Source organism: Pseudomonas stagnisoli, assembly GCF_048595745.1.
GTDB lineage: Bacteria > Pseudomonadota > Gammaproteobacteria > Pseudomonadales > Pseudomonadaceae > Aquipseudomonas > Aquipseudomonas alcaligenes_A.
In genome coordinates, this window is record NZ_CP184361.1 from 1,335,987 (window position 1) to 1,390,069 (window position 54,083).

Annotated in this window: 60 protein-coding genes and 2 tRNA genes (1 of these 62 only partly in view); 23 read left to right on the forward strand and 39 right to left on the reverse strand. The window is 61.8% G+C overall.

All coding sequences use genetic code 11. From position 1 onward, the window contains the following. Positions 1-83: 83 nt before the first annotated feature. The 7 genes from ACOAPY_RS06430 to ACOAPY_RS06460 all read right to left on the reverse strand — a co-directional run bounded on the left by ACOAPY_RS06430 (position 84) and on the right by ACOAPY_RS06460 (position 4,942). Positions 84-422, reverse strand: coding sequence for a HopJ type III effector protein (locus ACOAPY_RS06430; RefSeq protein ID WP_280055323.1), 339 nt, complete (start codon positions 420-422; stop codon positions 84-86). Further along, on the reverse strand, positions 422-715 hold the full coding sequence (locus ACOAPY_RS06435; protein WP_465155713.1) for a DUF1244 domain-containing protein: 294 nt from the start codon (positions 713-715) through the stop codon (positions 422-424). Before ACOAPY_RS06435 ends, ACOAPY_RS06430 begins: the two co-directional genes overlap by 1 nt. Positions 716-812: 97 nt before the next feature. Continuing rightward, positions 813-1,184 (reverse strand): dihydroneopterin triphosphate 2'-epimerase, encoded by a 372-nt coding sequence (gene folX / locus ACOAPY_RS06440; protein WP_465155715.1) that lies wholly within the window; start codon positions 1,182-1,184, stop codon positions 813-815. Then, positions 1,184-1,744: a GTP cyclohydrolase I FolE gene (gene folE / locus ACOAPY_RS06445; RefSeq protein WP_021700792.1), complete on the reverse strand. Its 561-nt coding sequence runs from the start codon at positions 1,742-1,744 to the stop codon at positions 1,184-1,186. The genes folX and folE overlap by 1 nt, the downstream gene beginning before the upstream one ends. A gap of 21 nt (positions 1,745-1,765) precedes the next feature. Beyond that, a complete protein-coding gene (folM, locus tag ACOAPY_RS06450) occupies positions 1,766-2,476 on the reverse strand; it encodes a dihydromonapterin reductase (RefSeq protein ID WP_465155717.1) in 711 nt (236 codons plus the stop codon). Between the two features lie 190 nt (positions 2,477-2,666). Continuing rightward, positions 2,667-3,236, reverse strand: coding sequence for an antibiotic biosynthesis monooxygenase (locus ACOAPY_RS06455; protein WP_465155719.1), 570 nt, complete (start codon positions 3,234-3,236; stop codon positions 2,667-2,669). 182 nt (positions 3,237-3,418) lie between these two features. Further along, the gene (locus tag ACOAPY_RS06460; RefSeq protein WP_465155721.1) at positions 3,419-4,942 is read right to left on the reverse strand and encodes a fumarate hydratase; all 1,524 of its coding nucleotides are present in this window, start codon (positions 4,940-4,942) and stop codon (positions 3,419-3,421) included. Positions 4,943-5,201: 259 nt separating this feature from the next. Here ACOAPY_RS06460 and ACOAPY_RS06465 point away from each other — a divergent pair, with 259 nt between their 5' ends. The 8 genes from ACOAPY_RS06465 (at position 5,202) to ACOAPY_RS06500 (ending at position 14,688) form a co-directional block, all read left to right on the forward strand. Continuing rightward, a complete protein-coding gene (locus ACOAPY_RS06465; protein ID WP_465155723.1) occupies positions 5,202-6,329 on the forward strand; it encodes a GGDEF domain-containing protein in 1,128 nt (375 codons plus the stop codon). Further along, positions 6,322-7,260, forward strand: coding sequence for an iron-sulfur-binding ferredoxin reductase (locus ACOAPY_RS06470; RefSeq protein ID WP_465155725.1), 939 nt, complete (start codon positions 6,322-6,324; stop codon positions 7,258-7,260). Before ACOAPY_RS06465 ends, ACOAPY_RS06470 begins: the two co-directional genes overlap by 8 nt. 182 nt (positions 7,261-7,442) lie before the next feature. Then, entirely contained in the window at positions 7,443-8,216 is a 774-nt protein-coding gene (locus ACOAPY_RS06475; RefSeq protein WP_465155727.1) for an enoyl-CoA hydratase, read from the forward strand. A gap of 294 nt (positions 8,217-8,510) precedes the next feature. Continuing rightward, entirely contained in the window at positions 8,511-9,422 is a 912-nt protein-coding gene (locus tag ACOAPY_RS06480) for an ATP-binding protein (RefSeq protein WP_465155729.1), read from the forward strand. Then, positions 9,419-10,264 carry a sulfotransferase domain-containing protein gene (locus ACOAPY_RS06485; protein WP_465155731.1) on the forward strand — a complete coding sequence of 282 codons (846 nt, stop codon included), beginning with the start codon at positions 9,419-9,421 and terminating at the stop codon, positions 10,262-10,264. The genes ACOAPY_RS06480 and ACOAPY_RS06485 overlap by 4 nt, the downstream gene beginning before the upstream one ends. Continuing rightward, entirely contained in the window at positions 10,257-11,207 is a 951-nt protein-coding gene (locus tag ACOAPY_RS06490) for an AAA family ATPase (protein WP_465155733.1), read from the forward strand. The genes ACOAPY_RS06485 and ACOAPY_RS06490 overlap by 8 nt, the downstream gene beginning before the upstream one ends. Further along, entirely contained in the window at positions 11,204-12,763 is a 1,560-nt protein-coding gene (locus tag ACOAPY_RS06495; protein ID WP_465155735.1) for a cobaltochelatase CobT-related protein, read from the forward strand. The genes ACOAPY_RS06490 and ACOAPY_RS06495 overlap by 4 nt, the downstream gene beginning before the upstream one ends. After that, complete coding sequence (locus tag ACOAPY_RS06500) at positions 12,760-14,688, forward strand: asparagine synthetase B family protein (protein WP_465155737.1); 1,929 nt, start codon at positions 12,760-12,762, stop codon at positions 14,686-14,688. The genes ACOAPY_RS06495 and ACOAPY_RS06500 overlap by 4 nt, the downstream gene beginning before the upstream one ends. Before the next feature lie 334 nt (positions 14,689-15,022). Here the strand turns inward: ACOAPY_RS06500 and ACOAPY_RS06505 are convergent, their stop codons facing one another. The 7 genes from ACOAPY_RS06505 to pyk form a co-directional block, all read right to left on the reverse strand. After that, positions 15,023-15,178: a hypothetical protein gene (locus tag ACOAPY_RS06505; RefSeq protein ID WP_465155739.1), complete on the reverse strand. Its 156-nt coding sequence runs from the start codon at positions 15,176-15,178 to the stop codon at positions 15,023-15,025. 139 nt (positions 15,179-15,317) lie between these two features. Beyond that, complete coding sequence (locus tag ACOAPY_RS06510; RefSeq protein ID WP_465155741.1) at positions 15,318-15,482, reverse strand: hypothetical protein; 165 nt, start codon at positions 15,480-15,482, stop codon at positions 15,318-15,320. Positions 15,483-15,766: 284 nt separating this feature from the next. After that, complete coding sequence (locus ACOAPY_RS06515; protein ID WP_465155743.1) at positions 15,767-16,969, reverse strand: nucleotidyltransferase domain-containing protein; 1,203 nt, start codon at positions 16,967-16,969, stop codon at positions 15,767-15,769. Further along, entirely contained in the window at positions 16,954-18,717 is a 1,764-nt protein-coding gene (locus ACOAPY_RS06520) for an ABC transporter ATP-binding protein (RefSeq protein ID WP_465155745.1), read from the reverse strand. The genes ACOAPY_RS06515 and ACOAPY_RS06520 overlap by 16 nt, the downstream gene beginning before the upstream one ends. Beyond that, positions 18,717-19,286: a lasso peptide biosynthesis B2 protein gene (locus tag ACOAPY_RS06525; protein WP_465155747.1), complete on the reverse strand. Its 570-nt coding sequence runs from the start codon at positions 19,284-19,286 to the stop codon at positions 18,717-18,719. Before ACOAPY_RS06525 ends, ACOAPY_RS06520 begins: the two co-directional genes overlap by 1 nt. Further along, positions 19,201-19,404 carry a PqqD family protein gene (locus tag ACOAPY_RS06530; protein ID WP_465155749.1) on the reverse strand — a complete coding sequence of 68 codons (204 nt, stop codon included), beginning with the start codon at positions 19,402-19,404 and terminating at the stop codon, positions 19,201-19,203. Before ACOAPY_RS06530 ends, ACOAPY_RS06525 begins: the two co-directional genes overlap by 86 nt. A gap of 199 nt (positions 19,405-19,603) precedes the next feature. Then, a complete protein-coding gene (pyk, locus tag ACOAPY_RS06535) occupies positions 19,604-21,055 on the reverse strand; it encodes a pyruvate kinase (RefSeq protein ID WP_465155751.1) in 1,452 nt (483 codons plus the stop codon). A 138-nt stretch (positions 21,056-21,193) separates the two neighbouring features. Here pyk and ACOAPY_RS06540 point away from each other — a divergent pair, with 138 nt between their 5' ends. From ACOAPY_RS06540 to ACOAPY_RS06550, 3 genes are all read left to right on the forward strand, one after another. After that, entirely contained in the window at positions 21,194-21,568 is a 375-nt protein-coding gene (locus ACOAPY_RS06540; RefSeq protein ID WP_076427594.1) for a tetratricopeptide repeat protein, read from the forward strand. Between the two features lie 72 nt (positions 21,569-21,640). After that, a complete protein-coding gene (locus tag ACOAPY_RS06545; RefSeq protein WP_076580953.1) occupies positions 21,641-22,069 on the forward strand; it encodes a DUF4124 domain-containing protein in 429 nt (142 codons plus the stop codon). A 60-nt stretch (positions 22,070-22,129) separates the two neighbouring features. Further along, positions 22,130-22,489, forward strand: a complete 360-nt coding sequence (locus ACOAPY_RS06550; RefSeq protein WP_076580955.1) for a PilZ domain-containing protein — start codon at positions 22,130-22,132, stop codon at positions 22,487-22,489. Between the two features lie 24 nt (positions 22,490-22,513). Here the strand turns inward: ACOAPY_RS06550 and ACOAPY_RS06555 are convergent, their stop codons facing one another. Then, complete coding sequence (locus ACOAPY_RS06555; protein WP_021700781.1) at positions 22,514-23,440, reverse strand: LysR family transcriptional regulator; 927 nt, start codon at positions 23,438-23,440, stop codon at positions 22,514-22,516. Between the two features lie 171 nt (positions 23,441-23,611). Here ACOAPY_RS06555 and fpr point away from each other — a divergent pair, with 171 nt between their 5' ends. Beyond that, entirely contained in the window at positions 23,612-24,391 is a 780-nt protein-coding gene (gene fpr, locus ACOAPY_RS06560; protein WP_021700780.1) for a ferredoxin-NADP reductase, read from the forward strand. Positions 24,392-24,569: 178 nt separating this feature from the next. On the opposite strand, the gene tsaA is transcribed toward fpr, so the two are convergent. The 16 genes from tsaA to ACOAPY_RS06640 form a co-directional block, all read right to left on the reverse strand. Next, positions 24,570-25,262, reverse strand: coding sequence for a tRNA (N6-threonylcarbamoyladenosine(37)-N6)-methyltransferase TrmO (gene tsaA / locus ACOAPY_RS06565; RefSeq protein WP_465155753.1), 693 nt, complete (start codon positions 25,260-25,262; stop codon positions 24,570-24,572). A gap of 732 nt (positions 25,263-25,994) precedes the next feature. Continuing rightward, the gene (locus tag ACOAPY_RS06570) at positions 25,995-26,372 is read right to left on the reverse strand and encodes a hypothetical protein (RefSeq protein ID WP_465155755.1); all 378 of its coding nucleotides are present in this window, start codon (positions 26,370-26,372) and stop codon (positions 25,995-25,997) included. 620 nt (positions 26,373-26,992) lie between these two features. Further along, complete coding sequence (locus ACOAPY_RS06575; protein WP_465155757.1) at positions 26,993-27,430, reverse strand: hypothetical protein; 438 nt, start codon at positions 27,428-27,430, stop codon at positions 26,993-26,995. A gap of 84 nt (positions 27,431-27,514) precedes the next feature. Beyond that, a complete protein-coding gene (locus ACOAPY_RS06580) occupies positions 27,515-27,871 on the reverse strand; it encodes a hypothetical protein (RefSeq protein WP_465155759.1) in 357 nt (118 codons plus the stop codon). 97 nt (positions 27,872-27,968) lie between these two features. Continuing rightward, on the reverse strand, positions 27,969-28,415 hold the full coding sequence (locus tag ACOAPY_RS06585) for a hypothetical protein (RefSeq protein WP_465155761.1): 447 nt from the start codon (positions 28,413-28,415) through the stop codon (positions 27,969-27,971). A gap of 89 nt (positions 28,416-28,504) precedes the next feature. Continuing rightward, positions 28,505-29,065 (reverse strand): hypothetical protein, encoded by a 561-nt coding sequence (locus ACOAPY_RS06590; RefSeq protein WP_465155763.1) that lies wholly within the window; start codon positions 29,063-29,065, stop codon positions 28,505-28,507. A 104-nt stretch (positions 29,066-29,169) separates the two neighbouring features. After that, a complete protein-coding gene (locus tag ACOAPY_RS06595) occupies positions 29,170-29,595 on the reverse strand; it encodes a hypothetical protein (protein ID WP_465155765.1) in 426 nt (141 codons plus the stop codon). A gap of 89 nt (positions 29,596-29,684) precedes the next feature. Continuing rightward, on the reverse strand, positions 29,685-30,047 hold the full coding sequence (locus tag ACOAPY_RS06600) for a hypothetical protein (protein WP_465155767.1): 363 nt from the start codon (positions 30,045-30,047) through the stop codon (positions 29,685-29,687). Positions 30,048-30,150: 103 nt separating this feature from the next. Then, positions 30,151-30,378 carry a DUF4926 domain-containing protein gene (locus ACOAPY_RS06605; RefSeq protein WP_465155769.1) on the reverse strand — a complete coding sequence of 76 codons (228 nt, stop codon included), beginning with the start codon at positions 30,376-30,378 and terminating at the stop codon, positions 30,151-30,153. 1,046 nt (positions 30,379-31,424) lie between these two features. Next, the gene (locus ACOAPY_RS06610; RefSeq protein WP_465155771.1) at positions 31,425-31,946 is read right to left on the reverse strand and encodes a hypothetical protein; all 522 of its coding nucleotides are present in this window, start codon (positions 31,944-31,946) and stop codon (positions 31,425-31,427) included. An 88-nt stretch (positions 31,947-32,034) separates the two neighbouring features. Further along, entirely contained in the window at positions 32,035-32,286 is a 252-nt protein-coding gene (locus tag ACOAPY_RS06615; protein WP_465155773.1) for a hypothetical protein, read from the reverse strand. Positions 32,287-32,372: 86 nt separating this feature from the next. Beyond that, positions 32,373-32,642 (reverse strand): hypothetical protein, encoded by a 270-nt coding sequence (locus ACOAPY_RS06620; RefSeq protein WP_465155775.1) that lies wholly within the window; start codon positions 32,640-32,642, stop codon positions 32,373-32,375. A 409-nt stretch (positions 32,643-33,051) separates the two neighbouring features. Then, positions 33,052-33,540, reverse strand: coding sequence for a hypothetical protein (locus ACOAPY_RS06625; protein WP_465155777.1), 489 nt, complete (start codon positions 33,538-33,540; stop codon positions 33,052-33,054). 131 nt (positions 33,541-33,671) lie between these two features. After that, positions 33,672-34,049 carry a hypothetical protein gene (locus ACOAPY_RS06630; protein WP_465155755.1) on the reverse strand — a complete coding sequence of 126 codons (378 nt, stop codon included), beginning with the start codon at positions 34,047-34,049 and terminating at the stop codon, positions 33,672-33,674. A gap of 90 nt (positions 34,050-34,139) precedes the next feature. Further along, on the reverse strand, positions 34,140-34,439 hold the full coding sequence (locus ACOAPY_RS06635) for a hypothetical protein (RefSeq protein ID WP_465155779.1): 300 nt from the start codon (positions 34,437-34,439) through the stop codon (positions 34,140-34,142). A 98-nt stretch (positions 34,440-34,537) separates the two neighbouring features. Then, positions 34,538-34,867 carry a hypothetical protein gene (locus ACOAPY_RS06640; RefSeq protein ID WP_465153261.1) on the reverse strand — a complete coding sequence of 110 codons (330 nt, stop codon included), beginning with the start codon at positions 34,865-34,867 and terminating at the stop codon, positions 34,538-34,540. 149 nt (positions 34,868-35,016) lie between these two features. On the opposite strand from ACOAPY_RS06640, the gene ACOAPY_RS06645 reads away from it, so the two are divergent. After that, on the forward strand, positions 35,017-35,982 hold the full coding sequence (locus ACOAPY_RS06645) for an integron integrase (protein WP_142136832.1): 966 nt from the start codon (positions 35,017-35,019) through the stop codon (positions 35,980-35,982). A gap of 42 nt (positions 35,983-36,024) precedes the next feature. Here the strand turns inward: ACOAPY_RS06645 and rimO are convergent, their stop codons facing one another. The 4 genes from rimO to ACOAPY_RS06665 form a co-directional block, all read right to left on the reverse strand. Continuing rightward, positions 36,025-37,347, reverse strand: coding sequence for a 30S ribosomal protein S12 methylthiotransferase RimO (gene rimO / locus ACOAPY_RS06650; RefSeq protein WP_142136833.1), 1,323 nt, complete (start codon positions 37,345-37,347; stop codon positions 36,025-36,027). A gap of 181 nt (positions 37,348-37,528) precedes the next feature. Next, a complete protein-coding gene (locus tag ACOAPY_RS06655) occupies positions 37,529-38,077 on the reverse strand; it encodes a cytochrome b (protein WP_142136834.1) in 549 nt (182 codons plus the stop codon). 239 nt (positions 38,078-38,316) lie between these two features. Beyond that, positions 38,317-38,393, reverse strand: a tRNA-Met gene (locus ACOAPY_RS06660). A gap of 114 nt (positions 38,394-38,507) precedes the next feature. Further along, positions 38,508-38,584, reverse strand: a tRNA-Met gene (locus ACOAPY_RS06665). 127 nt (positions 38,585-38,711) lie between these two features. Here ACOAPY_RS06665 and dinB point away from each other — a divergent pair. Continuing rightward, on the forward strand, positions 38,712-39,767 hold the full coding sequence (gene dinB, locus ACOAPY_RS06670; RefSeq protein WP_465155781.1) for a DNA polymerase IV: 1,056 nt from the start codon (positions 38,712-38,714) through the stop codon (positions 39,765-39,767). 205 nt (positions 39,768-39,972) lie between these two features. Here the strand turns inward: dinB and ACOAPY_RS06675 are convergent, their stop codons facing one another. Genes ACOAPY_RS06675 through ACOAPY_RS06690 form a run of 4 tightly spaced genes read right to left on the reverse strand, consistent with a single transcriptional unit; the run spans position 39,973 to position 44,595 of the window. Beyond that, positions 39,973-40,377, reverse strand: coding sequence for an META domain-containing protein (locus ACOAPY_RS06675; protein ID WP_021700715.1), 405 nt, complete (start codon positions 40,375-40,377; stop codon positions 39,973-39,975). Next, a complete protein-coding gene (locus ACOAPY_RS06680; RefSeq protein WP_374561004.1) occupies positions 40,374-40,811 on the reverse strand; it encodes a hypothetical protein in 438 nt (145 codons plus the stop codon). Before ACOAPY_RS06680 ends, ACOAPY_RS06675 begins: the two co-directional genes overlap by 4 nt. Positions 40,812-40,839: 28 nt before the next feature. After that, positions 40,840-41,835, reverse strand: coding sequence for a 2-hydroxyacid dehydrogenase (locus tag ACOAPY_RS06685; RefSeq protein ID WP_465155783.1), 996 nt, complete (start codon positions 41,833-41,835; stop codon positions 40,840-40,842). Positions 41,836-41,844: 9 nt separating this feature from the next. Next, on the reverse strand, positions 41,845-44,595 hold the full coding sequence (locus ACOAPY_RS06690) for a response regulator (protein ID WP_465155785.1): 2,751 nt from the start codon (positions 44,593-44,595) through the stop codon (positions 41,845-41,847). 109 nt (positions 44,596-44,704) lie between these two features. Here ACOAPY_RS06690 and ACOAPY_RS06695 point away from each other — a divergent pair, with 109 nt between their 5' ends. From ACOAPY_RS06695 to rlmD, 9 genes are all read left to right on the forward strand, one after another. Continuing rightward, on the forward strand, positions 44,705-45,400 hold the full coding sequence (locus ACOAPY_RS06695; protein ID WP_465155787.1) for a response regulator transcription factor: 696 nt from the start codon (positions 44,705-44,707) through the stop codon (positions 45,398-45,400). Then, positions 45,401-46,741, forward strand: a complete 1,341-nt coding sequence (locus ACOAPY_RS06700) for a HAMP domain-containing sensor histidine kinase (RefSeq protein ID WP_465155789.1) — start codon at positions 45,401-45,403, stop codon at positions 46,739-46,741. A 135-nt stretch (positions 46,742-46,876) separates the two neighbouring features. Continuing rightward, complete coding sequence (locus tag ACOAPY_RS06705; protein WP_465155791.1) at positions 46,877-49,090, forward strand: TonB-dependent siderophore receptor; 2,214 nt, start codon at positions 46,877-46,879, stop codon at positions 49,088-49,090. A 90-nt stretch (positions 49,091-49,180) separates the two neighbouring features. Next, entirely contained in the window at positions 49,181-50,113 is a 933-nt protein-coding gene (locus tag ACOAPY_RS06710; RefSeq protein WP_465155793.1) for an alpha/beta hydrolase, read from the forward strand. Beyond that, positions 50,110-50,379: an iron transporter gene (locus tag ACOAPY_RS06715; RefSeq protein ID WP_465155795.1), complete on the forward strand. Its 270-nt coding sequence runs from the start codon at positions 50,110-50,112 to the stop codon at positions 50,377-50,379. The genes ACOAPY_RS06710 and ACOAPY_RS06715 overlap by 4 nt, the downstream gene beginning before the upstream one ends. After that, the gene (locus ACOAPY_RS06720; RefSeq protein WP_465155797.1) at positions 50,376-51,911 is read left to right on the forward strand and encodes a PepSY-associated TM helix domain-containing protein; all 1,536 of its coding nucleotides are present in this window, start codon (positions 50,376-50,378) and stop codon (positions 51,909-51,911) included. Before ACOAPY_RS06715 ends, ACOAPY_RS06720 begins: the two co-directional genes overlap by 4 nt. A 1-nt stretch (position 51,912) precedes the next feature. After that, entirely contained in the window at positions 51,913-52,251 is a 339-nt protein-coding gene (locus ACOAPY_RS06725) for a DUF3325 domain-containing protein (protein ID WP_465155799.1), read from the forward strand. A 98-nt stretch (positions 52,252-52,349) separates the two neighbouring features. Next, complete coding sequence (gene cysM / locus ACOAPY_RS06730; protein ID WP_076426416.1) at positions 52,350-53,234, forward strand: cysteine synthase CysM; 885 nt, start codon at positions 52,350-52,352, stop codon at positions 53,232-53,234. 5 nt (positions 53,235-53,239) lie between these two features. Beyond that, positions 53,240-54,083, forward strand: the 5' portion of a protein-coding gene (gene rlmD / locus ACOAPY_RS06735) for a 23S rRNA (uracil(1939)-C(5))-methyltransferase RlmD (protein ID WP_465155801.1). Its footprint extends 506 nt past the window's final position; only the first 844 of its 1,350 coding nucleotides appear in the window; it begins with the start codon at positions 53,240-53,242; the stop codon falls past the right edge of the window.

Consider the following 54,083-nt stretch of genomic DNA (forward strand, 5'->3'; position numbering starts at 1 on the left):
TGGGCGACGAGGGAGGAGCATAAGGTAGAGGCTACTCATTGTCTGTCAGCCAAAGCCGACAGTTGCGCAGCTTGTTGCGCAGCTCAGGCCTTGCGCTTGAGCGGCTGCTGGGCGAACTGCACACCGCCGAGGCCGGTGTCCTGCAGGGCGCGGATATTGGCGTGGTCGTTGCCGCTGGGATTGGCCAGCACGGCGCGGTAGTGCTCGCCGAAGGCGCGCAGGGTCTCCTCCAGGCTGAGGCCTTCGAGCAGGGCCAGGCCGAGGGTCTTGCAGGAGCCCTCGTTCTGCCCGGCGGCGCTCTCCACGGCGCCGTTGCGGAAGGCGCTGGGCTGGTAGTCGTAGTGTTCGGCGACGAAGGCCAGGGTCTCGGCGAACTGGAACTGCTCGTGATGCAGGCGGGCGCGGAAGTCTTGCAGGCTCATCAGTGTTGCTTTCCTTGTGCGAAGGCCGCCTGCTGCTCGGCAGTGGCTTCCTTCTGGTGTTGGGCTTTCCACTCGGCATAAGGCATGCCGTAGATGGCTTCGCGAGCCTGTTCCTGGTCCAGCCCGACGCCGAGATCATCGGCAGCGGCCTTGTACCACTTGGCCAGGCAGTTGCGGCAGAAGCCGGAAAGGTTCATCAGGTCGATGTTCTGCACGTCGGTGCGCGAGCGCAGGTGCTGGACCAAGGCGCGGAAGGCGGCGGCTTCCAGTTCAAGGCGTTGCTGTTCGGTCATGATCGGCTCGAGGGCGGCGGAGAGCGCAGATGATAGGAGTCTGCGCTGCCAGCAGCAATGCCGGGCACAGCCTGGGCTGGCCGTGCCCCACCCGGCTTCAGCGATGACCGGCGAGGGTGATGGACACCGACTCGGCGAAGCGCAGGGCGTGTGGTTTGTCCACTTCCACCTCGGCATAGCGCACGGATGCGTGCTCCATGACCAGGTCGAGGATTTCCTGGGTCAGGCGCTCGAGCAGGGCGAAGCGGTTGCCCTCGACGTGGGCGATGATCGCCTTGGTGATGGTGCGGTAGTTCAGCGCGTGGTCGATGTCGTTGTCACGCACTGCGTCCACGGCAGGGTAGAGGATGGTCAGGTTGATCAACACATCCTGCTTGTTGTTGATCTCCTCTTCCTTGATGCCGATGTAGGTGCGCAGGCGCAGGTCCTTGACGCGGATGCGCGCCATCCCGGGTTCCAGTCGCGGCATTACTTGTTCCGTCCGATCAGTTGCAGGAATTCGTGACGAGTGTTGCAGGACTCGCGGAAGGCGCCAAGCATCACCGAGCTGCTCATCACCGAATTCTGCTTCTCCACACCGCGCATCATCATGCACATGTGCTTGGCCTCGATCACCACGGCCACACCGGCGGCATTGGTGACCTGCTGGATGGCATCGGCGATCTGCTTGGTCAGGTTCTCCTGGATCTGCAGGCGACGGGCGTACATGTCGACGATACGCGCCACCTTGGACAGGCCCAGCACCTTGCCGGTCGGGATGTAGGCGACGTGCGCCTTGCCGATGAAGGGCAGCAGGTGGTGTTCGCACAGCGAGTACAGCTCGATGTCCTTGACGATCACCATCTCGTCGTTGTCCGAGGCGAACAGCGCGCCGTTGACGATTTCCTCCAGCGACTGCTGGTAGCCATGGCAGAGGTACTGCATGGCCTTGGCGGCGCGCTTGGGCGTGTCGAGCAGACCCTCGCGTTCGGGATTCTCTCCCAGGCCGACCAGGATCTCGCGGTAGTGGTGGGGCAGTTGAGTATTCATCGACTATTCCTCGCGGCGCGTTCAGACGAGATGGCGGCCGCCGTTGACGGTCAGGGTGGTCCCGGTGACGTAGGGGTTGTCCAGCAGGTAGCGCAGGCTCTGGTAGATGACTTCGGCGCCGGGCTCAATGCCCACTGCCGACTCGGCCAGACGCTTGGCGCGGTATTCGGGGCTGTCGTCCGGGTTGAACTGGATCAGCGCCGGGGCGATACCGTTGACCTTGATCGCCGGCGCGAACCGCGCGGCGAAGGACAGAGTCAGGCTGTCCAGGCCGGCCTTGCTAGCGCAGTAGGCCGGGCGCTTGGCACTGCCGGTTCGGGTCACGTCATCGCCGATGTGGACGATGTCCGCCGGACTGCTGTGACGCAGCAGAGCCTCGCAATGCAAGTTGAGCAGGTAGGGAGCGAGCATGTGCACGCTGACCATGCGCTGGAAAACCTCGGCTTCATGGCCCGGGGTTTCGGTTTCCCAGTCGGAGGCGTTGTGCACGATGGCGCGCAGGCTGTCGGTGTGATCCTTGAGGCGGGCGATGAAGTCGAGAATGCCGGCCTCGCTGGAGAAGTCCGCTGCCAGGGTAATGGCGCCACGCTCGCGCAGCTCGGCCAGTCCCTCGCGCTCGCTGCGGTAGCTGACGATCACCGGTTGCCCGCTTTCCAGCAGGCGCAGTGCGCAGTGCAGGCCGATGCGTTGAGCGCCTCCGGTGATGAGAATGGGCGCGGCCGAGGAGGGCATGGCGGTTCTCGCAGTAGTTGAGCAATGGGCTCAGGTTATACCAGACGGATAATCTGTACAACAAGCGATGCGAAATTACCCCGTTCTTGGCTTGGCTTTACTGCTAACTCAATGATTGTATTGATTTTGCTGATCTTGAGGTTTTTCGAAAAGCTGTACGTTTTGTACAGATTTTTCCGAATTGTATAGATTAGGCCATCGAGTCCTGCTCAAGGCTTGGGCCTTTTTCGGGCTTGCGCGGATTGAGCCACGGGGCCAGCAGGTGCGTCGACAGCGGGATGAACCAGTAGGTCATCAGCGGCGTCAGCAGCAGGGTGCTGAGTAACACGCGCAGTGGCATCGGCCATTCGCTGATCAGGCCACCGAACAGCAGGTTGAACGCCAGCGATACCGGAAAGAACGCCAGCCAGATCGCCACGCTCTGTTTCCACCGTGGTGGACGACGCAGGGCATTGCCGAACCAGGTGTCGAGACCGCTGACGCGGTGCTCATGGGGCTGGGCGAACAGACCGCTGCCGCGCTGCAGCCAGGCTCGCCGCGAGGCTGAGTGTTCCCAGGCGGCGAGGGTGGTGGAGTCGGTGAAGCGGAAGATGATCTGGAACTCGTCGTCTTCGGGCGGAGGGGCGAGGACGCCGGAGCCGAGATAGCCGGGGAAGTCGGCGGCGAGTTGCTGGCCTTCGTGCAGCCAGGTGCGGAAATCCTGCAGGCATTCGCGTGGCACGCGGCGTGCCACCAGCATGGTGACCGGATCGGTAGACATCGTGTATCTCCAGAACGACAGGCGCGGCCCGGGTAGGGCGGTGCGCGGTATGGCCCGCCGGGGTGATGGCGGAACATAGAATTAGGTCAATATTATTGTCGTTTTGGGGGAATGGCCAGCGCGGCGGCAAGCCAAAGAAAAAGCCCGGCACTGGGCCGGGCTTTTGCACCACGCGTTTGCGCTTACTTCACTTCGACGGCCAGGCTGTCGTGGATCTTCTTCTGCCAGATGGCCGGGCCGGTGATGTGCACCGACTCGCCTTTGGTGTCGACGGCCACGGTCACCGGCATGTCCTTCACCTCGAACTCGTAGATCGCTTCCATGCCCAGTTCGGCGAAGGCCAGTACCTTGGACTTCTTGATCGCCTGGGCCACCAGATAGGCGGCGCCGCCGACGGCCATCAGGTACACGGCCTTGTTGTCGCGGATCGCGTCGATGGCGATCGGGCCGCGCTCGGACTTGCCGATCATGCCCAGCAGGCCGGTGCTTTCGAGGATCTGGCGGGTGAACTTGTCCATGCGGGTGGCGGTGGTCGGGCCGGCCGGGCCAACCACTTCGTCACCCACCGGATCGACCGGGCCGACGTAGTAGATGAAGCGACCCTTCAGGTCGACCGGCAGCTCTTCGCCTTTGTTCAGCATGTCCACCATGCGCTTGTGTGCGGCGTCGCGGCCGGTGAGCATCTTGCCGTTGAGCAGGATGGTTTCGCCTGGTTTCCAGCTCTGCACCTCTTCCGGGGTGATGGTGTCGAGGTTGACGCGACGCGCGCTCGGGCCGGCTTCCCAGACGATTTCCGGGTAGGCGGACAGGTCCGGCGCTTCCAGTTCGGCCGGGCCGGAGCCGTCCAGCACGAAGTGGGCGTGGCGGGTGGCGGCGCAGTTGGGGATCATGCACACCGGCAGCGACGCGGCGTGGGTCGGGTAGTCCATGATCTTGACGTCGAGCACGGTGGTCAGGCCGCCCAGGCCCTGGGCGCCGATGCCCAGCTGGTTGACCTTGTCGAACAGCTCCAGACGCAGTTCCTCGATGCGGTTCTGCGGGCCGCGGGCTTTCAGCTCGTGGATGTCGATGTGCTCCATCAGCACTTCCTTGGCCATCACCGCGGCTTTCTCGGCGGTACCGCCGATGCCGATGCCGAGCATGCCCGGCGGGCACCAGCCGGCGCCCATTTCCGGTACGGTCTTGAGTACCCAGTCGACGATCGAGTCGGACGGGTTGAGCATGGCCATCTTCGACTTGTTCTCGGAGCCGCCGCCCTTGGCCGCGACGTCCACCTCCACCTTGTCGCCGGGGACGATGGAGTAGTGGATCACCGCCGGGGTGTTGTCCTTGGTGTTCTTGCGGGCACCGGCCGGGTCGGCCAGGATCGAGGCACGCAGGACGTTCTCCGGCAGGTTGTAGGCACGACGTACGCCTTCGTTGATCATGTCGTCGACGCTCATGGTGGCGCCGTCCCAGCGCACGTCCATGCCGACCTTGATGAACACGGTGACGATGCCGGTGTCCTGGCAGATCGGGCGGTGGCCGGTGGCACACATGCGCGAGTTGATCAGGATCTGCGCCATGGAGTCCTTGGCGGCCGGCGACTCTTCCTTCAGGTAGGCCTCATGCATGGCCTGGATGAAGTCGACGGGGTGGTAATAGGAGATGAACTGCAGGGCGTCGGCGACGCTCTGAATCAGGTCGTCCTGCTTGATCACGGTCATTGGGGCGCTCCTCTGTCAGGGAACATCTATAAGGAAACGCCGGACCACGACCCGGCGCAACGGTGAAAGTCCTCGGGCACGACCCGACGGTCGTACCGTGGCAGCCCACCGATGGCGGGCCACAAAAAAGGCGCCGCAGTATAGCGCGGCGGCCCGAGTGGGCACAGCCGTGCTCGTTGGCCGATGGTCTAGGGGGCTGCTATCAATTTTGTGATCACGGGGGTAGAGTTGGGCAAGGTGCCAGTACGGGATGGAGCCCATGAGCACGAGCAGTCCAGGGGGTACAAAGCGGAGCTTGCAGAGCCTGCTGCTGAAGCGATTCGGCATGGCAGTGGCGAGCTATGCCCTGGTGCTGATGCTGATGTGGGTAGCCCTCTGGGCTGGCGTCTATAGCGGTACGGTCAGCTTCGCCCTGTTCTGTACCGGCCTGGTGGCACTCAGCCAGCTGGCTTTCTATGGACTGTTCCGCAGCGGCCTCAATCTGCGCTTTGTCGATCCGAGCCTGACCGAGGCGCAGATCCTGGTCGGTGTCGCTCTGCACACTGCACTGCTGGCCCAGCTCGACAGCGCGCGCGGCAGCCTGTTGATGTTCTACCTGATCATCCTGATGTTCGGCGTATTCCAGCTACGCCCGCGGGTGTTCGTGCGGTGCGCCGCCATCGCCTTCTTTGCTTTCGCCGGGCTCAACCTGTGGGAAGGCTACCAGCTGCGCATGGACAACCCCGGTCAGGCCCTGCTGCAGTGCTGCGCGCTGTTTATCGGCCTGGTCTGGCAGAGCCTGTTTGCCAGCTACGTACAGGCCCTGCGCCAGCGCATGCGTCAACGCCGTTACGCGCTGCAGGCGCACCAGGACACCCTGCGCGGCATGATGCGCCAGCTCGAGGACCTGGTAGCCACCGATGAGCTGACCGGTCTGTTCAACCGCCGTCATTTTCTGCGCCTGGCCCTGCGTGAGCTGGACAATCTCGATCATGGCCGCCAGCACGGCCTTGCCCTGATCGATCTGGATCATTTCAAGCGCATCAACGACGTCTACGGTCATGCGGCTGGCGACCGCGTGCTGCAGACTTTCGCTGCCGTGGCGCGGGCTTGCCTGCGGGATGGCGACGTGTTGGCCCGCTACGGTGGTGAGGAGTTCGTGCTGCTGCTGCCCGACACCGACGCGGACCAGTTCACCAGTTGCTGCGAGCGCCTGCGCGAAGCCTTCGCCAATGCCGAGCCGGTGGGTGTGCAGGTGCACAATCTCAGCCTGTCTGCCGGCATGACCCTGCTCAGCGCCGGCGATGACCTTGACGAGGCCCTGCAGCGCGCCGACCAGGCCCTGTACCGGGCCAAGCGCGGCGGGCGCAACCGCTGTGATGCGGCCTGGGAGGGCGCGGGTGCCTGAGTTGAAAGCCGCCGGCCAGCAATTGTCGGTACCTGCTGCGAGCAATTTGCTCGATGCCCTCAACGGAGCCGGTTTGTGCGTGCCTTACAGCTGCCGCTCCGGCAGCTGCCATGCCTGCCTGGTGCGCTGTGTGCGCGGCGAGCCGCTGGACAATCAACCAGAGGCGCTGAGCGAGGCGCGTCGCGAGCAGGGCTGGCGCCTGGCCTGCCAGTGCCAGGTGGTCGAGGACCTTGAAGTACAGTTGTTCGATCCCGCCCGCGATGGCTTGCCGGCGCAGGTGCAGGCGCTCGACTGGCTGAGCCCGACGGTGCTGCGCCTGCGCCTGCTGCCGGACAGGCCGTTGCGTTATGCCGCCGGTCAGCACCTGGTGCTGTGGACCGCCGATGGCGTGGCACGACCCTATTCGTTGGCCAGCCTGCCGGGCGAGGAACCCTGGCTGGAGTTTCACCTGGACTGCCGGCAGGGCGGCGCCTTCAGTAATGCGGCGCGCCAGCTGCAAGCCGGTGATGTGTTGCGTCTGGGCGAGTTGCGTGGTGGCGCGCTGCATTACGATCCGGCCTGGCATGAGCGCCCCCTGTGGCTACTGGCGGCGGGCACCGGCCTGGCGCCGCTGTGGGGAATACTGCGCGAGGCGCTGCGCCAGCATCACCAGGGGCCGATCCGGGTCATTCACCAGGCCCAAGACAGCTCCGGGCATTACCTCGCCGGGTCCCTGCAGGCGCTGGCCGCTACGCATCCGCAGCTTGAGGTGCAACTGCTGACGGCGTCCGAGCAGGCGGCGTTTTTGGCACAACTGCGGCTTGTTTCGCGGCAGACCGTCGCCTTACTCTGCGGCTCGCCCACCAGCGTGGAAGCCTTTGCCCGCCGTCTGTTCATCCTCGGCGTGCCGCGCAGTCAGGTGCTGGCTGATCTTTTTCTGCCCCATGCGTGAGAACCGGTTTCAGACTTCTTGATCGTCGGCCAAGCTGCGTTGAAATTAGGCTCGGACTGCTCATTTACACTTCGGAAAGTCGCCCGCGACTCCGACCGGTCCTCACCTAATTTCGCCTTGCTTGGCGCTAGCTCAAAAAACCTGAAGCAGGTTCCAAGTCGGGGCCAAGCCTTGGAGTTGCCATGAGCGAACACATACTGGTCGAGCAAGAGGGCGGCCTGCTGACCCTGCGCCTGAACCGCGCCGACAAGAAGAATGCATTGACCCGCGCCATGTACAGCCGAATGGCCGAGGTGCTGGACGCGGCCAATGCCGATCGTTCGGTGCGCGTCGTACTGATCACGGGTGGTCCCGAGTGCTTTACCAGCGGCAACGACGTGGCGGATTTCCTGCAGGCGCCGCCCACCGGCATGGACAGTCCGGTATTCCAGTTCATGCGCGCGCTGTTCGACTTCGCCAAGCCGGTGGTGGCCGCCGTGGCCGGTCCGGCGGTGGGCATCGGCACCACGTTGCTGCTGCACTGCGACCTGGTTTACGTCAGCCGCGACGCCAAGCTGCGCACACCCTTCGTCAACCTTGGGCTGTGCCCGGAGTTCGGCTCCAGCCTGCTGCTGCCGCAACTGCTGGGGCCCGCCCGGGCCGCCGAGGTGCTGCTGCTCGGTGAGGTCTTTACTGGCACGCAGGCTGCCGAATGGGGCATCGCCGGCGCCGTCCTGGAGGATGGGCCGAGCACCCTGGTCAAGGCTCGCGAAATGGCCCTGCGCTTCCTCGACCTAGCGCCCTCGGCGGTCGCCGACAGCAAGCGCCTGATGCGTGCGCCGGGGCGCGAGCAACTGCGCCAGGTGATCGAGGAGGAGGGCGCACTGTTCGGACAGCGCCTGCGTTCGCCTGAAGCCATCGAGGCGCTTTCAGCTTTCATGCAGCGCAGGAAGCCGGACTTTTCCAGGTTCGCTTAGGATGGATCTGGCTGCGATGGCAGCAGCCGAGCGGAATGCCTGCTGGTGGCCGGAGCGTTACCCAACCGCAGTATCGTCGTCTTGGAGGGCGGCGCCAGTGGCGGTCAGGTCTGGCTGATAGGGTCGCGCCGCGCTCATGGGCTGTGGTTGCTCGAGAAGGAGCGCTGCCCGCCAGCCTGCCGGAACGTGCCGCGCACTTGAAACCTTGGCTGGCCGGCCTTCGAGCGCTGTGGAACAATCGAGGCGGCTTCCTGTTCCCTCCGACCCTTCTGGATAAGGCCTCAGCTGCAATCTATGTCGCGAATTCTGCATAAGGCCTATGGCCTGTCCATTGGCGCTGATTTGTCATTGCCCGAGCTATCGTCCCTGTCTCCCGATGCTGCGGGTGATGTCGATGTCGAGATTCGTCAAATGGCGCTGGATGCTCCAGAACGTTATGGCGAGTTGCAGCAGGTGGGGCCTTTTCTCTGGGCTTCGAAAACCTGCTTGTGGCTACAGATACCGGGTGTCGTCACCTTCCTGGTGCGAGAGGGGAGGGAGATCCTTTTCGATCCGGTTGCGGGTATCGATGAGGACAGCATCCGCGTATTCCTCCTCGGTTCGGCAATTGGAGCATTGCTGATGCAGCGGGGGTTTCTGGTATTGCACGGCAATGCCGTGCGAATCGATGACCGCTGCATCGTCTGTCTCGGCCATTCCGGGGCGGGCAAATCCACCTTGGCGACCGCCTTTTCACTCAGGGGCTATGAGACGTTGGCGGATGACGTGGTCGCCGTTACAGCGGATGGATGGGTGATGCCGGGCATTGCCCGCGCGAAGCTGTGGGCCGACAGCATCGAGCATCTGGGGCTCGAGACCGCAGGCCTGCAGCGGATAAGGCCCATGCTGGAGAAATTCAGTTTGCCGCTGGATCGCTCGGCGGCGCTGGAGCCGCTTGCTCTGGGTGGTTTGTACATCCTGGACCATCACACCCTGCCCAGCCCCACCCTAGAGTCGCTGGACGGCTTCCAGCGTTTCGGCAAGCTCTGTGAGCACAATTACCGACCGCGTTTCATCGATGCGATGGGTTTGCAGGCGCAGCGGTTTTCACTCACCGTCGCGGTCGCCGGCAAGGTGAAGGTCAAGCAGCTCATGCGCAGCTCTGCAGTCTTCGATGTCGAGAGTCTGGTCGACAGGATTCTCGCGGACCAAGGCGTCGTTGCATGAGTGAGGGTATTTACTGGCTGGCGTCTTACCCCAAGAGCGGCAATACCTGGCTGCGTACCTTCATCAGCAATCTGTTGAGCGATACCGACAAGCCCGTCGAGATCAACCATCTGATCGGCGGTCATGCTGCCGATCGATATTGGCTGGATGACGTGTTGGGTATTCCCAGCGCGGATCTCAGTGATGACGAGTTACAGCAATTAAGACCTGCCGTTTACCAGTGGGGTGAGAGCCAATCCCGCTACGTCAAGATTCATGATGCCTATGGCTATTGCGCCGATGGTTCGCCTTTGATTGGCCGCCATGGCACGGCGGGCGCCGTGTACCTGGTGCGCAATCCGCTGGATGTCGTGCCCTCGCTGGCCAGCCATTTTGGCTGTGATCTCGAACGGGCGGTGGCCATCGCGCTCGATAGCGAGTCTGTCCTCAATCGCAACCTGAAGCGCTACCGCCCTCAGACCAGTCAGCGGATATCATGCTGGTCAGGACATGTGCGTAGTTGGCTCGAGCAGACGGATGTGCCCGTCCACGTCATGCGTTATGAAGACATGCTCGATAAGCCTCTTCAGACATTCACGGCGGCAGCCCGTTTCCTGAATTTGCCCCATGATCCGCAGGCAGTTGCCAAAGCACTGTGTTTCAGTGACTTCAAGGTGCTGGCCGAGCAGGAGCAGCGTAGTGGCTTTAAAGAAAGGTATTTCGATCGCCCCTTCTTCAACAAAGGCAAGAGCGGCTATGGTCGTTCCATGCTGAGCCCTCAGCAGATCCAGCGCATCCTGGATGCTCATGCGCCGATGATGGAGCGTTTCGGTTATTTGGAAAGTGGAGCTTTTGATGAGTAAGGCCGGCAGCGAGTCTCCCGATACGCGATGTGACCCTCAGGCGACCTTCGGTTGCCCGCTACCCTGGTCGGTGCCTGCCTTCACCCAGGCCAGTGATCATGTGCCGGTGGTCGATCCCGCCTTCCAGTTCGACCCGCATGTCTGTCGCGCCATTCTTCTGGGCTTTGCCCATGCCCGCCGTGTTTATCTGTACGGGCCACACGGCAGTGGCAAGTCGACGCATATCGAGCAGGTCGCTGCCCGGCTGAACTGGCCCTGCCTGCGCATCAATCTCGACGGCCATGTCAGCCGGGCCGACCTGATCGGGCGTGACATGCTGGTCGTGCGTGATGGGAAGCAGGTCACCGAGTTCGTGCCCGGCCTGCTGGTCTGGGCACTGCAGCGCCCGATGGCGCTGGTGCTCGATGAGTACGATGCGGGGCGTCCCGAGGTGATGTTCGTGATCCAGCGCCTGCTGGAGGCCGATGGGCGTCTGACCTTGCTGGATCAGAATCAGGTCATCACGCCCCATCCGGCTTTTCGTCTGTTCGCCACTGGCAACACGGCCGGCAACGGGGATAGCGCAGGGTTTTATGCCGGCACGCAGGTGCTCAATCAGGCACAGCTTGACCGTTGGAATGTCATGCTGGAGCTGGGGTATCCGGGCAAGGAGCAGGAATCTCGGATCATCCATGCGCGGCTGCCCACGCTGACTCAGGAGCAGGTCAGGGGCATGCTAGAGCTGGCATGTCTCTGTCGCCAGGCGCATGAGCAGGGCGAACTGTCCTCGCTGCTGTCGTTGCGCACGCTGCTGGCCTGGGGCGAGAACCTGGTGCTGCTCGAAGACATGGCGCAGGCGTTCAGTTTGTCGTTTCTCAATCGTTGTGACGTGGCCGAGCGGCCGCTGGTTGCCGAGCTGTACCAGCGCTGCTTCGCGCGCGAATTGCCTGACGCAGGCCGATGAGCGGCGATTCCGCCTCCGGAGCATTACAGGCTTGGCCGGCCATCTATGCCGGCACGCCCGGGGTATCCGTTGCTCATGCGGATCGATCCCGTAGTGATGCTCACGCTGCCTGGCAGCGCTGGCATGACGCACAGGCCGACGCGCTGTTCTCCGTACTTGAACAGCCCTGGTACAGGGTGATCGAACAGGCGCGGGTGGACACGCTGGCCAGCCAGCATCTGCCGGGCATGGCCCATAACCTCGCGTGTCTACCGCCGTTGCCCAACGCCTTGTCGCCTGCCGCGCACCTTTACCAGTGCGCTCGCATCGCCCTGGCGGGCGGTGAGCTGGGTGAAGGGCAATGGCAGGTTCCCGATCAGGCGGCTGGCCACTGGTTGTCGCGTCTGCTTGAGCGCGGACGCCAGCGTCAGTTGCAGCAACTGCGTACGCTGTTGCCCATACTGTTGTCCGAGGCGCGTCTGCAGTTGGCCGATGCCCAGGCCTTCGCTCGGATGATCAAGCCTCTGGTCGAGGCCTATGCCCGCACATTTGCATCCGTGCAGCCATTACCCACACTGCCCATGGTTGCCGGCGCGACGGCCGGGGGACGGGAGAACCTGCCTTCATGTCCGGTTGAGCACTGGCCTGAGCAACAGCAGGCACCTTATCGGGTTTTTTCCCAGGCCTGGGACGAGGTGCTGGGCGTGCGCGAGTTGAAGGCTCTGGCGCAACAGCCGCAGGCGGCCCTGAGCGACGAGGTCCAGGCGCAAGCCAGGCGCCTTGCCCAGCAGCTGCGCAAACGTCTGCAAAGCCTGCAGCAGCATCGCTGGCGCTTCGATCAGCCCGAAGGCATGCTCGATGCTCGCCGCCTGACATCAGTGGTGACCAGTGCCAACACGGCCATATTCCGCCAGCCGCAACAGGCGCCTCTGACCGATGCCTGCATTTCCCTGTTGCTCGATCAGTCCGGTTCGATGCGCGGCTTGCCGCAGCAGATGACCTTGCTGGCGGTCGACCTTGCGGTGCGTGCACTCGAGGCTGCCGGTGTGTCGTGCGAGGTGCTGGGCTACGGCACGCGCTACGCCGGCCAGGACAACCCGGTGCATGACGCCTGGTTGGCGGCGGGGCGGCCGGCCTTGCCGGGGCGACTGAATGCCACGCGCTACCTCGTCTACAAAAGCGTGCGGCAACCCTGGCGCGCCAGCGGCGGGCTGTTGATGCGTCAGGCCCCGCTCGCGGGGGAAAACATCGATGGTGAGGCGCTGCTCTGGGCGGCCAGTCGCCTGCTCAAACAGCCGCAGCGGCGCAAGATTCTGCTGGTGTTCTGCGACGGGGCTCCGCATGACGAAGCGACCATCGCGGCCAATGGCCCTGACTATCTGCGCAGGCACCTGCACCAGAGCATCGCCATGATCGAGCGTGGGCCGATTCATCTGGCAGCCATTGGCATGGGCCAGGGCATTGCCCACTACTATCGCAACAGCCTCAGGCTGCAAGGCCCGGAGGCGATCTTTGGCGTGTTGTTCGAGCAGTTACCGCAGCTGCTCGAGGGCCTGCGCGAGGAGAGGTTCGCATGAGTGCCATTGCCGGTATCGTTCGCTTTGACGGTCAAGCGCTGGAGCGCAATGTACTGCAGCGCATGAGCAGCATACTTGCGCCCTACGGGCGCGATGCCCAGGACACCTGGCAGGGCGCTGGAGCCGGGCTGGTGCGCACCTTGCTGCGCACCACGCCAGAAGATCAGCATGACCGTCAGCCCGTCGTGCTCGGCGACTGTCTGGTGGTATTGGCGGGGCGTCTGGACAATCGTGACGAGCTGATTGCTCAGTTGGCGCTGGACCCGCGCCTGGCAAGCCGCATGGCCGATGCCGAGTTGCTGGCGCAGGCCTGCCAGCGCTGGGACACCCAGGCCCTCGAGCGCATCGAGGGCAGCTACGCCATGGCTTGCTGGCAACCGCAGCGCCGGCGTCTTTGGCTGGCCCGTGATGTCATGGGCGGTCAGCCTTTGTTCTGGCACCGACAGTCCGGATTCCTGGCCTTTGCCTCGCTGCCCAAGGCCTTGTTCTGCGTACCGGGTGTGCCGCGCAGTGTCGATGAGCAGAGCGTGCTCGAACAGCTGGCTCTGCTGCCGATGGCGGGCTGTTCGTTCAAGGATATCCAGCGGGTGAATCCGGGGGAGTTCGTGCTGGTGGAGGGCAATCAGCTTTCCACTCATGTCCACCGACGCCTGGGGAGTGGCCCGCAGGTGCGCTTCACGCGTGACGAGGACTATGTCGAGGCGCTGCACGAGCACCTCCAGCGGGCCGTATCGGCCTGTCTGCGCAGCAGCGGGCCCGTGGCGTCACACCTCAGTTCCGGCTTCGACAGTTCTACCGTAACGGCCTACGCCGCGCGCCAACTGGCGCACAGGGGCGAGCGCCTGACTGCCTATACGGCTGCGCCCAGAGAGGGTTTCACAGGGCCCGTGCCGCGTGACCGTCATGGCGATGAAAGCAAGGTGGCAGCGCTGCTGGCAGGCCGTTTCGACAATGTCGATCACGTGATTCTGCGCTCCTCTGGCGAGTCCCCATTGGCCTTGCTGGATGAGTCGATCGACGAGTTGGATCAGTCCCCGGTCAACCCTTGCAATAACGTCTGGCTGCGGGCCATCGAGCGCGACGCACAAGCGCGCGGCTGCAAGGTGATGCTGACCGGGCAGATGGGCAACATGTCCATTTCCTATCACGGCTATCCCTACATGGCGTCGCTCTGGCGCAAGGGGCGATGGCTGCAATGGTGGCGTGAGTTGTGTGCCTACCAGCGCACGCATCCGCAATGGCGCAAGCGCGGCCTCGTCCTGCGTACGGTTGGCGCGTCGATGCCAGCGTGGCTCTGGCAGCAGGTGGCGATCCGGCGTGGCGACTTTGGCGGGGGGCTTGATCGCTATACGGCGGTGAACCAGCAGCAGTTGACCGCGGGATGGCTGCAGCGGCGCGCCGATGCCAAGGGCTGGGATCTCAGCTACCGACCCTGGCACGATGGCAGGGCCATGCGCCTGGCCGTGCTAGGTCGCATTGACACCGGCGCGGCGCTTGCTGCGGCGAACGTGCGTGGGCTGGAAATGCGCGACCCCACCTGCGACCGGCGGCTGGTGGAGTTTTGCCTGGGTGTGCCGGACTCGCAGTATCTGCGCGATGGGCAGCCGCGCTGGCTGTTGCGTCGGCTGATGGCTGACGTGCTACCCGAGGAGATTCTCCAGGGGCGCGGCAAGGGGTATCAGTTCGCTGACTGGTATGAGGGACTTGGCGCTGATCGTGAGCGTCTGCGCGAGCAATTGCGGCAGCTGCGCCAACATCGTCGCGCGGCCCAGTTGCTCGATCTCCCCGCTCTGGAGGCGCTGCTTGAAAACTGGCCCGAAGAGGGCTGGGCCGATATGGCGACCATTAAGCGCTATCGTCTAAAGCTGCTCCGGGGTGTCGCCATGGGCAACTTCATCCGCTATGCCGAACCGGACAATCGCTAGTAGCGGTTTGGCGGGCCATTGACGCTACTGTGGCTTCGGCATCCTGCATCCATGCAGTGAGCGGTCAAATCTTCAAAGGGCCTGTCGGCTGGCAATCAGGACAGAATACTCGCATCCCCCAAGCCTGGACCACCCGCCTTGGTGTGTGCGAGATCCAGTCGGACAAGACTGGGCGCCTGGTAGGGCAGGCGTTCGTGGACGTCGAGCTGCTCGTTTGGCTCGGCTTTGGTAACGCTTTCAAGGTCCTGAGTTTGCATGCTGACTCTCTCGTGGCATGTGCTGATCAGCGATTGTCTTCGGTGTGGTAGTGCCGGGTAAATAGCGCTAACAGGGGTCAGGAAAATATACCCGCTTCGGTTAAACCAGCTGAGCCAGCCTCGGTGTTCTTGAATTCAAGTCGGACAAGGCTGGGCGCCTGGTAGGGCTGGCGTTCGCAGACATCGATCTGCGCGAGTGGCTCGGTGACGGTTTCAATTGCTTCGGATTGCATGTCGGGAATTTCCTATCAGGTTGATCAGCGAACCTGGTCCGGCAGGTTACTCACTGCCTGTGAGGATGGCTCAGGGTCAGGAACGCAGCTGAAGGTATGGCACTCATAACCAGCCAGTGATCGCAAAAAGACTGTGCTGTCAGGATGTTGTGGTAATGCCGTCAGAGATAGCACCAATGGAACCCAGTGTTTTTGCAACCTCCATTTGCACCAGGCACGGGGGCTCGTAGGGTTGGCGCTCGCAGGTGTCGGTCTGCGCGGTTGGCTCGTGGGTGGTAACGGTTTCAAGGTCGTTGGCTTGCATGCTGGGCTCCTCCCTGGTTGCTGGTATCTGATTGCATCAGCGCTTTCTGTTGGGCATTTCAAGCAATGATTGTCGGTCAGTATCCAGGTTGCAGTGATCGCTTGGGATAAAGCGCCTGAACTGTTGATGAATCCTGATCGAGCTTGGCTCAGATGAGCAGTGTTTTAGCACGATGGCCATGTGGGTTCCAGCCTGTTTCCACTGGCGCTTTGAAAGGGCTCAAACCCCAGATGGTCCCAGGCATAGGGTGCGCTGAGTCGACTCGGTGTGCGATGGGCGAGCTCCTAGGAGTCAAGCCACCGTTCGTAGGCCGCCAGCAGGCGTGTCTGTTCGCCCAGCTGCGGGTTGCGCCTGGCTCTCAGGTACTCCGGCAGGCGCTGGGTGAAGAAGCGCCGCCAGCGCATCCAGTAGCCGATTAGCGTTGAGTTGGGGGTGCCCTGGGTGCTGAGCAGTTTTTCGCGTGATGGAAAGAGGGTCTGGACGATCAGGCTCACTTTCTCCGAGAGCCGCGCCTGTTTGCCCAGCAACATTAGGAAGTAGGCATCCCGGCGTGACTCCAGGACATGCAGCAACAGGTACTTGCTGACCTCCATGACTTCTTCGCTGGGATGCTGTTCGGCGCTCGCCAGGGGAATATCCAGCCGTGGCCAGGCCTGACGGGTCATCTCCAGTAGCAGATGACAGCCCTTGCGGTAACCACCGTGCTCAGCCAGGTTCCAGAACAGCGGCCAGTCGATGCTGTGCTTGGTCAGCAGCATGGCGATATCGCTGATGATCAAAGGGCCGTTGTCGAGCTGATGTTGATACGCAGCATGCACGATCAGATGCAGCAGTTGATCGGTGGGGGACAACACCTTCATTGCTGGTGCCCCGGAGGCCTGAGCCTGGATCGCGCGGGAGCGCAACTGGTTTTGGCTCAGGCAATCATCTGTGTCACCTGCTGTATGGACACTGGTATGCAGTTCGACGCAGACCCCATTGTTATCAATCAATGGCGGCAGGTGCCAATGCTTGCCCAGCCAGTCCTCGGCTTGCCCTTTGGCGTGTTCCGGCTGCTTGAAGCCTGCCTGTCGCAAGCAGTCGAAAGCCTCTAGAGCCTGTGCATGCGGCACGAGAATGTCTAAGTCGCGCATGGGGCGCAGGCCCGCCGTGGGGTAGGCGTAAAAAGCCAGATACGCCCCCTTGAGTGCCAGGCTGTCAATGCCGGCCGCCTCCAGCAGTTGAGTGACCTGCCGAAGTGCCGCGCCCTGTTTGAGGCTCTGCAGGGTGGCATTGCGATAGGCGTTGCTCAATCGCTCGAGTACGAATGGCGGTGTCAAGGCCTTTGCATCGATATGACTCAGCTGCCAGTGCAGCAATGGCAGCAGGCGATGCCGGCTGGCCACGCTAATCAGGGTCGTCCAGTCCTGCTCGCTCAACTCAGAGAGTGTGACGGGCGGCTCTCCCAGTAGTGTGAGTAGCTGTCGCTGAGCTAGCTGCCGAGACATCTCGGGGGCTCCTGAATGAGTGGAGTGGAAGTGCTGCTGCAACGCTCCAGCAACCGACCACGATCCAGTTCGATCACCTGGGTGGCGTGCTCTAGTGCTGTCGATTTGTGGCTGATGATCAGCAGGGTCACTTTCCCCTGGAGCCTGGCAATGGCGTCGCCAATGCGTCGCTCGTTGTCATGATCCAGCGCACTGGTGGCTTCGTCGAGAATCAGCAGTTCGGGCTTGCGCAGGAGTGCGCGCGCCAGGGCAATGCGTTGCCGCTCGCCGCCGGAAAGGCTGACGCCCTCATCGCCGATCAAGGTGTCGAGGCCCTGTGGCAGGTCGAAGACGAAATCGGCTGCGGCCTGGCGAAGGGCCTCTTCCATAGTGGCCTCGCTGGCGCTCTCGCAGGCAAACAGCAGGTTACTGCGGATGCTGTCGTTGAATAGGAAAATGTCCTGTGTCACATAGGCCACGTTATGGCGCCAGGACAGACGATTGCCGGCATCTATCGGAATACCATCGACTGCGAGCGTCCCGGCATCCGGAGCGAGCAGGCCGGCCACGATATCGGCGAGTGTGCTCTTGCCCGAGCCTGATGGCCCGATGACGACTGTTGTGCTCAGATAAGGCAGCTCGAGGGTTACTGAGTCCAGCGCTGCATGCTCGCGTTCTGCGTATTTCACGGCAACGTTGTGCAGGCTGATGGCGTGTCGCATGTGCCAGGGGTAAGCGGCGTCAGTCACCTGCTCGGTAGCTTCCGTGCCCTGCTGGAGCAGACTCTCGCTGTCCAGAAGTGCCGGTAATGCGTGCAGCCACTGGTGTACTTGTTGCTGCAACGTCGCCAGAAGTGGGATCAGGCGAGCGAATATGAGCACCAGGGTCAGTAGCTGGGCCACCTCGATCGACCAGATCTCAAGCCCCATATAGAGATACAGCGCCAGCAATGCCACTCCCGAGCACTGAAACAGTGCTCTGGTCCTGCCGGTGCTGGCCAAAAATGCTTCCTGTTGTCCGCGCAGGTTGCGCATGGCCTGCTCGAACTGCTCCAGGTGAGTTTCTTCGCGGCCCAGGGTCTTGCTCAGGCGGATGCCCGCCAGGCTGTCCTGAACACTTGCATGCATCGTGCGAAACGCCTCGGACAGCTGTTGACCCAGCTTCAGGGCTTGATGGCGCTGGCCGTTGAGCATCAATAACAGCAAAGCGGCGCTCAGCAGCACCAACAGTGTCATTTGCCAGGACAGCAATGCCGCTGCCGTGAGATAGACCACCATCGTCATCAGGGTGGCGAGTGCGGCAAGGCCGAAATTGAGACCATGGCCAACCCGGTTTATGTCGTTCAGGAGCAGGCTCGCCAGATCGCTGCGCCGACGTTTGATGATCCAGCGCCACTCGGCATGCAGCAGTGCGGAAAAGCAGGCACGGCGAAGGTGGTCAACGAGTGCGTGCTGCAAGCGCACGGCCTGCTGTTCACGGCCGAACTGGATGAGGCTGCGCAAACAAACCAGTGCAACGAACAGTGTCAGTAGCGGGGCGGGCTTTAACAGATCACCAAAGGTGCCCGAGGCGGAAAGCAGCATGCTCGAAAGGCTTCCGGTCGCCTCCGGCGACGGCTGCATGACCTGCAGCAGCGGAATGACGATGGCGATGCCGAGCCCTTCCGTTAGCCCGCAGAGCACCATGAGGGCAAAAAGCCAGCTGACCTGCCGGGGCGGCGCTCGTCTAAGCAGACGTACAAAAGCTTTCGCAGCGTTTAAAGAAGCCATTAACTCTCGTGCCCCCAGGAGATGAAGCAACCCACCACGGTATAGCCGGCAAATCCATTACCCCCGCAGACCCTTACGGCGCCCGCAGTGACCCAGGCATGGGCCGCCAGCTCCCTGTTCTGGGTGCGGGACAAGCCGAAGCAGACCGCGTAGGGGATACCTGTCACCCTCAGGAGAATTCCGGCGGCTATGGCCTGGGCGAAACAGTTGGAACTCCAGGGGGTATGGCAGGCCGCCCAGCGCACTGTACGGCCAATCTCCAGTGCACGTCTGGTTTGCCGTGGGCTGGGTAGAGAGGATGCAGGGCTTGGGCCCAGTGGCCTGCCCAGTAGCCTGCTGAGGACACGAAACGGAAACAGCAGGACCAGCGCCCTGCCAATTCCCAGGAGCAGCCAGGCAACGGGCAGCATGCAGCGCTGGGCACGTGGCTTTAGCAAGAAATTGTGCAGTTGACGGCGCAGTCGGGCATACATGTCAGGGGCTTCAAGTGATCTGGGCTGCGCCCTGATCCAGAAGTGCCTTGACGAATACCTGTATGTCGGTGCGGCATGTCTGCTCGTCGACCACATACTCGTTGACGATGGTGCTGGTCAGCTCATCAAGGGTCTTTGGCTGCTCGAGCAGGGCCCAGATGCGTGGGCCGACGCCACTGATGCCGAAGTACTGACCGCTCGCTATGTGCATCATGACGATGTCGCCATCCATCTCTGTTGCAACCAGGTCTGGCGATCGGGTTATACGGCTGTTTGGGGCTAGATCAGGCATGTCGAATGAATGTCGTGAATGATCGAGGGGCTATCAGCTTGCCTTAGCGACGGCACTTTGAGTAGGCCCTGCTGTGCGGGAAGCAGGGCCTATTCAGGGCTGACATTGTGGGGGCAATGCCTCAGACCAGCGGATCACCCACATGCAGGATCTTCATGGTGTTGGTGCCACCGGTGCCGTGGTAGCTGTCGCCCTTGGTCAGGATCACCCAGTCGCCAGGCTCGACGATGCCACGCTTGAGCAGTTCGTCCACCGCTGCCTGGCTGACCTTGTTGGCCGGCATGGCCGTCGGATCGAACGGCACGGTGTAGACGCCACGGAACAGCGCCACGCGGGCCTGTGCCTCGCGGTGCGGGGTGAAGGCGAAGATCGGGATCGACGAGCGGATGCGCGACATGATCAGCGGGCTGTAGCCACTCTCGGTCAGGCTGATGATGGCCTTGACGCCGGGGAAGTGGTTGGCGGTGTACATGGTCGCCAGGGCCACGCTCTCGTCGCAGCGCTCGAAAGTACGGCCGATACGGTGGCTGGACTTCTGGCTGGTCGGGTGTTTCTCCGCACCCAGGCACACGCGTGCCATGGCCTTCACGGCTTCCACCGGGTACTCGCCGGCGGCGCTCTCGGCCGACAGCATCACCGCATCGGTGTAGTCCAGCGCGGCGTTGGCCACGTCGGAGACTTCCGCGCGGGTCGGCATCGGGCTGTGGATCATCGACTCCATCATCTGCGTCGCGGTGATCACCGCTTTGTTGTAGCGGCGGGCGTGGGCGATGATCTTTTTCTGGATGCCGACCAGCTCGGCATCGCCGATTTCCACGGCGAGGTCACCGCGGGCCACCATCACCGCATCGCTGGCGCGGATCAGGCCGTCCAGTGCGGCGTCGTCGGCCACGGCCTCGGCGCGTTCGATCTTGGCCACCAGCCAGGCGTTGCCACCGGCCTCGGTGAGCAGGCGGCGGGCGTATTCCATGTCTGCCGCGTCACGCGGGAAGGACACGGCGACATAGTCCAGCTCCATTTCGGCGGCCAGCTTGATGTCGACCTTGTCTTTGTCCGTCAGAGCCGGGGCGGTGAGACCGCCGCCACGCCGGTTGATGCCCTTGTTGTCGGACAGCGGGCCGCCGATCAGCACGCGGCAGTGCAGTTCTTCGGCGCCCTTGAGCTCGACCTGCATGACCACGCGGCCATCGTCCAGCAGCAGCTCGTCGCCGACGTCGCAATCCTGGATCAGGGCCGGGTAGTCGATGCCGACCACTTCCTGGGTGCCTTCGGTGCGCGAGTGGGTGGCCGAGAGGCGGAACAGGTCGCCGTCCTTCAGCTCGATGCGCTTGCCGGCGAACTTGGCGATGCGGATCTTCGGCCCCTGCAGGTCGCCGAGCAGCGCCACGTGGCGTCCGTGCTTGGCGGCCAGTTCGCGCACCAGGTTGGCGCGGGCCTTGTGGTCGTCGGCAGTGCCGTGGGAGAAGTTCAGGCGGGCAACGTCGATGCCGGCGATGATCAGTTGCTCCAGAACTTCCGGGGAACTGCTGGCGGGGCCGAGGGTGGCGACGATTTTGGTGCGGCGCAGGGTCATGCGGGAACTCCAGTCTTTATAGCGTGCGGCGAGGCTACTACGGTCGCGCACTGTAGTCATTGTTCGCCTGCACTACCTGTCGGGCACTGCAGAAAACCTGTGCTTCGCCGATACACTGCAGCAGCGGAGGAATTCACCATGCGTACCCTGATCCTGATTCTCACCCTGGCCAGCCTGGCCGGTTGCACTCGCGTCTCGCTGGATCGCCACCTCGACGAGGCCTACCGCCACTACACCGAGGGCGATTGCGACCAGGCCCTGCTCGACCTGTCGCGTGCCGAGCGCAACAGCCGCTCGCGCAGCTACATCCAGCCGGAAATCTCCCTGCTGCGTGGCCAATGCCTGGAGCGGCAGAACCTGTTCGTCGATGCGGCGCAGACCTACGAGTTCATCATCAGCCGCTACCCGGCCAGCGAGTACGCCTACCGTGCGCGCGCCAGGCTGGAGACATTGCGCCAGCTCGGGCATCATCAGGCGACCGACGCGGCCAAGGCCTCTCCGGCGTCGCTGTGATGTCCAGCGCGCCGGTCGGCGGACTGCCCAGCGAGGAGGGGCGGCGTTAAGCTGGTATCAGGAGGGAACCCCATGCGCCATCTGTTGTTCATTGCCTTGCTCATTCCGGGCCTTGCCGCCAGTGCGGAAATCTACCGCTGGACGGACGCCCAGGGCCGCGTGCACTTCGGCGAAAAGCCCGGCGCAGCAGGCGCGCAAACCGTCGAGGTGAAGCCCCAGGTGGTGGAGCGTGACGAAGCGACCCGCCAACGCGAGCAGCGTACCGAGGAGTACTTTGAGGCCCGCCGCGACGAGAAGGCCGCCACCGATGCCCGCGCGGCTCAGGTGCGCGCCGAGCGCAGCAAGGAATGCAGCGAGCTGCGCCGCAACCTCTCGCAGATCGAGCGCGACGGTCGCTATTTCACCACCGATGCCAATGGCGAGCGCACCTACATCGACGAGGAAGAAGTCGAGGCCGCGCGCAGCCGTCTGTCGTCTCGCATCGCCCAGCGCTGCGGCTGAGTCTGGTCGAGCCGCAGCCCAGCAGCCATACTCGAACCACTTTCATAGCGATTGGCTACCATGCATATCCAGCGTCGCATCGAGCGCCACCAGCTGCCTTACTACCTCAAGGTGTTCAACCGCATCACCGACAAGCCCATGGGCTTTATCGGCAACGTGTCGCTGGACGGCCTGATGCTGATCAGCCAGTACCCCATGCTGGTGAATGCGCGTTTCGACATGCGCCTGAAGATCCCCGGCCGCGATGGCCGCATCCACAACATCGACTTTGCCGCTACCTGCCAGTGGAGCCACGAAGACGTGACGCCCGGCACGTTCGACTCCGGCTTCGCCCTGGTGGCACCGCCGGCCGAGTATGTCGACATGGTCGATGCCCTGCGCAGCTACTTCAGCTTTCATCCCCTGGCCGCCTCGGCCTGACTGAAAGGCTCCTGTTGTCGTCGCTCAGGCGATCGACGGCAGGATGATCTCGTCGCTGCGGCGGATACCCGCCGTCATCTCCCGGCACAATTCGAGGAATTCGCGCATGGCGGCTGTCTGGTACTTCTGACGGTGCCAGATGAAGTAGAACTGGCGGGTGAGGTCCAGTTCCGGCGTCTCCACCGGCACCAGGCTGCCGCGGCGGAAAGCGTCGCGCAGGGCCAGGCGCGAAATGCAGCCGATGCCCAGGCCCGATTCCACGGCGCGCTTGATCGCCTCGGTATGCTCCAGCTCCAGGCGGATGTTCAGCTGCGCCGGATGGTGGCGCATCGCCTGGTCGAAGGTCAGGCGCGTGCCCGAGCCCTGTTCGCGCAGGATCCAGGCCTCGCGACCCAGCTCTTCCAGGGTCGCGCTGCCACGTTCAGCCAGCGGGTGGCGTGGCGCGCAGAACACCACCAGCTCATCCTCGACCCAGGGCTGCACTTCGATATCCGGGTGCTGGCAGTCACCCTCGATCAGGCCCAGGTCCAGCTCGTAGTGAGCCACCTGCTGCACCACGTTGGCGGTGTTCTGCACGTGCAGCTTGAGGCGGCATTCCGGGTGGCGCTGCATGAAGTTGCCGATCAGCAGGGTGGCCAGGTAATTGCCGACGGTGAGGGTGGCGCCCAGCTCCAGCAGGCCGTAGCCTGTCTTGCCGCTGAGCAGGCGCTCGATCTCGCGAGCCTGGTCGAGCAGCGCCACGGCCTGCGGCAGCAGCTGGCGGCCGAGGGCGTTGAGCGACAGGCGCTTGCCGGCGCGGTCGAACAGCTGGCAGTCGGATTGCCGCTCCAGCTCACTGAGCGAGGTGCTGGCGGCGGACTGCGAGAGGGCCAGCGATTCCGCCGCACGCGACACGCTTTCCTGCTTGGCCACGGCGACGAAGACTTCCAATTGTCTGAGTGTGAATCGCATATCTATATAACCAATAATCCATATCTTGATAATTCGCTTAACAGATATTGTGGTCCTCACTAGAATGTCGCGCAATGCCGCCAGCAGACGACGGTCCGCATTGACCTGGCTCAACCAGGGCGGACGCACTTTCCGGCAACCTGAATACCGAAACTTTTTGAGGACACCCGCATGAGCAACATGAACTCGGAACGCGTGCTCAGTGTGCATCACTGGAACGACACCCTGTTCAGCTTCAAGTGCACCCGCGACCCGGGCCTGCGCTTCGAGAACGGCCAGTTCGTGATGATCGGCCTGCAGCAGCCCAACGGCCGCCCGCTGATGCGTGCCTACTCCATCGCCAGCCCGAACTGGGAAGAGAACCTGGAGTTCTTCAGCATCAAGGTGCCGGATGGCCCGCTGACCTCGCAGCTGCAGCACCTCAAGGAAGGCGACGAAATCCTTATCAGCAAGAAGCCCACCGGCACCCTGGTGCTCGACGACCTCAACCCGGGCAAGCACCTGTACCTGCTCAGCACCGGCACCGGCCTGGCGCCCTTCATGAGCGTGATCCAGGACCCCGAGACCTATGAGCGTTTCGAGAAGGTGATCCTGGTTCACGGTGTGCGCTACGTGAACGAAGTGGCCTACCGCGAATTCATCACCCAGCACCTGCCGCAGAACGAGTTCTTCGGCGAAGCGGTGAAGGAAAAGCTGATCTACTACCCGACCGTGACCCGTGAGCCCTTCGAGAACCAGGGCCGTCTGACCGACCTGATGCGCAGCGGCAAACTGTTCGAGGATATCGGCCTGCCGCCGATCAACCCGCAGGACGACCGCGCCATGATCTGCGGCAGCCCGAGCATGCTCGACGAGACCAGCGAGGTTCTCGACAGCTTCGGCCTGAAGATCTCCCCGCGCATGCGCGAGCCGGGCGACTACCTGATCGAGCGCGCCTTCGTCGAGAAATAAGCGCCAGCCGCACCATCCACAAACCCGCCAATCGGCGGGTTTGTCGTTTCTGGCCTCAGTGCACCCCTCTCCCGTTCACGGGAGAGGGGCAGGGGGAGAGGGATGTAGCCCTGATGCAATTCGGGGCGGGGCGCCGCTAAGGATATAGCCGGGTGCAATCCGGGAGGGCGGCAACCGCTTAGCCCGGCACCACTTCCAGAACACGGATACGCCCCGGCTCGGGGTAGTGCCAGCGTACCTGCACGTCCCACAGCAGCACGCCATAGCGCCGCTCCGGCTCCGGCACCTGATAGGCCGGGCGCGGGTCCTGGGCCAGGCACTGCTCGATCAGCTCCACCAGCGGCTCGCCCAGGCGCTGCGCATGCGCCTGGGCCTGGTCCAGGGCGCTGGCGCTCCATTCCACCGGTACCGCCACCGGCGGTGCATCGGCGATGCGGTTGAAGGCTTCGGGTACCTGGTCGGCGTAAGGCACGTAGGGCTTGATATCCAGCACTGGCGTGCCGTCGAGCAGGTCGATGCCGGACAGCCACAGCCGCCCCGGTTCGACGCGGTCCAGCTTCACCACAGACTGCCCAATGCCATTGGGCCGGTAAGTGGCGCGGCTGGCGAATACCCCCAGCGTGGCATTGCCGCCCAGGCGCGGTGGCCGCACCTTCAGTCGCGGCTTGTCCTCCAGCGCCTGATGGAAGAGGAACAGCAGCCACACATGGCTGATCCGCTCCAGCCCCTCCACGGCCACGGCCCGGTCGAACGGCGGCACCAGCTCCAACACCCCACGCGCGGCTGGCGCGAGCAGCGGCTGACGAGGAATGGCGAACTTCTCCTTGAAGCAGGAGCGCATGAAGCCGACGGGGGTGACGGAGTAGGACATGAGGGTACACATGCTGGGAGACGCGCCCATGTTAGCGAGCGTGGCCCCTGGTAAGCCATCCCGCCATTACGGGTGGATCGTGCATATCAATGTGCGCGCCTGCCTCTGGGGGTAGTGGGGGTAGCACCGTGGAACGAGCGAGTCCTGCAACGGAACAAGGCCGATAACAATGCTGATCCTAGAGATCGCTTGAGCGCTGAGCCCTCGCTGCGCGAACTACAGAGTGGCCCGGGCACTAGCCCACGCAAGGCCGGATATGCGATTGCAACCGCGCTGACGACAGGATCGAAAAAAGCTTTCCTCACTGCTTGTGGGGAGAGTCCATATGCGCATTGTTAGGCGTCTGAGAGAGAAAGCTCATATTTCGCGGCGGATTATCCGCACGGCACCAAGACCAAGTAAAAATGGGATCGCGATTGCGAAGGCAGGGGCGCGGCCGAGAGAGGCGAGAAAAACTAGAACTGCGGAACAGGTGCCGAGGCTGATAACCATAGCGCCGATAACTGCGAGCGTGTTTGGTCTGGCACGTCCGCGACTGCGACAGATAACACTGACCAACCACGTAAACATGAGTGGTTGTACTGCGCCTGCCGAAAATGAGGCAACAGCAATGAGGGTAATAGCTGTGTGGATTTCCACAGAGCTTTCCTAAGGCGCCTAACGTTTGGTTAAGGGGCGGGCTTTAGCCCGTCCCAGTGAGCGAAGCGAACGATTTGAACCATTTGTTAGACCTTACACCGCTACTTGGATGAACGGAAAAACAGTTCTGAATTCTGTAAGGAGAGCTTGGTTCATATGTAACGAGTTTATAGCATGCTCTCTAGCTGGGCCGTCAAACACCTCGCGATTACGTAGGTATGCAATGCCAAAAATTGCTTCGTCCTCCTGATTTGTAAAGCTGCGGTCAGGGCTGAAGCCGATTGTTTTGTAGATATGGAAGCGAGGAGCATCAAAGCTAAGCAACTCAGCTATGTAGTCTGGGTATGCTTCAGTTGACTCCATGATTCGAATAGCCCATTGCTGCAATTCATCTGTGCTTATTGAGTTGCTTAGGTAGCAATTCACGACAAAGGCAATGGTTGATGAGTTTTCGCGGGTGAGTCCGTTCATGATCTAGGTCTAACGATTAAGCTAACGGGCGGCCAAAAGCGCAGCTTTTGGACGTCCAGCGAACGAAGTGAGCGGCAGTTGAGCGCATTGTTAGAGGTTTGCAATGCGCCATTTATTAAGGCGCTCAATTGCTTTAAATGAAACAGGAAGGTCGAATATTTTCCCTGAGATAACCTTGATAAAAAGTAGGATAAGCGAAAATAAATACAGAAAGGTAAGGATTTTCTTGAGTACGAATGCAGCTAGGCCATTTGTGATAATTGGAAGCTGAAGGCCGCTATCAGTGACGATAATTCCTAAGGCAGCGTTGATTATGAATATGCAGAAGTGGGCTATTGCCAAGGTGACTGTTAAGTCTGTGGCTTTTATCAAAATTGCTCTAGCGTAAGGGTGGTTAGCTTTCTGTATATGAGGGCAAGAATTGCCGCCGCGAGTAGCTCAAATACAAATGGGAAAGGCACTAGCACAAGAAAAATTAACACTGTGGCTGCGGCCAGGATTTTGTCTGGTTTGGATGTTTGCACGTTTATACGTAACCTCTAACGATTAAGCTAACGGGCAGGCAAAAGCGCAGCTTTTGACTGTCCAGCGAACGAAGTGAGCGATAGTTGAGCGCATTGTTATGCGCTTGTCCCCGGTGCTGGTATGGCACCTATTTTATTGCGTTGAATACAAATGCGAGCAGCTATGTATGCTGCGATAGATACTGTGGCGCAGATGGGGAGAACAGGGACTACATAGCTTAACGCAGGAATGAGGCCCAGGTTCATACTATGCATGATATAAGGAACTAGGCCGATGTTACTGCTTGCGATTACACCAAGAATTGCGCTTATGACGTATAGGACAAGAGTTAGGAAGTGTAATTTTCCGCTTTTTTCTTTGCTCCCAAGCGCCAGCAGGCCGTAGGCCAATGAAATTATTAGTAGGCCTGTTAGCGATGCTGTTGCAGTTAGACTGTTAGGATAGTTATTAATTCCTGTAATTAAAGAAAGCACTCCTAGTATTGCGCTTATGGCTGCAAGGCTGAACATAATTGCTATGTTGGCGGTACGCATGACTTTTCCTTGTGCATAACGTTTGGTTAAGGGGCCGGCTTTAGCCGGTCCCGAGTGAGCGAAGCGAGCGACTTGAACCAGTAGTTAGAAGCTGACGCCTCGCACAATTTTCCTGATTTTATGTTCGCGTATTGAAAATAATAGTGCAGCTAGAAATCCTGGAAGGGCAAATAGAAAACCGGACCAGAACCATGCAGCTAAGGCACCGATGATACAGGTGAAATAAATGATACGTGCTTCGCGAAGACTGATGAGTTCGGAGATATCCTGCTTTTCTGTTGAAAGGCACTTGACTACAAAATAGCTGGCAGGAATGCAGAGAAGTGCAATGAATAAAGAGTTTTCAATGCTTCTCGATGTGACGCCTGATAAAATCCAAATATCTAATGGCATGACTAAGAATAGCAAGCTGTAACCAACGAATTTGGGGCGAGCGATCATGGGATTCTCGGATTCCATGCGACGGCTTCTAACGTTTGGTTAAGGGGCCGGCTTTAGCCGGTCCCGAGTGAGCGAAGCGAGCGGCTTGAACCACTAGTTAGGTTCTGGCTTCGAGTTCAAAGCGATAGCCCTCAAAAAAACGGAAGCTCTTGGCGCCAACTTTATTTAGGTCAACCACAAGATCACCTGCAAGATTTTTAGGCTCCTTGCTATCGTTGGTCCAAGCGTCTATGCAGTCAAGTTTATGGCCGCCGCGCAATATAGTATGAAATGCTTCTACTACTTGAAGCGTTGCATCTATATCTTCTTGGTCTTCCTCCCACCAGTCCACGGGCTCTGAGAAACCAAGATCTGTAGCATTTTGATCAAGATGTCTGAATGCACAACTGCAACCGTCTTTTGAACCAAGGAACCATTTATTTGGGTAACGCAGGAGGGCCGCTTCTGGTATAGCGCTTACGTTCCTTGAGAACTGCACTAGGGGCGTACTGAGTGCTGTTAGGTCAGCTTCGGATGTTGTACTTACTATGGCCATGTAGCACATGATGGAACCTAACGATTAAGCTAACGGGCAGGCAAAAGCGTAGCTTTTGGCTGTCCAGCGAACGAAGTGAGCGGCAGTTGAGCGCATTGTTAGCTGTGACTTTTAACTGCGTCGCGAACATTGGAAAGCTCTGTGGCAAGATGGGCTGGCATGATGTATATAGCCAGAAAACCCCCTCTCTCTATTATTAGGGGGCGAATGTTACCTTGGAGTTGATTTGCTTTGTTTTTTATGTAGGTAATGAATTCTTCGGGGGTTAGGTCGTGACTTTGTAATGGATTTAATTCTATAGTCTCTGTAGTGCTTTCTTCTTTAACTAAGATGGTCAGCTTTCCGCTGTTGTGCCATGTCTCTTCGACTTCCGAAAACTTAATTTCTCCGAGGCTTATTTCGCTAAGCTTAAGCAGGTTTTCTTTGTAAAATCCCACCTCTTGATATTCATTGCAGTCGTCCCAGATTGCTATTCCTAATGCATCAAGTGTGGAGATTTCATAAATGAAATCTAATATATCCCAAAATTCGCAGAGTTTAATGTTTTCCAAGAATGGATCAATTTGCTCGATCAATTGTTGGTGGTTGTATTCTTTTTTCTGGAGGCCATTCCTTTCTATTGCGTCCAGGATCTCGTGACATGCCTGTTTTAAGTCCATTTTTAGCGTCTCCAATGTATGTGGCGGTGATTGAAGCTAACGTTTGGTTAAGGGGCCGGCTTTAGCCGGTCCCAGCGAGCGGAGCGAGTGATTTGAACCAATTGTTAGAGATTTGCACGATGCGTGGCAAGAAAATAGCCGGCAGGAGCGCTTAGCGCGAAGAGCACGGAATATTTTGCCATTTGCGTTAAAGAAGATACTGCGAACACCAGCATGGAGTCAGTGTCGATTAGTTTGGAAGATTGCATTGCGAATACACCTGCTCCAAGTATTGCTGCATATGCTGCTCCTACGATTGCAGCATGCTGCACTGGTTTGTTTTTGCATGAATAACCTACATACAGTCCAGGCACGGCCCATGCCAGCATGGATGTGGCTTGTATAAGAAGGCTGAAAAGAGGTGATAGGAAATATGGGATGTATAAGGCCGCATCGGTAGCAATTGCTTTTTGGCCGTGTAGTAAGGCTTGTGAAATGACGCTTGCTAGAACTGCTATGAATAGCCCTATGACGAGAGCGCGTTTGTTCATGACTATCTCTAACGATTAAGCTAACGGGCGGCCAAAAGCGTAGCTTTTGGACGTCCAGCGAACGAAGTGAGCGAAAGTTGAGCGCATTGTTAGGCCGGCTCCGCGCGTGACCTGCTTCGGATGCTTAAAAATGAAGAGGCTACCGAGGCTAGAAAGATAAAAGGGAATATATAAGCAGCTGCCACAAGATAAAAATAGAAGATTTGTGGGTGGCTAAATGCGTATAGAGACCCTTCCCAGGAACTTTCTATCTCTTTTTTGGGAATGCTTGATATTAAGTTCTCAAACTCTTCTTCTGTAGCGGCATTCTCTAACTGTTCTTCTGAAACAGCGGAAAGATCCATAACGACTTCGCCTTCCTCTGGCGCCGCAGACTGCATTGTTAAGCCTGGCGCAGCTAGAGAGAGCAAAAGGCTGATTATGGTGCATCTTAAAAGGTCAAGAGCTTTCAACGGTTCTTCCTTGTGGCCTAACGTTTGGTTAAGGGGCGGGCTTTAGCCCGTCCCAGTGAGCGAAGCGAACGGTTTGAACCACTAGTTAGGCTAGCTGCAGAGTTTATTTTTGACCACTAAGTTTTAGCTCTTCCGGATACATTGCTGCGAGCCAAATAGTGCGCCCATTACTATCAGAGCACTCAACCTCAAATGCCGGCTCTGGATTTGAGTACACCTCAATAATTGTTCCAACGTCCCCGATGCAAGGGTTGCGTTCGTAATCTGCACTCGACTTTGAAAAGCGCTCGTCTCGAAGTGCAATAACTTGGACAACATCGTATTGCTTCATTTCGGGGCCTAACGTTTGGCTAAGGGGCGGCCGGAAGCGCAGCTTACGGACGTCCCGAGTGAGCGAAGCGAACGACTTGAGCCAATTGTTAGACAGCCCAGCCGTACGTCGGAAATGATGCCAGCGCCGAGCATGACCGGCGGAGCGCACGGCGTGTCGGTTTTGGCCCGGAAGGTTATTTGTGATGTGTGCATTGTGTGAGAGCAACTCCTTTGCTGAGCACAAATAACGGCCTCTACAGTCAGGCGACCATTCGATTCAGGAACACCGCGTCGATGCGGTGATTGTGTTTCCTGGCTCGGTGCTGAATAACCAATTTTGCCCTTGCGACTAACGTTTGGCTAAGGGGCGGCCGGAAGCGCAGCTTACGGACGTCCCGAGTGAGCGAAGCGAACGACTTGAGCCAATTGTTAGACAGCCCAGCCGGACGCCGGAAATGATGCCAGCGCCGAGCATCACCGAGGGAGCGCACGGCGTGTCGGTTTTGGCCCGGAAGGTTATTTGTGACGTGCACATTCTCTGAAAGCAACTCCTTTGCAGGCCACAAATAACGGCCTCTACTACCAGGCGACCATTCGATTCAGGAATACCGCGTTGATGCGGTGATTGTGTTTCCTGACTCGGTGCCGAAACCAACATTTTGGCCTTGCGCCTAACGTTTGGCTAAGGGGCGGCCAATAGCGCAGCTATTGGACGTCCCGAGTGAGCGAAGCGAACGACTTGAGCCAATTGTTAGGCAGAGGACATCGAGTCGGACGCAGGACATGCTGCCACAGCCGGGCATGATTGATGAAGTGCAGGGCGTGTCGGCTTTGGCCCCGGAGGTTATTTGTGATGTGCGCATTTCTTGAAAGCAACTCCCTTGCTGAGCACAAATAACGGCATTTACTGCCAGGCGACCATTCGATTCAGGAGCGCCGCGGTGCGGCAGCTTTGTTTTATTGCACGGTCATCGACCATGACTTTTGCTCTTACGCCTAACGTTTGGTTAAGGGGCCGGCTTTAGCCGGTCCCGAGTGAGTGAAGCGAACGACTTGAACCATTTGTTAGGGCCGCTCTCTGTTTGCGATATGGGAAAGAAGGCAAATTGCTGAAAATGCCAAGAGGGCAATTGAAGCGTCCCGGAAGAAATATTTTTCCCTTGATAAAGCTTTAGCATCGCACTCACTTAAATTCTCGCATTTTGGGGTGCATATTTGTTTGCCATTGGCGTGGCATGAGATCATGAATCCATCACTATGCTGGATGGTAATTTCTTTGTTGATATATGGCTGAAATGCTTTTTTAGTGGTTTCAGTGTATTTATTTAGTGCCGTGAACTTTAAGAGTTGTGAGGTGCCGCTCTTCGTGCCTAAGACAAAAAAGCCATATCGGTGGCCGCGATCAATGTGCTTGATCGTGATAGTAGCTTCGGTTGCTTCGTTTGTGGCATGTGATGCGTGAAGTTCATGAGTGTTTAGATAGCATGCCCAGGCCACTGCCGATAGGATAAGAGAGGCAAGAGCAGCCCAAATAAATTCGTTAAGGGATCTTGCCTTTTGAAGATACCCTAATATGTGTCCTGCCAAGTTTTTACCCTAACGTTGTGCTAACAGGCGAGTAAAAGCGCAGCTTTTACGAGTCCAGTGAGCGGAGCGAACGGTGTTGAGCACATTGTTATGCGGCATTAACAATGTTCTCGATGGCTTGTTTTGCTTTCTTTAGGCTTACGCTGTGAATTTCTCGATAAACTTTAATTGCAAGGGCTTTGTTGCCCGTGTTGATTAGACTTTTGACGTGTTGCATTGTTGCTTGGCCGGGTTCTGGATATAGACCTCTCAGGCGCAAGCGGCGGATTCGCATGGCGTTGTATGCGATTACTACCGCTGCAATGGATAACCCGATGACGGCGTAGATAAGGATGGTCATGGCTGCGTTCCTTGCTGCATAACGTTTGGTTAAGGGGCCGGCTTTAGCCGGTCCCAGTGAGCGAAGCGAACGATTTGAACCACTAGTTAGGCATCATGGCTAACTGATTGTAAGAACCTAGCTTGAAAACTTGTTTCCAGCATTCGATCTACTGCGCTCAGAGATTCTATTGCTTTTTGAGGATCAAATGTGCGCCCTTGTAGGATGGCGTCAGCTTGATTATGGAGAGCATATGCCAGATGGGCTGCAGCTTTTACCGCCGGATCAGAAGTGTCGTCGCTACCTAAATGATGGGCGAGCAATTGCCGGATTTCGTAAACGGCGAAAGCCAACAATTGGTTTTGCGTAACGTCCATGCAAATGTATCTCCATGGTGCCTAACGTTTGGCTAAGGGGCCGGCTATGCCGGTCCCGAGTGAGCGAAGCGAGCGACTTGAGCCAATTGTTAGACAGCCCAGCCGAACGCCGGAAATCATGCCAGCGCCGAGCATGACCGGCGGAGCGCACGGCGTGTCGGTTTTGGCCTCGGAAGTTATTTGTGATGTGCACATTCTCTGAAAGCAACTCCTTTGCTGGCCACAAATAACGGCCTCTACTGCCAGGCGACCATTCGATTCAGGAACACCGCGACGATGCGATAATTGTGTTTCCTGGCTCGGTGCTGAATAACCAATTTTGCCCTTGCGCCTAACGTTTGGTTAAGGGGCCGGCTTTAGCCGGTCCCGAGTGAGCGGAGCGAACGACTTGAACCACTAGTTAGCGGTTTCATTTATTTTCGGTGGCACGTTGCTTTACTTGGGCGTGAAGCAGTAGCGGAACTTTTGTAAATATATATAAGCCAAGGTTTCCCATGAGAAATAGAATAAAGCTTGCAAGTGATAGCCATAGCTCGCTTTTTAAACTGAGGTGGTAGAGTGCTCTAGCCACACGGCCATGCTGTATTGGTGGAAAGCCTGCTGCCCATACATTTGTTATTAGCCAATAAAAGAATAAAAGAAGTGCTCCGCCGAATATAAGGCATCCATACCATTCAAATATCTGTGCTGTTGCAAGATCTTCTTTATTCTGCAGGGAATAAATAACGGTTGCTAACAGGCAGAAAATAATTGAAAGGCTTAGTGATGCGGCTGTGGCTGTGTTGATTTTTGATGCAACACCTTCGGATGAAGGTGTTAGATTAATTAGAAATGAAAGTTGGCTAATGGGTGGTATATTGCCAATAGCATGGCCAAGAGCTATTGCGATAATCGTCAATATGGTTAGTCTTCGAGCTAGCATTTAACTGCCTGGTGTGTGTTTGAGTTTTACCGCTAACGTTTGGTTAAGGGGCGGGCTTTAGCCCGTCCCAGTGAGCGAAGCGAACGATTTGAACCATTTGTTAGACCTTACACCGCTACTTGGATGAACGGAAAAACAGTTCTGAATTCTGTAAGGAGAGCTTGGTTCATATGTAACGAGTTTATAGCATGCTCTCTAGCTGGGCCGTCAAACACCTCGCGATTACGTAGGTATGCAATGCCAAAAATTGCTTCGTCCTCCTGATTTGTAAAGCTGCGGTCAGGGCTGAAGCCGATTGTTTTGTAGATATGGAAGCGAGGAGCATCAAAGCTAAGCAACTCAGCTATGTAGTCTGGGTATGCTTCAGTTGACTCCATGATTCGAATAGCCCATTGCTGCAATTCATCTGTGCTTATTGAGTTGCTTAGGTAGCAATTCACGACAAAGGCAATGGTTGATGAGTTTTCGCGGGTGAGTCCGTTCATGATCTAGGTCTAACGATTAAGCTAACGGGCGGCCAAAAGCGCAGCTTTTGGACGTCCAGCGAGCGGAGTGAGCGAAAGTTGAGCGTATTGTTAGCTTTGAGGCTCGCTGTCATTGACGCCTGAAAATACCGCAGTTATTTCTCTTACACCGGGGTACTTTGAGCTGAGGTATTTGTATACGGGAAAGCCAAGGGCAGCGTATAGGCACAACCCCAGCAGGCCACATATAGGGCTAGTGAGGAGGGTGACTAGTGCCTCGATAAGATTTCCGTGTATCAGCGCCCAGGTTGCCGAGATGGCACCGATAGTGAAGCCGCCGGTAAGGCCGACCAGCCCTGCAAGATAGACCCAAGTTCCTAGGCTGAGCTGTGCTTCGATTTTCTGGCTCATAAGTTCCTCCTTGAAGCTAACGGACAGGTTAAGGGGCGACCGCGAGCGCAGCTTGCGGGCGTCCCGAGTGAGCGAAGCGAACGACTTTGAACCGTTTGTTAGGCATCGCTCGGTTCCATGGTGGATTGCTTGATTTCAAGATTCTTCTTTTGTTTCTCTGCTCGTTTCTGGCTTCTATGGACAGTGCACTTGATGGTTTTGCCAGAATTTCTTTTAGAATTTGCTCTTTCACTGTCTTTGAATATGTTGGGGTTGTTGCCATATTTGATGAAGATGGCGTCAAATTTTGCTTGCAGAGATTTGTATTGTTCTGAGCTGCGGATGCATTGCTCTTGCTCTGGCGAGCACGGGCGTGGAAATAGGGCTTTCTGGGCTTTTGAGATTTTCCGCATTTCCCATAGATCCTGATCTCGTTCGGATGTGCTCATTTGGATTGCCTAACTATAAGTAGACGACACAAATGGCGTAATTTTTTCCGCCACTTGTGTCGCATAACGTTCCTTGTCGTCCAGCAAGTCCTTGTCTAGCCTGCAGATGGCATCAGGAGATGCGACATGAATCAGGGAGCAATTGCGACATGGATGACAAGCCCAAGCTGCTCGATCAGGTACGCGAGCAAATTCGTCTTCGACACTATTCGATTCGCACCGAAGCTGTCTATCTGGAGTGGGTCAAGCGCTATATCCGCTTCCACAAGTATCGCCATCCGCAGGAGATGGGAGGTCCGGAAGTCGAGGCTTTCCTGAGTGATCTGGCGGTGCGCCGGGATGTTTCGGCCTCCACGCAGAACCAGGCGCTGTCGGCGATTCTCTTCCTTTATAAGCAGGTCCTGCAGATCGAACTGCCATGGATGGACGGCGTCATTAGGGCACGCCGTCCGCAACGCTTGCCGGTGGTGTTGACGCGGGAGGAGGTGGCGAGCGTGCTGGCGCAACTGGATGGCACGTTGTGGTTGATAGCCAGTCTCCTGTATGGCTCCGGTATGCGTTTGATGGAAGTGCTGCGTTTGCGCGTGAAAGATGTGGAGTTTGCTCGCCTGGAAATCCTGATCCGCGATGGCAAGGGGCAGAAGGATCGGGTGACCATGCTGCCGCGCAAGCTGGCTGCGCCACTGGAGCTGCATCTGCAGCGGGTACGAGCCCTGCACGAGCAAGATCTGCGGGAAGGTTATGGTCGGGCCAATCTGCCGCATGCCCTGGCGCGCAAGTATCCCAATGCGGCTGCCGAGTGGGGCTGGCAGTTCGTATTCCCTTCGGTCAACCGTTCAGAGGACCCGCGTTCCGGCGGCATCTTTCGCCATCATTTGCATGAAAAGACCATTCAGCGGGCGGTTCGCAATGCCGTACGCAGGGTTGGCCTGCACAAGCCCGCGACGCCTCATACCCTGCGCCATTCCTTCGCCACGCATCTGCTGGAGAGCGGCCAGGACATCCGGACCGTGCAGGAGTTGCTCGGCCACTCCGATGTGAAGACCACGCAGATCTACACCCATGTGCTCAATCGCGGTGGCTTGGGTGTGCTGAGCCCGCTCGACCGGGCATGAAAAAGCCCCGCATTGGCGGGGCTTTTTCTCAGCGCTGTACGATCAGACCAGTTCGGCCCAGAGGTCGTATTCGTCGGCATCCACGACGCGTACGCGCACCTTGTCGCCCGGTTGCACGCTGGTGGAGTCGATGAACACGCTGCCGTCGATTTCCGGTGCATCGGCCCAGGAGCGGGCGACGGCGCCTTCGTGGTCGACTTCGTCGATCAGCACTTCGATCTCGGTGCCGATCTTGCGCTGCAGGCGGGCGGCGCTGATGGCCTGCTGATGGGCCATGAAGCGGTCCCAGCGATCCTGCTTGACGTCATCCGGTACCGGCTCCAGGCCCAGGTCGTTGGCCGGGGCGCCTTCCACCGGGCTGTACTGGAAGCAGCCGACGCGGTCGAGCTGGGCTTCGGTCAGCCAGTCCAGCAGGTACTGGAAGTCTTCTTCGGTTTCGCCGGGGAAGCCGACGATGAAGGTGGAGCGGATGGTCAGCTCCGGGCACATCTCGCGCCAGGCCTTGATGCGCGCCAGGGTCTTGTCTTCGAAGGCGGGGCGCTTCATGGCCTTGAGCACTTTCGGGCTGGCGTGCTGGAAGGGGATGTCCAGGTAAGGCAGCAGCTTGCCGGCGGCCATCAGCGGGATCACGTCGTCGACGTTGGGGTAGGGGTAGACGTAGTGCAGGCGTACCCACACGCCCATGCTGGAGAGTGCTTCGCACAGCTCCTTCATGCGCGTCTTGACCGGCTGGCCTTCCCAGAAGTCGGTCTTGTACTTGAGGTCGACGCCGTAAGCGCTGGTGTCCTGGCTGATTACCAGCAGCTCTTTGACGCCGGCCTTGACCAGGCGCTGGGCCTCGCTCAGCACGTCGCCGACTGGACGGCTGACCAGCTTGCCGCGCATGGACGGGATGATGCAGAAGGCGCAGCTGTGGTTGCAGCCTTCGGAAATCTTCAGGTAGGCGTAGTGGCGCGGGGTCAGCTTGATGCCCTGCGGCGGCACCAGGTCGACGTAGGGGTTGTGGTCGGCCTTGGGCGGGATCACCTCGTGGACGGCGTTGACCACCTGCTCGTACTGCTGCGGGCCGGTGACGGCCAGCACGCTTGGGTGCACATCGCGGATGGCGTTCTCGGACACGCCCATGCAGCCGGTGACGATCACCTTGCCGTTCTCGGCGATGGCTTCGCCGATGGTGTCCAGCGATTCGGCCTTGGCACTGTCGATGAAGCCGCAGGTGTTGACCACCACGACGTCGGCATCCTGGTAGGTCGGGACGATCTCGTACCCTTCCATGCGCAGCTGAGTGAGGATGCGTTCGGAATCGACGGTGGCCTTTGGGCAACCCAGGCTGACGAAGCCGACTTTCGGTGTGGCGGTGGACATCGGTGGCTAACCTCGAGCGGGCGCTCGTAGGCGCCTCTGATCAAAAAGTGCGCAATTCTAGCGGCAGGTCGCCGGCTTGACCAGCCTGCTCGGATAACTGATCGGCGTGGCGTGCGATTTGCCGGCCGTAGTCCAGGGCCATGAAAAACGGCGCCGATGGGCGCCGTTCTTTGCAGAGATGTCAGTCGCGTCCCGGTAGCATCCGGGTCAGGGTGTTGTCGCGGCTTATATAGTGGTGGAACAGCCCGGCGACGGCATGCAGGCCGATCAGCCAGTAGCCGGCTTCGGCCAGGCGCACGTGCCAGTGCTCCAGTTGCTCGCCGAAGTCATGGTCGGGCGCGACCAGTGCTGGCAGCTCCAGGCCGAAGAAGGGAATGGGTTTGCCAAAGGCGCTGAGGATCAGCCAGCCGAGCAGCGGGGTGCCGATCATCAGGGCGTACAGCGCCAGGTGCATGAGCTTGGCGGGGATGGCCTGCCAGGCGGGAATGGCCGGCACGATTTTCGGGGTGGGTGCGATCAGGCGCGCGATCAGGCGTACCCAGACCAGGGCGAAGATGCTCAGGCCCAGCATGAAATGGGTCTGCTTCATCAATTCGCGCTCGTCAGTCCCCTTCGGGAACAGGCCGCGAAACTCCATGGTGCAGTAGACCACGGCAATCAATACCAGCATCAGCCAGTGCAGCCCGATGGACAGGCTGCCATAGCGGTGTTCGGTGTTTTTCCAGCTCATCACGCTTCCTCTCGTTCCGCATCTTCCGGCGGGCTTGAGTGCAGCTTAGTGGTTCTGGCTTAAGACAGTCTGAAGCGAGATCAATGTTTGCTCACTTCGGTGTGCGTTGAGGAATGCACGGACTCGATTGCCGTGTGGCCGGGAGGAGGGCGCGCTGGTAGGGCCTGGGGTTGCCATCTGCCAGATTGGTTCGCCCAAAACGCAAAAGGCCACTCGATTGAGTGGCCTTTTGCGGAATCTGGTTGCGGGAGCCGGATTTGAACCGACGACCTTCGGGTTATGAGCCCGACGAGCTACCAGACTGCTCCATCCCGCGCCGGCCATTCTACTCAGAGATTGGTGTGTGTCAATCGATTTCTGTTTTTTAATCAATTACATAAATCGTAGGCAAGAAAAAAGGCCACTCGATTGAGTGGCCTTCTTCTGAATCTGGTTGCGGGAGCCGGATTTGAACCGACGACCTTCGGGTTATGAGCCCGACGAGCTACCAGACTGCTCCATCCCGCGGCCGCCATTCTAGCGGCGAACGCGTTGCTGTCAACCATTGATTGAGAAAAAGCTGTTTTTTCTCAGATGCTTAGCGCGAGGCGGGTGGTAGACTTCGGCTTCCAGAGCAGGCCGGACGGGGCTTGGCGTGCGCAAGATCATCCACATCGACTGCGACTGTTTCTACGCCGCCATCGAGATGCGTGACGATCCGCGCCTGGCCGGCAAACCGCTGGCGGTGGGCGGGGCTGCCGACCGGCGCGGGGTGGTCGCCACCTGCAACTATGAGGCGCGGGCCTGGGGTGTGCGCTCGGCCATGCCCATGGGCCAGGCGCTGAAGCTGTGCCCGGACCTGCAGGTGGTGCGCCCGCGCATGGATGCCTACAAGGCAGTGTCGCGGGAAATCCACGCGATCTTCCGCGATTACACTGAGATCATCGAGCCGCTGTCGCTGGACGAAGCCTACCTGGACGTGTCCGCCAGCTCGCATTTCGACGGCAGCGCCACGCGCATCGCCCAGGACATTCGCCGGCGGGTGTCGCAGGAGTTGCACATCACCGTGTCCGCCGGGGTGGCGCCGAACAAGTTCCTGGCCAAGATCGCCAGTGACTGGCGCAAACCCAATGGCCTGTTCGTGATCACCCCCGATCAGGTCGAGGACTTCGTCGCCGCACTGCCGGTGAACAAACTGCACGGAGTGGGCAAGGTCACGGCGGACAAGCTGGGGCGCCTGGGCATCGACACCTGCCTGGACCTGCGCGACTGGAGCAAGCTGGCCCTGGTGCGCGAGTTCGGCAGTTTTGGCGAACGCCTGTGGCACCTGGCGCGGGGCGTCGATGAGCGTGCGGTGCAGGTGGACAGTCGGCGCCAGTCGGTGAGCGTGGAGAACACCTTCGACAAGGATCTACCGGACCTGGCCAGCTGCCTGGAGCAACTCCCCGAGCTGCTGCGCCAGCTCGATTCACGCATGGCGCGGCTGGATGCGAGCTATCGGCCGGACAAGCCGTTCGTCAAGATCAAGTTCCACGACTTCAGCCAGACCACCCTGGAACAGGCCGGTGCGCGCCGTGACCTGGACAGCTACAAGCTGCTGATGAGCGCCGCTTTCGCGCGCGGCAACAAGCCAGTGCGCCTGCTCGGCGTGGGCGTACGGCTGCTGGATTTGCGTGGGCGGCATGAGCAGCTGGAGCTATTCGAGGGGTAGGGCATAAACGGTTTGGGTCTTATCCCGGGCTGTGGCTCCCCTCTCCCACTTGTGGGAGAGGGGCCGGGGGAGAGGGTATATGGCCGGCCCTCTCCCTGGCCCTCTCCCGTAAACGGGAGAGGGGATAATGCGGTGGGGCGGAGACTCCTAATGTTGGCAGGAGGCTTTCGCTTCCCTATCCCATCCATAGGAGTGGGCGGGGGGGTTAGCCTTCTTCCGGCCACAGCCGGATCGGCTTGCCCTCTGCCGGCCACAGGCGCAGCTGGCCAATGCCGGACACGTCCCAGCGTTGCACCTGGCCGAGGGCTTCGAGGAAGCGCTGTTCCTGCTCCATCAGTGCGGGCGCGCACAGCTTGCGGGTGGCGCCGGGCTGCTCGAAGCGCAGCGCGTCGCCATCGCGACGGTAGCTGGCGAACCAGTGGTTGCAGCCGGCGCTGCCATAGGCGCGGCCGTCCTCGCCGAGGGTGATGGTGAGGTGGCTGCGGTCGATCAGCGGGCGCTCGCCGATCCATTCCACGCGGTAGGTCTTGTCGTTTTCCAGCTGGACCGGGTCGCTGGCGCAGCCGCTGAGGGTGGCGGCGAACAGGGCGGGAACCAGGGCATGCTTCATGTGCTTTGTTCCTTGCAGGCAGGGCAGAAGTGCTTGCCGCCGCGGCTGGCCCAGCCCAGTTCGGCCAGGCGTGCCTCGGCTGCCGGTGCCTGGGCCTTGGTGCCGAGGCTGGCGTCGACGGCGAATTCCAGGTCGATGCGCTTGCCGCAGGCATCGCAATCGACCTGCCAAGTATGGATCGCCAGTTCGCGGAATGCCGGGCCGTTGGCCACCGCCATCCACTGGCCGGGCGGGTTGATCAGATGGCGGACTTTTTCCACGGCCAGGCTCATGGACAGCTCGCGGCTGCCCTTGAGGGTCACCAGCAGGGTGTCGCCGGCCTGCACGGCGCCGCCGTTGCCGGTCACCTGGTAGCGGCCCGGCGCCAGGGCGCGGCATTCGGTCAGGGTGTGTTGCGGGTTGAGCAGGGTGTAGCGGAAATCGTGGGTGGTCATGCAGCCTCCTGAGCTGGGCGGGATGCTATCACGCGGCAGATGTCACCCGGTTGACCGGCGTGCCGGCGGCCCAGGCGGCGATGTTGTCGAGGGTGGTGCCGGCGATGGCGGCCAGCGCCTCGTGCGTCAGGAAGGCCTGGTGGGCGGTGACGATGACATTGGGGAAGGTCAGCAGGCGCGCCAGCACATCGTCCTGCAACGGCAGGTCGGAGCGGTCCTCGAAGAACAGCTCGGCTTCTTCTTCGTAGACGTCGATACCGAGGTAGCCGAGCTGGCCGCTTTTCAGCGCGCCGATCAGCGCCGGCGTATCGACCAGCGCGCCGCGGCCGGTGTTGATCAGCATGGCGCCGCGCTTCATCTGCGCCAGGCGGGCGTTGTCGATCAGGTGACGGCTGCCCTCATTCAAGGGGCAGTGCAGGCTGATGATGTCGCTCTCCGCGATCAGGTGGTTGAGGGTGACCTGGTGGCCGCCGAAACTCGCCAGCTCAGGCACCGGATAGGGATCGTAGACCAGCACCCGGCAGCCGAAGCCGGCCATGATGCCGGCAAAGGCCTGGCCGATCTTGCCGGCGCCGACCACGCCGACCGTCTTGCCGTGGAGGTCGAAGCCGGTCAGCCCGTGCAGCGAGAAGTCGCCCTCGCGGGTGCGGTTGAAGGCGCGGTGGATGCGCCGGTTGAGCGCCAGGATCAGCGCCACCGCGTGCTCGGCCACCGCGTGCGGCGAATAGGCCGGCACCCGCACCACGCTCAGCCCCAGGCGTTCGGCGGCCTTGAGGTCGACGTGGTTGTAGCCGGCCGAGCGCAGGGCGATCAGCCGCGTGCCGCCGGCGGCCAGGCGCTCCAGTACCGGCGCGGACAGGTTGTCGTTGATAAAGGCGCAGACCACCTCGCAGCCTTCCGCCAGGGCCGTGGTGTCCGCGGTCAGCAGGCAGTCCTGGAACTGCAGCTGCCAGTCGCCCGGCAGCGCCAGAGCCTGGAAGCTGGCGCGGTCGTAGGGTTTGCTGCTGAACAGGATGATATTCATCGGAACTCCTCAGGCGCTGACCGTGGCTTCTTCGGCGAGCCGGGCAATGGCCGCGTCCAGTTCATCGAGGGCTGCCTGGGCCATCGGGTCGTCCTGCTTGAGCAGGGTTTCACTGCGCTGGCAGGCGGCGCGCAGCTGCGGTACGCCGCAGTAGCGGGTGGCGCCGTGCAGGCGGTGTACGCGCTCGATCAGGGCGCCGCGTTCGCCGGTCTCGCGGGCCTGGCGGATGGCCTGGCGGTCGGCGGGCAGACCGGCCAGCAGCATGTTCAGCATGTCGCTGGCGAGGTCGGCCTTGCCGGCTGCCAGGCGCAGTCCTTCCTCGGCATCCAGTACGCGCAGGCTGGCGCTGCTGATCGCTGCGGCGGGGGCGGGCTGGGCATGGTTGCGCAGGGCCAGGCCGGTCCACTTGAGCACCACCTGGGCCAGCTGCCGTTCGTTGATCGGCTTGGTCAGGTAGTCGTCCATGCCGCCTTGCAGCAGGGCGCGTTTCTCATTGGCCAGGGCATGGGCGGTGAGGGCGACGATCGGCAGCGGGCTGCGCTCGCGCTCCTGTTCCCACAGGCGGATCGCCTCGGTGGCCTGGCGGCCGTCCATGCCGGGCATTTGCACGTCCATGAACACCAGGTCGAAGCTGTGCTGCTGCACGGCCTCGACGGCGGCATAGCCACTGTCCACCGCCACCACCTCGGCACCCATGTCGCTGAGCAGGGTCTGCACCAGCAGCAGGTTGGCCGGGTTGTCGTCGACGCACAGCAGGCGTGGCGCGCGGCTGGTCAGCGGGGCGGGGGCCTCGACCTTGAAGGGGCGCGGGCTGACCAGCTCACCGAGGGCGCGCAGCAGTTTGCGCGTGCAGGCCGGCTTGGCCTGCAGCTGCAGGTGGGTGTCGGGCAGCGCTTCGTGGTACAGCGCCTGTTCGGTGGTGGGGCAGAGCACCAGGGTCTTGCAGCCCAGGCGATCGAGCTCCCACAGGCGCTGGCCGAGCTGCTCCGGCGGCAGCTCCTGCAGGTTGACCCCGAGCACGGCCAGCTCGATCGGCTGGCCGGCGTCGCGCTGGCGTGCCACCTGTTCCAGCAACGGGTCGAGGCTTGTGAATTCCTGCACCTCCAGGCTGCAGTCCTGCAGCTGGTGCTGCAGCGCCTGACGGGCCAGCTCGTGGCTTTCCAGCATCGCCACGCGGCGCCCCTGCAGTGGTGCGCGCGGCAGGTCGTCGCCATCGTCACGGGCCTTGGGCAGGGTCAGGCTGATCCAGAACTCCGAGCCGCTGCCGGGGTTGCTGTCGACGCCGATCTCGCCGCCCATCTGTTCGATCAGGCGTTTGGAAATCACCAGGCCGAGGCCGGTGCCGCCGGCCTGGCGGCTCAGCGAGTTGTCGGCCTGGCTGAAGGCCTGGAATAGCGCGCGCAGGTCCTCGTCGGAAAGGCCGACGCCGGTGTCCTGTACGCTGATGCGCAGCTGCGCGCGGTCGTCGCTTTCGTCCTCGACCATGGCGCGCACGGCGATGGTGCCCTCGCGGGTGAACTTGATGGCATTGCTCACCAGGTTGGTCAGCACCTGCTTGAGGCGCAGTGGGTCGCCCTGCAGGGCCAGCGGGGTGTCGCGGTAGATCAGGCTGACCAGCTCCAGCTGCTTGTCGTGAGCGGCGGGGGCGAGGATGGTCAGGCAGTCCTGGATCAGGTCGCGCAGGTTGAACGGGATGTTCTCCAGCACCAGCTTGCCGGCTTCGATCTTGGAGAAGTCGAGCACCTCGTTGATGATCCCCAGCAGGCTCTCGGCGGACTTTTCGATGGTGCCCAGATAGTCCTGTTGGCGCGGGGTCAGGTCGCTTTTCTGCAGCAGGCCGGTGAAGCCGAGGATGCCATTGAGCGGGGTGCGGATCTCGTGACTCATGTTGGCCAGGAACTCGGACTTGATGCGGCTGGCCTCCAGGGCCTCCTTGCGCGCCAGGTCCAGCTCGATGTTCTGGATCTCGATGGTCTCCAGGTTCTGCCGCACGTCCTCGGTGGCCTGGTCGATGCTGTGCTGCAGCTCCTCCTGGGCGTTCTGCAGCGATTCGGCCATGCGGTTGATGCCGGCGGCCAGCTCGTCCATCTCGGGGTTGCCCAGCGGCGGCAGGCGGGTCTCCAGCTGGCCTTCCTTGAGCTGGTTGACGCCCTGCTGGATGCTGCGCAGCGGATCGTTGATGAAGCGGCTCATGCGCAGGGCGAGCAGGGCGGTGACGCTGAGGCCGGCAACGATCAGCAGCAGGCTGGCGAACAGGCTGCGGTAGCCCTGCAGCAGGGTGCGATGGTGGGAGATCTCCAGCTCCACCCAGCCCAGCAGGCGGTCGGCGCCTTCGCTGCTGCCTTCGGCGGCCAGGCTCTGATGGCGGCCGAACACCGGCATCAGGAAGCGCGTGGCGTCCTGCCCGCTGCGGGTGGTCAGCGGTTCGACGGTGGCCTGCGGTGGCTCGTTGAGCATGCTCGGGCCGGCCTTGGCCAGCGCTGCGCGCTCAGCGGAGAGGAAGCCGACGGCGCGCACATCCTGCTGGTTCAGCGTCTCCTCGGCCAGGCGTTTGAGCTGATGGGCATCCTCGCGGGCCAGGGCCGGGGCGGCCAGCGGCGCCAGGTGCTGCACCATCAGCTCGCCGCGTTCGTGCAGCTGGCTGCGCAGGTCGGCCAGCTGCATCCAGGTGAAGTAGCCGCCGAGCACCAGTGCCAGCAGGCTGGTGGGTAGCAGGGTGAGCAGCAGTACGCGGCTCTTGATCCCGAGGTCCTTGAACACGGCAGTCTCCATCCAGGTGGTAGCCGCAGTTTAGCGATTCGTTCGATGGGAATCTGCTGGCTCTTTTGGCAGAATAATCAGGATCTATTCTCATCGGACACTGATTATCATGAATTCCGGGGCGCGCATCCTCGCCATCGAGGACGATGTCCTGCTGGCCAGTCATCTGCAGCAGCACCTGTCGCAATGCGGCTTCGCGGTGACTCTGCAGCACGACGGTGCGTTGGGGCTGGCGCAGGCCTGTAACGAGGACTTCGACCTGGTGCTGCTGGATGTCCTGCTGCCCGGGCGCAACGGCCTCGAGGCGCTGGCCGAGTTGCGCTGCCGGCGCAGCGTGCCGGTGATCCTGATGTCGGCCCTGGGCGCCGAGCAGGATCGCATCGCCGGCTTCAGCCAGGGCGCCGACGACTATCTGCCCAAGCCCTTCGCCATGGCCGAGCTGGAAGTACGCATCGCCGCCATCCTGCGCCGTGTGGCCTACGAGCGCCGCCGACACGAGCCGGCGGTGGATGGAGGTCTGCGCTTCGATGAGTCGCGCGGCGATGTCTGCCACGAAGGGCAGTGGGCGCAACTGACCCTCACCGAATTTCGCCTGCTGGAGCTGCTCGCAGCGCACTCGGGCGAGGTGCTGAGCAAGGCTTTCCTCTATCAGCAGGTATTGCACCGTCCGTATTCGGCCCACGACCGTGTACTCGACATGCACGTTAGCCATATCCGCCGAAAACTGCAGGCCGTCAGTTACCTGGGCGGGCGCCTGGAGACGGTGTGGGGGCGCGGCTACCTGTTCAGTGGCGAGGAAGCCTGAGTGCTGTCCCGACATTCGCTGTTCTGGCGTCTTGCGCTACTGCAGGTGGGATTCTGCCTGCTGATGGTCTGGCTGGTGTGGTACTGGGGCGGTAGCGTCGAGCGGCTTGGCTACTACCTGCGTGCCGACGACCAGCGTCAGCTGCTGGGCTACGCCGCCGAGGCCGAGCAGGCCTGGCGTGCCGGCGGGCGCGCCGGTGTCGATGATTGGCTGGCGGACATGCGCCGCCGCGAGAGTGGCTGGGTGGCGGTACTCGGGCCGGGGCTGCATTCGCTGTCCAGCCGGACGCTGAGTGCGGCCGAACTGGAGCGTCTGACCTTCGTGCGGCGCATCGACTGGCCGATGAGCAAGCGCAGCATTGGCCTGCCTAGCCTTCTGGTGCCGTTCCCGGGCGCGCCGGAGGCCGGCCGTCTGGCCATCGAGCTGCCCGAGCGCATGCTGCCGCCGGGCTTCACCCTGGCGACCCAGCTGCTGGTGCATGGCCTGGTGCCGGGCGTGCTGGCGCTGCTGCTGTGCCTGCTGATCTACCGCCAGCTGATCGCACCGCTCAAGCACCTGCGTGAGCAGGCCGACGCCCTGCGCGGCGACCATCTGAGCACCCGCGTGGCGCCGCAGGTCAGCCGCCGCGACGACGAGCTGGGCGCGCTGGGCCGTGCCTTCGACCACATGGCCGAGCGCCTGGAACACACGGTGAGCTATCAGCGCCAACTGCTGCGCGACCTGTCACACGAGCTGCGCACGCCACTGTCGCGCCTGCGCGTGGCCGGCGAGTGCGCCAGCGACCTGGAGATGCTGCGCCAGCGCCTGGAGCGCGAAGTGCAGTGCATGCAGCGCCTGGTCGACGACACTCTGGAGCTTGTCTGGCTGGACACCGAGCGGCCTCAGCCGGCGTTGGAGACAATCGATGTGTCGGCTCTGTGGGGCGTGCTCGCCGAGGATGCCTGCTTCGAGAGTGGCTGGGAGGCCGCGCGTTTGAGCTGCGAACTGCCCGCCGAGTGCCGGGTACGCGGCCATCTCAACGGCCTGGCCCAGGCGCTGGAGAACATCCTGCGCAATGCCATCCGCCATTCGCCGGTGGACGGTGTGGTGCGCCTGCGCGGGCAGCGGCAGGGCACGCACTGGCTGCTGCACCTCGAGGACCAGGGCGGCGGTGTGCCCGCGCAGGAGCTGGAGACCATCTTCCGTCCATTCACCCGGCTATGTGCCGCGCGACCAGGCGGCGAGGGCTTCGGCCTGGGGCTGGCCATTGCCCGTGGCGCCCTGCGCATGCAGGGGGGCGAGTTGTGGGCGGAGAACGCGGCGCAAGGCCTGCGCCTGAGCCTGCGGCTGCCAAGTGTATAGATTGTAAATTAGATTTACTGACAAATAGGAATTAATATCATTTGCGCCGATTTCCATGCGCGGTGCATGGTCGCCTCGGCACTGCCAGCCCTCGATCCTCTCCCGCGCCTGTCCTTGTCTTCAGGAGATTGATCGATGTCCGCGCGATTCACCTTGAGTCACCTGTCCCTCGCCCTGCTGGCCGCTACGGCCACCTCGCTGCAGGCTGCGCCTGATGCTGCGGCGCCTGCCGAGCAGGCCGTGCTGCTGCAGGAAACCCAGGTACTGGGAACCGCCGAGGAGGAGCTGAAGCAGGCGCCGGGCGTTTCCATCATCACCGCCGAGGACATCCGCAAGCTGCCGCCGACCAACGACCTGGCGGAGATCATCCGCCGCGAGCCCGGGGTCAACCTGACCGGCAACAGCACCAGCGGCAATCGTGGCAACAACCGCCAGATCGACCTGCGCGGCATGGGCCCGGAAAACACCCTGATCCTCATCGACGGCCAGCCGTCCACCTCGCGCAATGCCGTACGCTACGGCTGGAACGGCGATCGCGATACCCGCGGCGAGACCAACTGGGTGCCGGCCGAGCAGGTTGAACGCATTGAGATCCTGCGTGGCCCGGCCGCCGCGCGTTATGGTTCGGGAGCCATGGGCGGGGTGGTCAATATCATCACCAAGCGCCCGACCGACAAGCTCAGCGGCTCCGTTACCGCCTACACCTCGCTGCCGGAAGACGATGCCGAGGGCATGAGCAAGCGCACCAACTTCAGTCTCAGTGGTCCGCTCGGCGAGGCGTTCTCCTTCCGCCTGTACGGTGGCGCCAGCACCACCGACGCCGACGATGCCGACATCAACGCCGCGCACCAGGCCACCGAGGATGCTCTGGTTTCCGGGCGCGAGGGCGTGCGCAACAAGGACATCAACGCGTTGCTCAGCTGGCAGCTGAACCCCGAGCAGAGCCTCGACCTGGAGGCCGGCTACAGCCGCCAGGGCAATATCTACGCCGGCGACACAATGAACAACAACGGCGGTGGCAACCCCGAGTTCATCAATAGCCTGTATGGCCATGAAACCAACGTGATGCAGCGCAGCAACTACGCGCTGACCCACAAGGGCGATTTCGACTGGGGAAGCTCCAAGGCCTCGCTGAGCTACGACTACACGCGCAACTGGCGTCTCAACGAGGGGCTGGCCGGCGGCCCCGAGGGCGCGCCGAGCGAGGGCGCCGGGGCCTTCATGTCGCGCCTGCGCAATACTCGCGCCAACGCTGAGGTCAACCTGCCGCTGAGCGCCGGCCTCGAGCAGGTGCTGACCCTGGGCAGCGAGTACCTGTACGAGTCGCTCAACGATCCTGGCTCGCTGCGCGCGCAGAGTTTCGATCCGAACAGCGGCGACATCCCCGGCTTCAGCCGTGACCAGACCAAGACCACCGCGCACAGCTACGCGCTGTTCGCCGAGGACAATATCCAGCTGGGCGACCGTACCATCATCACCCCCGGGTTGCGCTTCGATGACCATGAAGAGTACGGCGGCAACTGGAGCCCGAGCCTGAATGCCTCGCACGAGCTGACCGACGAACTGACCCTGAAGGGCGGTATCGCTCGTGCCTACAAGACGCCCAACCTTTATCAATCGAATCCCGGCTACCTGCTGTACAGCCGCGGCAACGGCTGCAATGCCAGCGAAACCAACCGCGGCGGCTGCTACCTGGTGGGCAATCCGGACCTCGAGCCGGAAACCAGTATCAACAAGGAAATCGGCCTGGCCTTCGACAAGGGCAGCTGGCGTACCAGCGCCACTTATTTCCGCAACGACTATCGCAACAAGATCGTCGGCAGCAACCAATACATCGCCCGCCTGAGCAACGGGCGCCGCCTGCTGCAGTGGGAGAACACCGATGAGGCCGTAGTCGAGGGCGTGGAGGGCAACCTGTTCGTCACGCTCAGCCCGCAGCTGGAGTGGAACACCAACTTCACCTACATGCTCGAGTCTGAGGACAAGCAGACCGGCGAGCCGCTGAGCGTGATTCCCGAATACACCCTCAATAGCAGCCTCGACTGGCAGGTGACCCAGCAGCTGTCGCTGCAACTGACCGGCACCTATTACGGCAAGCAGGAGGCGCCTAGCCTGAACCGCCGTACCGGCCAGGCGATCGACGCGGAAGCGCAGCAGGACCTCGACCCCTATGGCCTGCTCGGTGTCAGCGCCGGTTACGAGTTCAACTCGAACTACAGCCTGCGCGTCGGCATCAGCAACCTGCTCGACAAGCAGATCTACCGCGAAGGCAACGCCAACGACGCCGGTGCCAACACCTACAACGAGCCGGGACGCGCCTATTTCGCGTCGGTCACCGCCTCGTTCTGACTCAGCCCTTGCTCCTTGCCCGCCGTTGCGGCGGGCTTTCGGCTCCGCTCGGCTCAGGCTCGGCGGGGCCTCTCCTTGAGAGGTATCCGCATGCGTGCCCCGATCGCCGCATTGCTCGCCCTGATGAGCCTGCTGGCGCCCGTCGCTCTGGCCAGTCCCCCGGCCGAGCAGCACCTCGGCGCCACCTTGGTCGAGCGTGGCTCGGCCTACTACCGCTTCGAGCACTTCGAGCTGGCCTCGGCCGACGGCCAGCGCTACTACCGGGTGCGCCTGGGCATTCCCTGGCGCGCCGCCCCGGCGAGCGGTCATCCGGTGCTCTATCTGCTCGACGGTAATGCCGTCCTGGCCGCCCTGCGCGAGGACTGGCTGGCCGAGCTGGAGCAGGGCACACCACCGCTGCTGGTGCTGATCGGCCCGGCCACTGAGCAGCGCCTGGACCTGGACGCGCGCATGTTCGACTACACCCCGGCGCCGCCTGCCGGGCCGGGTGCTGCGGACCCCATGCTGGGCGGTCGGCCCAGCGGCGGCGCGGCGGCGTTCCGCGCCCTGCTGGTGCAGCGCATTCGCCCCGAGGTGGCTCGTCGGGTAGCCGTGGACGAGGCGCGTCAGGGCCTGTGGGGGCACTCGCTGGGCGGCCTGTATGTGCTCGACAGCCTGTTCAGCGCGCCGGCCGACTTCCAGTTCTATATAGCCGCCAGCCCGTCGTTGTGGTGGCAGTCCGGTCTGTTGCTACAGCGCCACCCGGATTTCCCGGGGGCCGCGGCGCGACTGCTGATCCTGCGCGGCAGCGACGAGCGCCCGTCAGGCGCGCAGCTTGCCGCCGATTCCGCACGGGCCCGGGCGATGGCGGCATTACCGGCGGACGCGCCGCAACGGCTGGCCGAGCGCCTGGATGCGCTGCCCGGTGTGGACGCCGAGTTCCATGCGTTCGCCGGCCTGGGCCACGGGCCGATGCTGGCCGCTTCGCTGCGTCCGGCCCTGCGCCTGCTCGCCGGCCTGGCACCGCTGGAGGACCGTCGATGAACGCCGTGTTTGCCCGGGCCATGGCCGCCGTGTTCGGAGGCTACGCCTTTACCTACGCCTTCACCGCCTGCCTGGCGCGCCTGCTGCCCCTGGAGCGGATCGACGCACTGCTGGTCGCCAGCCTGCCGATGTTCGTCGTCTACACCCTGGCGGTGCTCTGGGCTTTCGCCGGGCGCGATGCCTGGCGCGCCTGGCTGGGCCTGCCATTGGCGATGCCGCTGGCGCTGATCGGCTTCTGGCCGCAACTGTTGGAGCGTCTGGGATGAAGAAAAGGACCCTGACCCAGGCCATGGCCTGGCTGCATACCTGGGGCGGCCTGCTGTTCGGCTGGCCGCTGTTCGCCATCTTCCTGACCGGCAGCCTGGCGGTGTTCGACCATGAGATCGATCACTGGATGCAGCCGGAGATCCAGCGCCAGGAGGTGTCGATCGCCCAGGCCGCCGAGCATGCCTTGGCCTACCTGCAGCGCCATCACGCCGATGCCGGGGCGTGGAACATCGCCCTGCCCAGCGAGCGTGATCCGGGCCTGCGGGTGACCGCCGGCGACCGCCGCCGTGGTATCAGCACCGATCTCGACCCGCGCACGGGCGAGCCGCTCAAGGTGCGCGAGGCGGCCGGTGGCAGCTTCTTCTTCCACTTCCACTACACCCTCAATCTGCCGCGGCAGATCGGCATCTGGGTGGTCGGCCTGGTGGCGCTGGCGACCCTGGCAACCCTGGTCAGCGGCATCGTCATCCACAAGAAGCTGTTCAAGGAGTTCTTCACCTTCCGCCCGAACAAGGGCCAGCGCTCCTGGCTGGATGCGCATAACGCCGCCGGCGTGCTGCTGATGCCTTTTCACCTGATGATCGTCTACACCGGGCTGATCATCTTCGGCCTGATCTATGTCCCGGCGGCGCTGCAGGCGCTATACGGCGGCGATGTTGAAGCCTTCTTCGCGGAACAGATCCAGGCGCCGCCGCACAGCCATGGCCCCAGTCGCGCCCCGGCCGCACCATTGGTGGCGCTCGCGCCGCTGCTGCAGCAGGCCGAGCAGCGCATGGGCCCGCTTGCCGGGCTGAGCATCCAGCACCCCGGTCGCGCCGATGCGCGCATCGAGGTGCGTCGCGTGCTGGGCAACCGTATCGCCCTGAGCAAGGGCCACAACATGGTGTTCGACGGTGTCAGCGGCGCGCTGCTCGCCGGCCCGCCGGAGCTGCGCCCCACGGTGCTGACCCAGCGGGTGATGTTCGGCCTGCACTTCGCCCAGTTCGGCGGCTACCCGATGCGCTGGCTGTACTTCTTCTGCGGCCTGGTCGGCAGCGCGATGATCGCCAGCGGGCTGGTGCTGTTCACCGTCAAGCGCCGGCGCAAGTACCTGGTGGAGGGCAGGGCGGGGGACTTCGGTCATCGCCTGGTGGAGGGGCTCAATGTCGCGGTGGTCGCCGGCCTGGTGCTGGCCTGCATCGGCCTGTTCTGGGTCAACCGCCTGTTGCCGGTGGAGCTGGCCCAGCGCGCCGGCTGGGAGCTGCGCCTGTTCTTCGCGCTCTGGGCGCTGAGCCTGGTACACGGCTGGTGCCGCCCGCACCTGCAGGCCTGGCGCGAACAGCTCGGTGTCGCGGCGCTGCTGTGCCTGGGGCTGCCGCTGCTCAGTGCGCTGACCCTGCAGCGGCCCTGGGCCGACAGCGGGCACCTGCTGCTGGAGCTGACGGCGGCAGGCATCGGCCTGTTGCTGGCCTGGACCGCGCGGCGGATCGGCCAGCGTGGCGCCCAGCCACTGTCGCGCCGGGCGGCGCGCCCGCTGGCGGAGGTGAACTGAGATGCTGAGCGCTTTCTTCGCCGGGCTGCTGCTCGCCTATGCCGGCATGGCCGCGCTGTGCCAGGGCCTGGAACGTCACTACAAGCAGGTCTGGCAGCGTCTGCCGCCGCCCGGGCGGCGCCGCGCCCTGCGCCTGCTCGGCTGGGCGCTGCTGGCGGCCAGCTTTGCCGCCAGCGTAGCGGCCTGGGGATGGGCCATGGGGCCGGTGGGCTGGTTCGGGCAGATCAGCCTGGCCGGCTTCGCCCTGGTCCTGCTGTTGCCCTACCAGCCGCGACTGGCGCTGCTCTGGCCGGGGCCGGCGCTGCTGGTGTGGCTGCTCTGCTGGCTGGCGGGCGGTTAGTGCCCCAAGTGTTGCCTTGCATGTAGCGCCGTTATGGTCGGCGGCGGTTTGCCGGTATCATGGCGCACCTGTTTCACGAACGGATGGCCCGCTTCGCCATGACCCTGCAGTTTCCCACCATCGCCGACTGCATCGGCAACACCCCGCTGGTCCGCCTGCAACGCCTGCCCGGCACTGAGCGTAATCACCTGCTGGTGAAGCTCGAAGGCAACAACCCGGCCGGCTCTGTGAAGGACCGCCCGGCGCTGTCGATGATTTCCCGCGCCGAGCTGCGCGGCGACATCCAGCCCGGCGATGTGCTGATCGAAGCCACCAGCGGCAACACCGGCATCGCCCTGGCGATGGCGGCAGCGATCAAGGGTTACAAGATGATCCTGATCATGCCCGGCAACTCCACCGAGGAGCGCAAGGCGGCGATGAGCGCCTATGGCGCCGAGCTGATCCTGGTGGACAACATGGAGGTGGCGCGCGATCTGGCCCTGGCCATGCAGGCCGAGGGCAAGGGCAAGGTGCTCGACCAGTTCGCCAACGGCGACAACCCCGAAGCGCACTACCGCAGTACCGGCCCGGAGATCTGGCGCCAGACCCAGGGCGCCATCACCCACTTCATCAGCTCGATGGGCACCACCGGTACCATCATGGGCACCTCGCGCTACCTCAAGGAACAGAACCCGGCGGTAGAGATCATCGGCCTGCAGCCGCAGGACGGTTCGGCCATCCCCGGCATCCGCCGCTGGCCGCAGGCGTACCTGCCGAGCATCTTCGACGCCAGCCGGGTCGACCGCGTCCTGGACATTTCCCAGGCCGAGGCCGAGGACATGATGCGCCGTCTGGCGCGTGAGGAAGGCATTTTCTGCGGCGTGTCGTCCGGCGGCGCGGTGGCGGCCATGCTCAAGCTGGCGCGCGAGACCGAGAATGCGGTGATGGTGGCGATCATCTGCGACCGCGGCGACCGCTACCTGTCTTCCGGGCTGTTCAATTAACCGACATGGCCAAGCACAAATCCCTGCGCTTCCAGCCTGCTGGTGGTGAGCGCAAGACCCAGGTGCCGGTAGGCAAGAAGCAGAAGCTCTCCATCGAGCGTCTGGCCAACGACGGCCGCGGCATCGCCTTCGTCGAGGGGCGCAGTTGGTTCGTCGCCGGTGCGCTGGCCGGCGAGGAGGTCGAGGCACGCGTGCTGGCCGCCCGCGCCCAGGTGGTGGAGGCGCGCAGCGAGCGCGTACTGACCCCTTCTGCGCTGCGCCGCGAGCCTGCCTGCGCACATGCTGGCCGCTGCGGTGGCTGCACCCTGCAGCACCTGCCGCATGCCGAGCAGCTTGCCCTGAAACAGCGCAGCCTGGCCGAACAGATGCAGCGCCAGGCCGGCGTCGAACCGGATGAGTGGGCGGCGCCGTTGACCGGCCCCGAGCTGGGCTACCGGCGCCGCGCGCGCATCGCCGTGCGTTGGGACGTCAAGGGCAAGCGCCTGGAGGTCGGCTTCCGTGCCGCTGCCAGCCAGGACATCGTCGCCATCGACGACTGCCCGGTGCTGGTACAACCCTTGCAGCCGATCTTGCGTGCGCTGCCGGCGCTGCTGCGGACGCTGGACAAGCCCCAGGCCCTCGGTCACGTCGAGCTGTTCCACGGTACCCAGGCAGCCCTGCTGCTGCGCCATACCGCGCCGCTGGGCGAGGCCGATCTGCAGCGCCTGCGCGCCTTCTGTGCCGAGCACCAGGCGCAGCTGTGGTTGCACGGCACTGGCGAGCCTGAGCCCGATGTGCCGGCGCAGCGCCTGGGCTATCGCCTGGAACCCTGGACCCTGGAGCTGCAGTACCGCCCGGGCGATTTCGTGC

Excerpts from the sequence above, each read along its gene's own strand:
- ACOAPY_RS06430 (WP_280055323.1), bottom strand. The coding sequence starts at position 422 with ATGAGCCTGCAAGACTTCCGCGCCCGCCTGCATCACGAGCAGTTCCAG.
- ACOAPY_RS06435 (WP_465155713.1), bottom strand. The coding sequence starts at position 715 with ATGACCGAACAGCAACGCCTTGAACTGGAAGCCGCCGCCTTCCGCGCC.
- folX (WP_465155715.1), bottom strand. The coding sequence starts at position 1,184 with ATGCCGCGACTGGAACCCGGGATGGCGCGCATCCGCGTCAAGGACCTG.
- folE (WP_021700792.1), bottom strand. The coding sequence starts at position 1,744 with ATGAATACTCAACTGCCCCACCACTACCGCGAGATCCTGGTCGGCCTG.
- folM (WP_465155717.1), bottom strand. The coding sequence starts at position 2,476 with ATGCCCTCCTCGGCCGCGCCCATTCTCATCACCGGAGGCGCTCAACGC.
- ACOAPY_RS06455 (WP_465155719.1), bottom strand. The coding sequence starts at position 3,236 with ATGTCTACCGATCCGGTCACCATGCTGGTGGCACGCCGCGTGCCACGC.
- ACOAPY_RS06460 (WP_465155721.1), bottom strand. The coding sequence starts at position 4,942 with ATGACCGTGATCAAGCAGGACGACCTGATTCAGAGCGTCGCCGACGCC.
- ACOAPY_RS06465 (WP_465155723.1), top strand. The coding sequence starts at position 5,202 with ATGAGCACGAGCAGTCCAGGGGGTACAAAGCGGAGCTTGCAGAGCCTG.
- ACOAPY_RS06475 (WP_465155727.1), top strand. The coding sequence starts at position 7,443 with ATGAGCGAACACATACTGGTCGAGCAAGAGGGCGGCCTGCTGACCCTG.
- ACOAPY_RS06480 (WP_465155729.1), top strand. The coding sequence starts at position 8,511 with ATGTCGCGAATTCTGCATAAGGCCTATGGCCTGTCCATTGGCGCTGAT.
- ACOAPY_RS06485 (WP_465155731.1), top strand. The coding sequence starts at position 9,419 with ATGAGTGAGGGTATTTACTGGCTGGCGTCTTACCCCAAGAGCGGCAAT.
- ACOAPY_RS06490 (WP_465155733.1), top strand. The coding sequence starts at position 10,257 with ATGAGTAAGGCCGGCAGCGAGTCTCCCGATACGCGATGTGACCCTCAG.
- ACOAPY_RS06495 (WP_465155735.1), top strand. The coding sequence starts at position 11,204 with ATGAGCGGCGATTCCGCCTCCGGAGCATTACAGGCTTGGCCGGCCATC.
- ACOAPY_RS06500 (WP_465155737.1), top strand. The coding sequence starts at position 12,760 with ATGAGTGCCATTGCCGGTATCGTTCGCTTTGACGGTCAAGCGCTGGAG.
- ACOAPY_RS06505 (WP_465155739.1), bottom strand. The coding sequence starts at position 15,178 with ATGCAATCCGAAGCAATTGAAACCGTCACCGAGCCACTCGCGCAGATC.
- ACOAPY_RS06510 (WP_465155741.1), bottom strand. The coding sequence starts at position 15,482 with ATGCAAGCCAACGACCTTGAAACCGTTACCACCCACGAGCCAACCGCG.
- ACOAPY_RS06515 (WP_465155743.1), bottom strand. The coding sequence starts at position 16,969 with ATGTCTCGGCAGCTAGCTCAGCGACAGCTACTCACACTACTGGGAGAG.
- ACOAPY_RS06520 (WP_465155745.1), bottom strand. The coding sequence starts at position 18,717 with ATGGCTTCTTTAAACGCTGCGAAAGCTTTTGTACGTCTGCTTAGACGA.
- ACOAPY_RS06525 (WP_465155747.1), bottom strand. The coding sequence starts at position 19,286 with ATGTGGTCGACGAGCAGACATGCCGCACCGACATACAGGTATTCGTCA.
- ACOAPY_RS06530 (WP_465155749.1), bottom strand. The coding sequence starts at position 19,404 with ATGATGCACATAGCGAGCGGTCAGTACTTCGGCATCAGTGGCGTCGGC.
- pyk (WP_465155751.1), bottom strand. The coding sequence starts at position 21,055 with ATGACCCTGCGCCGCACCAAAATCGTCGCCACCCTCGGCCCCGCCAGC.
- ACOAPY_RS06540 (WP_076427594.1), top strand. The coding sequence starts at position 21,194 with ATGCGTACCCTGATCCTGATTCTCACCCTGGCCAGCCTGGCCGGTTGC.
- ACOAPY_RS06545 (WP_076580953.1), top strand. The coding sequence starts at position 21,641 with ATGCGCCATCTGTTGTTCATTGCCTTGCTCATTCCGGGCCTTGCCGCC.
- ACOAPY_RS06550 (WP_076580955.1), top strand. The coding sequence starts at position 22,130 with ATGCATATCCAGCGTCGCATCGAGCGCCACCAGCTGCCTTACTACCTC.
- ACOAPY_RS06555 (WP_021700781.1), bottom strand. The coding sequence starts at position 23,440 with ATGCGATTCACACTCAGACAATTGGAAGTCTTCGTCGCCGTGGCCAAG.
- fpr (WP_021700780.1), top strand. The coding sequence starts at position 23,612 with ATGAGCAACATGAACTCGGAACGCGTGCTCAGTGTGCATCACTGGAAC.
- tsaA (WP_465155753.1), bottom strand. The coding sequence starts at position 25,262 with ATGTCCTACTCCGTCACCCCCGTCGGCTTCATGCGCTCCTGCTTCAAG.
- ACOAPY_RS06570 (WP_465155755.1), bottom strand. The coding sequence starts at position 26,372 with ATGAACGGACTCACCCGCGAAAACTCATCAACCATTGCCTTTGTCGTG.
- ACOAPY_RS06575 (WP_465155757.1), bottom strand. The coding sequence starts at position 27,430 with ATGCGTACCGCCAACATAGCAATTATGTTCAGCCTTGCAGCCATAAGC.
- ACOAPY_RS06580 (WP_465155759.1), bottom strand. The coding sequence starts at position 27,871 with ATGATCGCTCGCCCCAAATTCGTTGGTTACAGCTTGCTATTCTTAGTC.
- ACOAPY_RS06585 (WP_465155761.1), bottom strand. The coding sequence starts at position 28,415 with ATGTGCTACATGGCCATAGTAAGTACAACATCCGAAGCTGACCTAACA.
- ACOAPY_RS06590 (WP_465155763.1), bottom strand. The coding sequence starts at position 29,065 with ATGGACTTAAAACAGGCATGTCACGAGATCCTGGACGCAATAGAAAGG.
- ACOAPY_RS06595 (WP_465155765.1), bottom strand. The coding sequence starts at position 29,595 with ATGAACAAACGCGCTCTCGTCATAGGGCTATTCATAGCAGTTCTAGCA.
- ACOAPY_RS06605 (WP_465155769.1), bottom strand. The coding sequence starts at position 30,378 with ATGAAGCAATACGATGTTGTCCAAGTTATTGCACTTCGAGACGAGCGC.
- ACOAPY_RS06615 (WP_465155773.1), bottom strand. The coding sequence starts at position 32,286 with ATGACCATCCTTATCTACGCCGTCATCGGGTTATCCATTGCAGCGGTA.
- ACOAPY_RS06620 (WP_465155775.1), bottom strand. The coding sequence starts at position 32,642 with ATGGACGTTACGCAAAACCAATTGTTGGCTTTCGCCGTTTACGAAATC.
- ACOAPY_RS06630 (WP_465155755.1), bottom strand. The coding sequence starts at position 34,049 with ATGAACGGACTCACCCGCGAAAACTCATCAACCATTGCCTTTGTCGTG.
- ACOAPY_RS06635 (WP_465155779.1), bottom strand. The coding sequence starts at position 34,439 with ATGAGCCAGAAAATCGAAGCACAGCTCAGCCTAGGAACTTGGGTCTAT.
- ACOAPY_RS06640 (WP_465153261.1), bottom strand. The coding sequence starts at position 34,867 with ATGAGCACATCCGAACGAGATCAGGATCTATGGGAAATGCGGAAAATC.
- ACOAPY_RS06645 (WP_142136832.1), top strand. The coding sequence starts at position 35,017 with ATGGATGACAAGCCCAAGCTGCTCGATCAGGTACGCGAGCAAATTCGT.
- rimO (WP_142136833.1), bottom strand. The coding sequence starts at position 37,347 with ATGTCCACCGCCACACCGAAAGTCGGCTTCGTCAGCCTGGGTTGCCCA.
- ACOAPY_RS06655 (WP_142136834.1), bottom strand. The coding sequence starts at position 38,077 with ATGAGCTGGAAAAACACCGAACACCGCTATGGCAGCCTGTCCATCGGG.
- ACOAPY_RS06675 (WP_021700715.1), bottom strand. The coding sequence starts at position 40,377 with ATGAAGCATGCCCTGGTTCCCGCCCTGTTCGCCGCCACCCTCAGCGGC.
- ACOAPY_RS06680 (WP_374561004.1), bottom strand. The coding sequence starts at position 40,811 with ATGACCACCCACGATTTCCGCTACACCCTGCTCAACCCGCAACACACC.
- ACOAPY_RS06685 (WP_465155783.1), bottom strand. The coding sequence starts at position 41,835 with ATGAATATCATCCTGTTCAGCAGCAAACCCTACGACCGCGCCAGCTTC.
- ACOAPY_RS06695 (WP_465155787.1), top strand. The coding sequence starts at position 44,705 with ATGAATTCCGGGGCGCGCATCCTCGCCATCGAGGACGATGTCCTGCTG.
- ACOAPY_RS06705 (WP_465155791.1), top strand. The coding sequence starts at position 46,877 with ATGTCCGCGCGATTCACCTTGAGTCACCTGTCCCTCGCCCTGCTGGCC.
- ACOAPY_RS06710 (WP_465155793.1), top strand. The coding sequence starts at position 49,181 with ATGCGTGCCCCGATCGCCGCATTGCTCGCCCTGATGAGCCTGCTGGCG.
- ACOAPY_RS06715 (WP_465155795.1), top strand. The coding sequence starts at position 50,110 with ATGAACGCCGTGTTTGCCCGGGCCATGGCCGCCGTGTTCGGAGGCTAC.
- ACOAPY_RS06720 (WP_465155797.1), top strand. The coding sequence starts at position 50,376 with ATGAAGAAAAGGACCCTGACCCAGGCCATGGCCTGGCTGCATACCTGG.
- ACOAPY_RS06725 (WP_465155799.1), top strand. The coding sequence starts at position 51,913 with ATGCTGAGCGCTTTCTTCGCCGGGCTGCTGCTCGCCTATGCCGGCATG.
- cysM (WP_076426416.1), top strand. The coding sequence starts at position 52,350 with ATGACCCTGCAGTTTCCCACCATCGCCGACTGCATCGGCAACACCCCG.